At 73.1% G+C, this 52266-nt stretch carries 48 protein-coding genes, 1 pseudogene and 1 riboswitch; of the genes and pseudogenes, 31 read left to right on the top strand and 18 right to left on the bottom strand.

All coding sequences use genetic code 11. The features are described from left to right. Positions 1 to 135: methionine adenosyltransferase domain-containing protein (locus tag ACZ42X_RS31900; protein ID WP_468297483.1), on the top strand; the 135-nt coding region annotated here is incomplete at its 5' end. Between the two features lie 63 nt (positions 136 to 198). On the opposite strand, the gene ACZ42X_RS31895 is transcribed toward ACZ42X_RS31900, so the two are convergent. Continuing rightward, the gene (locus ACZ42X_RS31895) at positions 199 to 897 is read right to left on the bottom strand and encodes a hypothetical protein (RefSeq protein ID WP_468297470.1); all 699 of its coding nucleotides are present in this window, start codon (positions 895 to 897) and stop codon (positions 199 to 201) included. 60 nt (positions 898 to 957) lie between these two features. Here ACZ42X_RS31895 and ACZ42X_RS31890 point away from each other — a divergent pair, with 60 nt between their 5' ends. Then, positions 958 to 3111, top strand: coding sequence for a primosomal protein N' (locus ACZ42X_RS31890; RefSeq protein ID WP_468297467.1), 2154 nt, complete (start codon positions 958 to 960; stop codon positions 3109 to 3111). Between the two features lie 162 nt (positions 3112 to 3273). Here ACZ42X_RS31890 and ACZ42X_RS31885 read toward each other — a convergent pair whose 3' ends face one another. Continuing rightward, positions 3274 to 3789, bottom strand: a complete 516-nt coding sequence (locus ACZ42X_RS31885) for a hypothetical protein (RefSeq protein WP_468297464.1) — start codon at positions 3787 to 3789, stop codon at positions 3274 to 3276. A 233-nt stretch (positions 3790 to 4022) separates the two neighbouring features. Between ACZ42X_RS31885 and fmt the strand changes: the two genes are divergently transcribed. From fmt to ACZ42X_RS31855, 6 genes are all read left to right on the top strand, one after another. After that, on the top strand, positions 4023 to 4964 hold the full coding sequence (gene fmt / locus ACZ42X_RS31880) for a methionyl-tRNA formyltransferase (protein WP_468297462.1): 942 nt from the start codon (positions 4023 to 4025) through the stop codon (positions 4962 to 4964). A 72-nt stretch (positions 4965 to 5036) separates the two neighbouring features. Further along, positions 5037 to 6458 carry an RsmB/NOP family class I SAM-dependent RNA methyltransferase gene (locus ACZ42X_RS31875; protein ID WP_468297459.1) on the top strand — a complete coding sequence of 474 codons (1422 nt, stop codon included), beginning with the start codon at positions 5037 to 5039 and terminating at the stop codon, positions 6456 to 6458. A gap of 108 nt (positions 6459 to 6566) precedes the next feature. Then, positions 6567 to 7250, top strand: a complete 684-nt coding sequence (rpe, locus tag ACZ42X_RS31870; protein WP_468297456.1) for a ribulose-phosphate 3-epimerase — start codon at positions 6567 to 6569, stop codon at positions 7248 to 7250. A 123-nt stretch (positions 7251 to 7373) separates the two neighbouring features. Next, positions 7374 to 8387 carry a sugar-binding transcriptional regulator gene (locus tag ACZ42X_RS31865; RefSeq protein ID WP_468297481.1) on the top strand — a complete coding sequence of 338 codons (1014 nt, stop codon included), beginning with the start codon at positions 7374 to 7376 and terminating at the stop codon, positions 8385 to 8387. 167 nt (positions 8388 to 8554) lie between these two features. Continuing rightward, complete coding sequence (locus ACZ42X_RS31860) at positions 8555 to 9997, top strand: GuaB1 family IMP dehydrogenase-related protein (protein ID WP_468297453.1); 1443 nt, start codon at positions 8555 to 8557, stop codon at positions 9995 to 9997. A gap of 193 nt (positions 9998 to 10190) precedes the next feature. Further along, the gene (locus ACZ42X_RS31855; protein ID WP_468297450.1) at positions 10191 to 11039 is read left to right on the top strand and encodes an RNA polymerase sigma factor SigF; all 849 of its coding nucleotides are present in this window, start codon (positions 10191 to 10193) and stop codon (positions 11037 to 11039) included. Positions 11040 to 11198: 159 nt separating this feature from the next. On the opposite strand, the gene ACZ42X_RS31850 is transcribed toward ACZ42X_RS31855, so the two are convergent. From ACZ42X_RS31850 to ACZ42X_RS31815, 8 genes are all read right to left on the bottom strand, one after another. Beyond that, complete coding sequence (locus tag ACZ42X_RS31850; RefSeq protein WP_468297447.1) at positions 11199 to 11558, bottom strand: ATP-binding protein; 360 nt, start codon at positions 11556 to 11558, stop codon at positions 11199 to 11201. Between the two features lie 62 nt (positions 11559 to 11620). After that, positions 11621 to 12898, bottom strand: coding sequence for a PP2C family protein-serine/threonine phosphatase (locus ACZ42X_RS31845; RefSeq protein ID WP_468297444.1), 1278 nt, complete (start codon positions 12896 to 12898; stop codon positions 11621 to 11623). Then, positions 12895 to 13905 carry a SpoIIE family protein phosphatase gene (locus ACZ42X_RS31840; protein ID WP_468297442.1) on the bottom strand — a complete coding sequence of 337 codons (1011 nt, stop codon included), beginning with the start codon at positions 13903 to 13905 and terminating at the stop codon, positions 12895 to 12897. Before ACZ42X_RS31840 ends, ACZ42X_RS31845 begins: the two co-directional genes overlap by 4 nt. Further along, a complete protein-coding gene (locus tag ACZ42X_RS31835; protein WP_468297439.1) occupies positions 13905 to 14549 on the bottom strand; it encodes an ATP-binding protein in 645 nt (214 codons plus the stop codon). Before ACZ42X_RS31835 ends, ACZ42X_RS31840 begins: the two co-directional genes overlap by 1 nt. Then, positions 14550 to 14951 carry an STAS domain-containing protein gene (locus tag ACZ42X_RS31830; RefSeq protein WP_468297436.1) on the bottom strand — a complete coding sequence of 134 codons (402 nt, stop codon included), beginning with the start codon at positions 14949 to 14951 and terminating at the stop codon, positions 14550 to 14552. Beyond that, positions 14948 to 15841, bottom strand: coding sequence for an STAS domain-containing protein (locus ACZ42X_RS31825; protein ID WP_468297433.1), 894 nt, complete (start codon positions 15839 to 15841; stop codon positions 14948 to 14950). The genes ACZ42X_RS31830 and ACZ42X_RS31825 overlap by 4 nt, the downstream gene beginning before the upstream one ends. A 207-nt stretch (positions 15842 to 16048) precedes the next feature. Further along, complete coding sequence (locus tag ACZ42X_RS31820) at positions 16049 to 16285, bottom strand: DUF5133 domain-containing protein (protein ID WP_468297430.1); 237 nt, start codon at positions 16283 to 16285, stop codon at positions 16049 to 16051. Between the two features lie 67 nt (positions 16286 to 16352). Then, positions 16353 to 17486: a GDSL-type esterase/lipase family protein gene (locus tag ACZ42X_RS31815; RefSeq protein ID WP_468297427.1), complete on the bottom strand. Its 1134-nt coding sequence runs from the start codon at positions 17484 to 17486 to the stop codon at positions 16353 to 16355. Positions 17487 to 17792: 306 nt separating this feature from the next. Here ACZ42X_RS31815 and ACZ42X_RS31810 point away from each other — a divergent pair, with 306 nt between their 5' ends. Together ACZ42X_RS31810 and ACZ42X_RS31805 are read left to right on the top strand one after the other, a co-directional pair. Continuing rightward, positions 17793 to 19256, top strand: coding sequence for an amino acid permease (locus tag ACZ42X_RS31810; RefSeq protein ID WP_468297424.1), 1464 nt, complete (start codon positions 17793 to 17795; stop codon positions 19254 to 19256). A gap of 10 nt (positions 19257 to 19266) precedes the next feature. Beyond that, on the top strand, positions 19267 to 19722 hold the full coding sequence (locus tag ACZ42X_RS31805; protein ID WP_031078195.1) for an Lrp/AsnC family transcriptional regulator: 456 nt from the start codon (positions 19267 to 19269) through the stop codon (positions 19720 to 19722). Positions 19723 to 19732: 10 nt separating this feature from the next. Here the strand turns inward: ACZ42X_RS31805 and ACZ42X_RS31800 are convergent, their stop codons facing one another. Then, positions 19733 to 20293 carry a Repetin gene (locus ACZ42X_RS31800; RefSeq protein WP_468297421.1) on the bottom strand — a complete coding sequence of 187 codons (561 nt, stop codon included), beginning with the start codon at positions 20291 to 20293 and terminating at the stop codon, positions 19733 to 19735. Between the two features lie 298 nt (positions 20294 to 20591). On the opposite strand from ACZ42X_RS31800, the gene ACZ42X_RS31795 reads away from it, so the two are divergent. Further along, positions 20592 to 21380: a carbon-nitrogen hydrolase family protein gene (locus ACZ42X_RS31795; RefSeq protein ID WP_468297480.1), complete on the top strand. Its 789-nt coding sequence runs from the start codon at positions 20592 to 20594 to the stop codon at positions 21378 to 21380. 51 nt (positions 21381 to 21431) lie between these two features. Beyond that, entirely contained in the window at positions 21432 to 23126 is a 1695-nt protein-coding gene (locus ACZ42X_RS31790; protein ID WP_468297418.1) for a flavin monoamine oxidase family protein, read from the top strand. Here ACZ42X_RS31790 and ACZ42X_RS31785 read toward each other — a convergent pair. Beyond that, positions 23087 to 23836, bottom strand: a complete 750-nt coding sequence (locus tag ACZ42X_RS31785) for a DUF5995 family protein (protein ID WP_468297415.1) — start codon at positions 23834 to 23836, stop codon at positions 23087 to 23089. The two genes, ACZ42X_RS31790 and ACZ42X_RS31785, sit on opposite strands and share 40 nt — an antisense overlap. A 191-nt stretch (positions 23837 to 24027) precedes the next feature. On the opposite strand from ACZ42X_RS31785, the gene ACZ42X_RS31780 reads away from it, so the two are divergent. After that, positions 24028 to 25194 (top strand): glycoside hydrolase family 6 protein, encoded by a 1167-nt coding sequence (locus ACZ42X_RS31780; RefSeq protein ID WP_468297413.1) that lies wholly within the window; start codon positions 24028 to 24030, stop codon positions 25192 to 25194. Here the strand turns inward: ACZ42X_RS31780 and ACZ42X_RS31775 are convergent. Beyond that, positions 25173 to 26610, bottom strand: a pseudogene (locus ACZ42X_RS31775) (uracil-xanthine permease family protein). The gene ACZ42X_RS31780 and the pseudogene ACZ42X_RS31775 overlap by 22 nt on opposite strands. A gap of 153 nt (positions 26611 to 26763) precedes the next feature. Continuing rightward, complete coding sequence (locus tag ACZ42X_RS31770) at positions 26764 to 27966, bottom strand: MFS transporter (protein ID WP_468297410.1); 1203 nt, start codon at positions 27964 to 27966, stop codon at positions 26764 to 26766. A 98-nt stretch (positions 27967 to 28064) separates the two neighbouring features. Here ACZ42X_RS31770 and ACZ42X_RS31765 point away from each other — a divergent pair, with 98 nt between their 5' ends. Then, positions 28065 to 29264 (top strand): ROK family protein, encoded by a 1200-nt coding sequence (locus ACZ42X_RS31765; RefSeq protein ID WP_468297407.1) that lies wholly within the window; start codon positions 28065 to 28067, stop codon positions 29262 to 29264. A 111-nt stretch (positions 29265 to 29375) separates the two neighbouring features. Here ACZ42X_RS31765 and ACZ42X_RS31760 read toward each other — a convergent pair whose 3' ends face one another. Beyond that, positions 29376 to 31706 (bottom strand): chitinase C-terminal domain-containing protein, encoded by a 2331-nt coding sequence (locus tag ACZ42X_RS31760; protein ID WP_468297477.1) that lies wholly within the window; start codon positions 31704 to 31706, stop codon positions 29376 to 29378. Positions 31707 to 31975: 269 nt separating this feature from the next. Next, positions 31976 to 32106, top strand: a riboswitch (FMN riboswitch). A 247-nt stretch (positions 32107 to 32353) separates the two neighbouring features. On the opposite strand from ACZ42X_RS31760, the gene ribD reads away from it, so the two are divergent. The 10 genes from ribD (at position 32354) to ACZ42X_RS31710 (ending at position 41003) form a co-directional block, all read left to right on the top strand. Beyond that, positions 32354 to 33412, top strand: coding sequence for a bifunctional diaminohydroxyphosphoribosylaminopyrimidine deaminase/5-amino-6-(5-phosphoribosylamino)uracil reductase RibD (gene ribD / locus ACZ42X_RS31755; protein ID WP_468297475.1), 1059 nt, complete (start codon positions 32354 to 32356; stop codon positions 33410 to 33412). Between the two features lie 2 nt (positions 33413 to 33414). Beyond that, entirely contained in the window at positions 33415 to 34023 is a 609-nt protein-coding gene (locus tag ACZ42X_RS31750) for a riboflavin synthase (RefSeq protein ID WP_468297405.1), read from the top strand. Further along, positions 34020 to 34655 carry a nicotinamide mononucleotide transporter family protein gene (locus ACZ42X_RS31745; protein WP_468297402.1) on the top strand — a complete coding sequence of 212 codons (636 nt, stop codon included), beginning with the start codon at positions 34020 to 34022 and terminating at the stop codon, positions 34653 to 34655. Before ACZ42X_RS31750 ends, ACZ42X_RS31745 begins: the two co-directional genes overlap by 4 nt. A gap of 91 nt (positions 34656 to 34746) precedes the next feature. Further along, positions 34747 to 36027, top strand: a complete 1281-nt coding sequence (locus ACZ42X_RS31740; RefSeq protein ID WP_468297399.1) for a bifunctional 3,4-dihydroxy-2-butanone-4-phosphate synthase/GTP cyclohydrolase II — start codon at positions 34747 to 34749, stop codon at positions 36025 to 36027. Positions 36028 to 36064: 37 nt separating this feature from the next. Beyond that, positions 36065 to 36550: a 6,7-dimethyl-8-ribityllumazine synthase gene (gene ribH / locus ACZ42X_RS31735; protein WP_361429192.1), complete on the top strand. Its 486-nt coding sequence runs from the start codon at positions 36065 to 36067 to the stop codon at positions 36548 to 36550. A 35-nt stretch (positions 36551 to 36585) separates the two neighbouring features. Continuing rightward, positions 36586 to 36858 carry a phosphoribosyl-ATP diphosphatase gene (locus ACZ42X_RS31730; protein WP_355367284.1) on the top strand — a complete coding sequence of 91 codons (273 nt, stop codon included), beginning with the start codon at positions 36586 to 36588 and terminating at the stop codon, positions 36856 to 36858. 77 nt (positions 36859 to 36935) lie between these two features. Further along, the gene (gene hisG / locus ACZ42X_RS31725; RefSeq protein WP_361429190.1) at positions 36936 to 37784 is read left to right on the top strand and encodes an ATP phosphoribosyltransferase; all 849 of its coding nucleotides are present in this window, start codon (positions 36936 to 36938) and stop codon (positions 37782 to 37784) included. A 20-nt stretch (positions 37785 to 37804) separates the two neighbouring features. Beyond that, positions 37805 to 38254, top strand: coding sequence for a PH domain-containing protein (locus tag ACZ42X_RS31720; RefSeq protein WP_468297396.1), 450 nt, complete (start codon positions 37805 to 37807; stop codon positions 38252 to 38254). A 248-nt stretch (positions 38255 to 38502) separates the two neighbouring features. Beyond that, positions 38503 to 39843 carry a hemolysin family protein gene (locus ACZ42X_RS31715; protein ID WP_468297394.1) on the top strand — a complete coding sequence of 447 codons (1341 nt, stop codon included), beginning with the start codon at positions 38503 to 38505 and terminating at the stop codon, positions 39841 to 39843. Beyond that, positions 39840 to 41003: a hemolysin family protein gene (locus ACZ42X_RS31710; RefSeq protein WP_468297391.1), complete on the top strand. Its 1164-nt coding sequence runs from the start codon at positions 39840 to 39842 to the stop codon at positions 41001 to 41003. Before ACZ42X_RS31715 ends, ACZ42X_RS31710 begins: the two co-directional genes overlap by 4 nt. 70 nt (positions 41004 to 41073) lie before the next feature. Here the strand turns inward: ACZ42X_RS31710 and ACZ42X_RS31705 are convergent, their stop codons facing one another. Together ACZ42X_RS31705 and ACZ42X_RS31700 are read right to left on the bottom strand one after the other, a co-directional pair. Then, positions 41074 to 43044 (bottom strand): AAA family ATPase, encoded by a 1971-nt coding sequence (locus tag ACZ42X_RS31705; protein WP_468297388.1) that lies wholly within the window; start codon positions 43042 to 43044, stop codon positions 41074 to 41076. Positions 43045 to 43494: 450 nt separating this feature from the next. Then, the gene (locus ACZ42X_RS31700; RefSeq protein WP_468297385.1) at positions 43495 to 44124 is read right to left on the bottom strand and encodes a uridine kinase family protein; all 630 of its coding nucleotides are present in this window, start codon (positions 44122 to 44124) and stop codon (positions 43495 to 43497) included. Positions 44125 to 44324: 200 nt separating this feature from the next. Between ACZ42X_RS31700 and ACZ42X_RS31695 the strand changes: the two genes are divergently transcribed. The 3 genes from ACZ42X_RS31695 to ACZ42X_RS31685 all read left to right on the top strand — a co-directional run bounded on the left by ACZ42X_RS31695 (position 44325) and on the right by ACZ42X_RS31685 (position 47385). After that, positions 44325 to 45737 (top strand): peptidase C39 family protein, encoded by a 1413-nt coding sequence (locus tag ACZ42X_RS31695; protein WP_468297382.1) that lies wholly within the window; start codon positions 44325 to 44327, stop codon positions 45735 to 45737. Positions 45738 to 45876: 139 nt separating this feature from the next. Next, complete coding sequence (locus tag ACZ42X_RS31690) at positions 45877 to 46017, top strand: SCO1431 family membrane protein (protein WP_361429176.1); 141 nt, start codon at positions 45877 to 45879, stop codon at positions 46015 to 46017. A gap of 195 nt (positions 46018 to 46212) precedes the next feature. Continuing rightward, a complete protein-coding gene (locus tag ACZ42X_RS31685) occupies positions 46213 to 47385 on the top strand; it encodes an acyl-CoA dehydrogenase family protein (protein ID WP_468297379.1) in 1173 nt (390 codons plus the stop codon). Positions 47386 to 47483: 98 nt separating this feature from the next. Here ACZ42X_RS31685 and ACZ42X_RS31680 read toward each other — a convergent pair whose 3' ends face one another. Continuing rightward, positions 47484 to 47885 carry a hypothetical protein gene (locus ACZ42X_RS31680; protein WP_468297376.1) on the bottom strand — a complete coding sequence of 134 codons (402 nt, stop codon included), beginning with the start codon at positions 47883 to 47885 and terminating at the stop codon, positions 47484 to 47486. A 204-nt stretch (positions 47886 to 48089) separates the two neighbouring features. Between ACZ42X_RS31680 and ACZ42X_RS31675 the strand changes: the two genes are divergently transcribed. From ACZ42X_RS31675 to fxsA, 4 genes are all read left to right on the top strand, one after another. Further along, positions 48090 to 48530 (top strand): Lrp/AsnC family transcriptional regulator, encoded by a 441-nt coding sequence (locus tag ACZ42X_RS31675; protein ID WP_236239047.1) that lies wholly within the window; start codon positions 48090 to 48092, stop codon positions 48528 to 48530. 31 nt (positions 48531 to 48561) lie between these two features. Beyond that, positions 48562 to 50172, top strand: a complete 1611-nt coding sequence (locus ACZ42X_RS31670) for an amidohydrolase (RefSeq protein WP_468297373.1) — start codon at positions 48562 to 48564, stop codon at positions 50170 to 50172. A 503-nt stretch (positions 50173 to 50675) separates the two neighbouring features. Continuing rightward, positions 50676 to 51470: a polyprenol monophosphomannose synthase gene (locus tag ACZ42X_RS31665; protein ID WP_468297370.1), complete on the top strand. Its 795-nt coding sequence runs from the start codon at positions 50676 to 50678 to the stop codon at positions 51468 to 51470. 67 nt (positions 51471 to 51537) lie between these two features. Then, a complete protein-coding gene (fxsA, locus tag ACZ42X_RS31660) occupies positions 51538 to 52125 on the top strand; it encodes an FxsA family membrane protein (protein WP_468297368.1) in 588 nt (195 codons plus the stop codon). The last annotated feature ends 141 nt before the right edge of the window (positions 52126 to 52266 follow it).

Below are 52266 nucleotides of genomic sequence, written 5' to 3'. Positions count from 1 at the left end.
ATCCGCGACCTCGACCTGCTGCGCCCGATCTACTCCCAGACGGCCGCCTACGGCCACTTCGGCCGCGAGCTCCCCGACTTCACCTGGGAGCGCACGGACCGCGTCGACGCCCTGCGCACGGCCGCGGGCCTGTAAGCCCTTCGAAGAAGCACCCCGGAGTCCGGCCCCTCGTCGCGAGGGTGCCGGACTCCGGCGTTTTCAGGAGCCGGCCCGCGGATCGGCGGGGTAGCCGATGGTCGCGAGGTCGTCGGCCAGGTCGGCGAGGGTACGGTCCGGACGCAGGGCCCCGACCACCTCCTCGGTGAGCGGCCGCAGCGCCAGCACATGGCTTACGGCCGCCAGGTCGACCGGCACCTGGTGGCGTTCCACGGCGAACTCCCGGTACGCCTCGGCGGAGCGGTCCGTCAGGTGCTGGAAGAGGAGCGCCGCGCCGTCCGCGTCCTCGCCGTCGTTGTCGTTCTCCGGGAAGTCGATCGTGCCCGTGCGCCAGGCGTCGTCGCCGGCGGTCCGCCACAGGCAGGCCGTCACGACCGGGAACCCCTCGGCGTCGCAGAACGCGGGGTCCTCCAGATGGTGCCGGAAGACCTCCGGGACCTCGTCGACGACTCCGGGCCACACCGCGTCGTCGACGTACGGGCTCATCGGCGAGAAGTGGTCGAACCCCCGGATCCAGGCGCCGGCCGGGGAGAAGACGATGGCGTACTCGTCACCCCAGCCCGTGCTCATGGTGGCGAGCTCCTCGGTCGGGGACCAGCGCGCGTCGAAGGCGTACCGCCGGAAGCAGGGGTCGTCCGCGCGGATGATCGCCTCCAGCGTGGCGAGCGCGCGGCAGTGGTCGCGGAGCACGGGTATCGCGGGCAGCAGCCTCGCGGTGTCGTAGACGGTCACGCGCGTCATCCAAGCCCATGCCACTGACAGCGGCGGGCGTTGTCAGTGGGCTCTGGTAGGAATGGGGCTGTGAGCAGCGACAACGGGAAGCCGGAGGGCGGCGGTCGGGGGGCGGCCGAGCCGCCCGAGCAGCTCGCGCTCATACGCGAGACCGTGCGCAGGGCCAAGGTGCCGCGGGCCAAGCCGCGGACCTGGCGGGGGGCCGCGCTGGCCAAGGAGCTGCCCGTCGCGCGGGTGGTGGTCAACAAGGGCGTGCTCCACCTGGACCAGTTCTTCGACTACGCCGTGCCCGAGGAGCTCGACGCCGTCGCGCGGCCGGGTGTGCGGGTGCGGGTACGGTTCGGGGCCGGGTCCCATCAGGTGCGCGACGGGCGGCGCGAGGGCGGTCGGCTCATCGACGGGTTCCTCATCGAGCGGCGCGCCGAGTCCGACTACTCCGGGCCGCTCGCCGCGCTCGCCGACGTGGTCTCGCCCGAGCCGGTGCTGAGCGACGAGCTGCTGCGGCTCGCGCGGGCGGTGGCCGACCGGTACGCCGGGAGCCTCGCCGACGTGCTCCAGCTCGCGATCCCGCCGCGCAACGCCCGCGCAGAGGCCCGGTCGTCGCCCGCGCCGCTGCCGCCCCCGGCCCTGCCGGAGCCGGGGACCTGGGAGCGGTACGCGCAGGGCCCGGCGTTCCTGCGGGCGCTGGCCCAGGGGGACGCACCCCGGGCCGTGTGGAACGCGCTGCCCGGGCCCCACTGGGCGGATGAGCTCGCCCGCGCGGTGGCCGCCACCCTCGCCTCCGGGCGCGGCGCGCTCGTCGTGGTGCCCGACGGGCGGGCCGCCGCGCGGGTCGACGCGGCCCTGACGGTCGTGCTGGGGGAGGGGCGGCACGCGCTGCTCACCGCCGAGGCGGGCCCCGAGAAGCGGTACGCGCAGTGGCTCGCCGTGCGGCGCGGCGCCGTGCGCGCGGTCGTCGGGACACGCGCGGCGATGTTCGCGCCGGTCGCCGACCTCGGCCTCGTCGCCCTGTGGGACGACGGGGACGGAAGCCACAGCGAACCGCACGCGCCGTTGCCGCACGCCCGCGAGGTGCTGCTGCTGCGCGCCGCCCACGACAAGTGCGGCTTCCTGCTGGGCTCCACCAGCTGCACGGTGGAGGCCGCGCAGCTCGTCGAGACCGGCTGGGCCCGCCCCCTCCTGGCGCCCCGCGAGCAGGTGCGGGCCGCCGCACCACTCGTACGGACCGTGGGGGACGGGGAGCTGGCGCGCGACGAGGCCGCCCGCGCCGCGCGGCTGCCCTCGCTGGCCTGGCAGACCGTACGCGAGGGCTTGAAGACCGGCCCCGTGCTGGTGCAGGTGCCGCGCCGGGGCTACGTACCAAGGCTGGCGTGCGAGCGGTGCCGTACGCCCGCGCGCTGCCGGCACTGCGCGGGCCCGCTGGAGGCGCCCGAGCAGCGGGACCTGCGGTGCGGGTGGTGCGGGCGCGGCGCGCCGGACTGGAGTTGCCTGGAGTGCGGGGCGTTGCGGCTGCGCGCGCAGGTGGTGGGCGCGCGGCGTACGGCGGAGGAGCTGGGCCGGGCGTTCCCGGCGGTTCCGGTACGGACCTCGGGGCGCGACCACATCCTGGACACCGTGCCCGCGCGGCCCGCGCTGGTGGTGAGCACCCCGGGCGCCGAACCGGTCGCCGAGGGCGGTTACGCCGCGGCGTTGCTGCTCGACGGCTGGGCCATGCTCGGGCGGCCCGACCTGCGGGCGGGCGAGGAGGCGCTGCGGCGCTGGATCGACGCGGCCTCGCTCGTGCGCGGGCAGGCCGAGGGCGGCACCGTGGTGGTCGTGGCCGAGCCGACGCTGCGGCCGGTGCAGGCGCTGGTCCGCTGGGACCCGGTGGGACACGCCCAGCGGGAGCTCGCCGAGCGCGCGGAGCTGGGCTTCCCGCCGGTCTCGCGGATGGCGGCGGTGACGGGGCGCGCGGAGGCGGTGGCGGCGTTCCTGGCGGCGGCCGAGCTGCCGCACGAGACCGAGGTGCTGGGGCCGGTGCCACTGCCGCCCCCGCCACCCGGGGCCCCGAGGCGCCCCGGCGACCCCCCGCCCGGCGAGGTATGGGAGCGGGCGCTGCTGCGGGTGCCGCCGGGCAGCGGGGCGGCGCTGGCCGCCGCGCTGAAGGCGGCGCAGGCGGCCCGGCTGGCACGCGGTGGGGGCGATCCGGTACGGGTCCGGGTGGACCCGCCGGACATCGGGTGAGGGCCGCGGACACCGGCTGCGGCACGAGCGGCGTCGGCCCCCGCCCCGAGAGCCACGTCGGCCCCCGCCTCGCGAAGTCCGCGGGGGCGGGGGCCGGATGACCGGAGCGGCTGCTCGGCGGTGGGGTGGCTCAGCCGTTGCGCGGGTCAGCCGTTGGGTGGGTCAGCCGTTGCGCGGCGAGGGGAACGCGCTCGGGCGGGGCTCCTCGCGCAGCGAGCCGGCCGTCGGCTGGGGCGGCATCGAGCGGGCCGCGGGAACCGAGGGCACGACCGGCATCGTGCGGGTGGCGCCGGGCTCCGGGGCGCGGTCCTGCTCCGGCGCGGCCGGCTGGCGGCTGCGGGAGCCGTACCGGCGGTGGACCGCCTGCTTCGTGACCCCGAGCGCCGAGCCCACCGCGTCCCACGAGAACCCGAGCGAGCGGTCGAAGTCGACCGCCGCGGTGACCAGCGTCTCGACGCTGTCCCGCAGCTCCTGGGCGAGCCGGACGGTCGGGGCCGGGGCCCTGCCGTAGACGACGAAGCCCGTGGACGGGCCGGATCGCCGCGGGCGGTACACATTGCCCAGCTGGGCCGTGAGCGTGCGCAGTGCGTCCACCTGCCGGCGGACCCGCTCGATGTCCCGCACCAACAGGTGCAGGCTTGCCCGGGCTTGGGCGTCGTGGGTTGCGTGGTCGGCCATTTACAAGCCTCTCGAACCGGCGTTGAAAAGGGTCGGGCCGCACCGGGGGCACCGGGGCGGCCCGTTTCGGTCAATCTCTGCTTGACCAACGCTCCACCTGCGGTCGGGGTCACGCTGAAGAGGCGTATCCGCATATGCGCGGGGCGCACAGGGCTGCGTACGCCCCCCGCGGACACGACCTAGACTGGTGCGTTGCCCACCACCGCCTCCAACAGACAGGCAGTCAGCCACCGATGAAGCTCGTCTTCGCAGGCACCCCCGAGGTCGCCGTACCCGCCCTGGACGCCCTGATCGCCTCGGACCGGCACGAGGTGGCCGCCGTCGTCACCCGGCCCGACGCGCCCGCCGGGCGCGGGCGCCGCCTGGTCGCCAGCCCCGTCGCCCAGCGCGCCGAGGAGGAGGGCATCGAGGTCCTCAAGCCGGCCAGGCCCCGCGACGAGGCGTTCCAGGCGCGGTTGCGGGAGATCGCGCCGGACTGCTGCCCGGTCGTCGCCTACGGCGCGCTGCTGCCCAAGGCGGCGCTCGACATCCCCGCGCACGGCTGGGTCAACCTCCACTTCTCGCTGCTGCCGGCCTGGCGCGGCGCCGCGCCCGTACAGCACGCGATCATGGCCGGGGACGAGGTGACCGGCGCGTCGACGTTCCGGATCGAGGAGGGCCTGGACTCCGGACCGGTGTACGGGGTGATCACGGAGGAGGTACGGCCCACCGACACCAGCGGCGACCTGCTGACCCGCCTCGCCTTCGCCGGTGCCGGGCTGCTCGTGGCCACCATGGACGGCATCGAGGACGGCACCCTCAAGGCGGTGCCGCAGCCGGCCGAGGGCATCACCCTCGCCCCGAAGCTGACCGTCGAGGACGCGCACATCGACTGGGCGGCGCCCGCGCTCCGCGTCGACCGCGTCGTACGCGGCTGCACGCCCGCGCCCGGCGCCTGGACCGTCTTCCGCGACGAGCGGCTCAAGGTCGTCCAGGCGGCCCTCGTCCCGGACCGCACGGACCTCGCCCCCGGCGAGCTCGCGGCCGCCAAGAACAACGTGTACGTCGGCACCGGCTCCCACGCCGTCGAGCTGCTGTGGGTGCAGCCGCAGGGCAAGAAGCCGATGCGCGGCGCCGACTGGGCGCGGGGCGTGCGGATCGCCCCGGGCGAGAAGGTGGGCCCCGCGGCGGCGTAGGCTGAAAGGGGTCCGACCCGAGGGACCCAGCCTCACCGGAAAGCCTGAAAAGCCCGAAAAGCGGAGCACCTTTTGAGCGAGCAGTCCCGTCGCCGTCCGTCCAAGCCGTACCGCCGCCCCAAGAAGGACCCGGTACGCATGCTGGCCTTCGAAGCGCTGCGCGCGGTCGACGAGCGGGACGCGTACGCCAACCTCGTCCTCCCGCCGCTGCTGAAGAAGGCGCGCGAGAAGGAGGGGTTCGACGGGCGCGACGCGGCGCTCGCCACGGAGCTGGTGTACGGGACGCTGCGCCGGCAGGGCACGTACGACGCGATCATCGCGGCCTGCGTGGACCGGCCGCTGCGCGAGGTCGACCCGCCGGTCCTCGACGTGCTCTCGCTCGGGGCGCACCAGCTGCTGGGTACGCGCATCCCCACCCACGCGGCGGTCTCGGCGAGCGTGGAACTGGCGCGGGTGGTGCTGGGCGACGGGCGCGCCAAGTTCGTCAACGCCGTCCTGCGGAAGATCGCGCAGCACGACCTCGACGCCTGGCTGGAGCAGGTGGCCCCGCCGTACGACAAGGACGCCGAGGACCACCTGGCGGTCGTGCACTCGCACCCGCGCTGGGTCGTCTCGGCGCTCTGGGACGCGCTGGGCGGCGGCCGCGCCGGGATCGAGGACCTGCTGGAGGCCGACAACGAGCGGCCCGAGGTCACGCTGGTGGCCCGCCCGGGCCGCTCCACCACGGCCGAGCTGCTGGACGTGCTCGGCGACGAGGCGGGGCTGCCGGGGCGCTGGTCCCCGTACGCCGTGCGGCTCGCCGAGGGCGGCGAGCCGGGCGCGATCGACGCCGTGCGCGAGGGCCGCGCCGGGGTCCAGGACGAGGGCAGCCAGCTCGTCGCGATCGCCCTCGCCAACGCCCCGCTCGACGGCCCCGACGCGCGCTGGCTCGACGGCTGCGCGGGCCCCGGCGGCAAGGCGGCCCTGCTGGGCGCGCTGGCGGCGGAGCGCGGCGCCGCGCTGCTCGCCTCCGAGAAGCAGCCGCACCGCGCGCGCCTGGTGGACCGGGCGCTGACCGGGAACCCCGGCCCGTACCAGGTGATCGCCGCCGACGGCACGCGTCCGCCGTGGCGCCCCGGCTCCTTCGACCGCGTCCTCGTCGACGTGCCGTGCTCGGGCCTGGGCGCGCTGCGGCGCCGCCCCGAGGCGCGCTGGCGTCGGCGCCCGGAGGACCTCGACAGCTTCGCGCCGCTGCAACGTACCCTGCTCACCGAGGCGTTGAGGGCGGCGCGGGTCGGCGGTGTGGTCGGCTACGCCACCTGCTCGCCGCACCTGGCCGAGACCCGGATCGTCGTCGACGACGTCCTGAAGAAGCACGGCGGCGCCGAGCTCATCGACGCCAGGCCCCTGATGCCGGGCGTCCCGGCGCTCGGCGACGGCCCCGACGTACAGCTGTGGCCGCATCTGCACGGCACGGACGCGATGTACCTGGCGCTGCTGCGGCGTACGGCGTGACGGAGGGCGGGACGATTGCGCCGGGAATGCGGCTTGTGTGCCCGGTCTGCCGAGACCCGGTCGGGCATCGGGTAAAGGAAACCCCATGAGACGTGGCAGGCTTGGCTCATGGCACAGATCAACCCCAGCATCCTGTCCGCCGACTTCGCGCGTCTCGCCGAGGAGGCGAAGGCCGTGGAAGGCGCCGACTGGCTCCACGTCGACGTCATGGACAACCACTTCGTGCCCAACCTGACCCTGGGCGTTCCGGTCGTCGAGTCGCTGAGCCGGGCGACGGACACCCCGCTGGACTGCCATCTGATGATCGAGGACCCGGACCGCTGGGCCCCGCAGTACGTGGAGGCGGGCGCCGGGTCGGTCACCTTCCACGTGGAGGCGGCCGCCGCGCCGGTGCGGCTGGCGCGGGAGATCCGGGCCAAGGGGGCGCGGGCGTCGATGGCGCTGAAGCCCGCGACGCCGATCGAGCCGTACGAGGACCTGCTGCCCGAGCTCGACATGCTGCTGATCATGACGGTGGAGCCGGGCTTCGGGGGCCAGGCCTTCCTGGACATCATGCTGCCGAAGATCCGCCGCACCCGGGAGCTGATCTCCAAGCACGGCCTCCAGCTGTGGCTCCAGGTCGACGGCGGCGTCTCGGAGTCGACCATCGAGCGCTGCGCCGAGGCCGGCGCCGACGTCTTCGTCGCCGGTTCCGCGGTGTACGGCGCCGAGGACCCGGCCGCCGCCGTACGGGCGCTGCGCGACAGGGCGGAGCGGACCACCGCGTCCGCCGCCTGGGCCTGCGCCCACTGAGCCCGGTCCGGCTTGAGCAACGGCCCGGTGAACGCAAACCAACAGGACTGATCAAGGAACGCCGGATCTGCAAGGATGGCAATCCGGAGTGCGAACAGCAGTGAGGAGATCGCGGTGTCTGCAATGTCGGCGGGACGGCCAGCCCTGCGGATGGGACCCGCGGAGCTGGTGCAGGCGGCGGCCATGGCCCGCCGCTTCTACCTCGAGGGCAAATCCAAGATCCAGATCGCGGAGGAGTTCGGCGTAAGCCGCTTCAAGGTCGCCCGGGTCCTGGAGACCGCCCTGGAGCGTGATCTCGTACGGATCGAGATCCGCGTGCCCGCCGAGCTCGACGCGGAGCGCTCCGACGCGCTGCGCGCCCGCTACGGGCTGCGCCACGCGGTCGTCGTGGAGTCGCCGCCCGAGGGCGAGGACGAGTCGCCTGACCCGGAGAACCTCGGCGAGGTCGCCGCCGACCTGCTCGGCGAGCTGGTGAACGAGGGCGATGTCCTGGGCCTGGCCTGGGGCCGCTCCACCATCCACATGGCGGCCGCCCTCGACCGGCTGCCGCCCTGCACGGTCGTCCAGCTCACCGGGGTGTACGACGCCGGCACCGCCGAGCGCGGCTCGGTCGAGGCGGTACGCCGTGCCGCCCAGGTCTCGGGCGGCGAAGCGCACCCGATCTACGCGCCGATGCTGCTGCCCGACCCGGCGACCGCCGCCGCGCTGCGCAGCCAGACCGGCATCGCCCGCGCCTTCGAGTACTTCGACAAGGTGACGGTCGCCGCGGTCTCCATCGGCTCCTGGGAGCCGGGCATCTCCACCGTCCACGACATGCTCAGCGACGAGGAGCGCGCCCACTACGCCTCCCTCGGTGTCGCCGCCGAGATGTCCGCCCACCTCTTCGACACCCACGGCCGCCGCGTCGGCCGCGACCTCGGCGAGCGGTGCATCACGGTCGAGGCCGACCGGCTCCGCCGCATCCCCGAGGTGGTGGCCATCGCGGGCGGCCAGCGCAAGGCCGCGGCGATCGGCGCCGTCCTGCGCTCCGGGCTGGTCACCAGCCTGGTCACGGACACCTCGGCCGCCGACTACCTGCTCACGGAGTTCGCCCCCGGCCCGCGGCCGGCCCTGGACCGCGCCGACCCGGACGCGTAGCGGACGCACGGCGACGCTCTCGTAGGAAGCTACCAGTCCACCTGGCGTGGCCTGGAGCTTTCGCCTGGGGTCGATACCGGCGGCGCCATGGGACAATGAAGTACGTGCGTTTTCCCCCCGGCTGAAATGCCCGGGGGCCAACTCCGAACGACTGGGATGTTCAGCACGTGCGTTTCCTCAATGACCTGAAGCCGCCGTACGACCTCACGTACGACGACGTATTCATGGTGCCTAGCCGCTCGGCCGTGGGCTCCCGCCAGGGTGTCGACCTGTCCTCCCCCGACGGGACCGGGACCACGATCCCGCTGGTCGTCGCCAACATGACCGCGATCGCCGGCCGCCGGATGGCCGAGACCGTCGCCCGCCGCGGTGGCCTCGTCGTCATCCCGCAGGACATTCCGATCGAGGTCGTCACCGACGTCATCTCCTGGGTCAAGAGCCGCCACCACGTGCTCGACACCCCGATCGTCCTCGACCCGCACCAGACCGTCGCCGACGCGCTGTCGCTGCTGCCCAAGCGCGCGCACAACGCCGGTGTGGTCGTCGACGCCGACCAGCGCCCGATCGGTGTCGTCACCGACCAGGACCTGACCGGTGTGGACCGCTTCACGCAGCTCTCCGAGGTCATGTCCAAGGACCTGCTGCTCCTCGACGCGGACATCGACCCGCGCGAGGCGTTCAACACGCTGGACCACCACAACCGCCGCTACGCCCCCGCCGTGGACAAGGACGGCCGCCTCGCCGGCATCCTGACCCGCAAGGGTGCCCTGCGCGCGACCCTCTACAGCCCGGCCGTCGACGCCAAGGGCAAGCTGCGCATCGCCGCCGCCGTCGGCATCAACGGCGACGTGGCGGGCAAGGCCAAGCAGCTGCTCGACGCGGGCGTGGACACGCTCGTCATCGACACCGCGCACGGCCACCAGGAGTCCATGATCAGCGCGATCCGGACCGTACGCGGCCTGGACCCGCACGTCCCGATCGTCGCGGGCAACATCGTCGCCGCCGAGGGCGTGCGCGACCTGATCGAGGCCGGCGCGGACATCATCAAGGTCGGTGTGGGCCCCGGCGCCATGTGCACCACCCGCATGATGACCGGCGTGGGCCGCCCGCAGTTCTCCGCCGTGCTGGAGTGCGCCGCCGAGGCGAAGAAGTACGGCAAGCACGTCTGGGCCGACGGCGGTGTCCGCCACCCGCGTGACGTCGCCATGGCGCTCGCCGCCGGTGCGTCCAACGTCATGATCGGCTCCTGGTTCGCCGGTACGTACGAGTCCCCGGGCGACCTCCAGCAGGACGCCAACGGGCGCCTCTACAAGGAGTCGTTCGGCATGGCCTCCGCGCGCGCCGTCCGCAACCGCACGAGCGAGGAGTCCGCGTACGACCGGGCCCGCAAGGCGCTCTTCGAGGAGGGCATCTCCCACTCGCGCATGTTCCTCGACCCGACCCGTCCGGGCGTCGAGGACCTGATCGACTCGATCATCGCGGGCGTCCGCTCCTCCTGCACCTACGCCGGTGCCGGCTCCCTGGAGGAGTTCGCCGAGAAGGCCATCGTCGGCATCCAGAGCGCCGCCGGTTACGCCGAGGGCAAGCCGCTGCACGCCAGCTGGAGCTGACGCTCCGTCAATCGGCCGACCGTAACGGCCGGTGTGGCCCCCTGCGTCAAGAGGAAGGGGTCGTTTGCGCCGTCGGCGTAAGCGGCCCCTTTGGCTTTTCCAGGGCTTGACCGGATTCGGAGGCGTGCACTCGGGTTACCCGGGTACCCGGGCCTTGCGACCGTAGGAGACGAATAGGGAGGGTGCAGTGTCCATGGCGACCACGATCTCGACGGGGACCGACGCTCCGACGACCCAGCTGCCGGACGTGCCGAACCCCGGCGAGGTGGCTCCGAGGGACGCGAAGGAACTTTCGAAGCAGTTCTTCGAACGGCTGGCCGTGCTGGAGGAAGGCACGGAGGAGTACCAGTACGTTCGCAACACGCTCATCGAGCTCAACCTGTCCCTGGTCAAGTACGCGGCCACGCGCTTCCGCAGCCGCTCCGACCAGATGGAGGACATCATCCAGGTCGGCACCATCGGCCTGATCAAGGCCATCGACCGCTTCGAGCTGAGCCGCGAGGTCGAGTTCACGACCTTCGCCATGCCGTGCGTGGTCGGTGAGATCAAGCGCTTCTTCCGGGACACCAGCTGGTCGGTCCACGTGCCGCGCCGGCTCCAGGAGCTCCGCATCGACCTGGCCCGCGCCACCGACGTGCTGTTCCAGCAGCTCGACCGCTCGCCGACGCCCGCCGAGCTCGCCGCCCACCTGGGCATGGAGGAGGACGAGATCATCGAGGGTCTCGTCGCCGCCAACGGCTACTCGGCCGGCTCACTCGACCTGCCCCTGGACGACGCGGGGGACGCCAACGCCTCGGAGACCCTCGGCGACCGGCTGGGCGAGCCCGACAAGGAACTGGATCTCGTCGAGAACGTGCAGGCGCTCAAGCCGCTCATCGAGGAGTTCGACGAGCGCGACCGCGAGATCCTGCGGATGCGGTACGTGGAGGAGATGACGCAGTCCCAGATCGGCGCCGAACTGGGTGTGTCGCAGATGCATGTGTCGCGGTTGCTGGCGCGGATCACCGCACGGCTCCGGGAAGGCCTGCTGGCAGTGGAGTGAGGTGGAGTGGCGTGTAGGCTCCGGGCCCGAGCGGCTCGGAGCCTACGCGTGTGTGGCGTACCCGTCTGTGGCCTGCCCGTCTGTGGCCTACCTGTGTGTGTCTCAGAGCCGCGGTCCTTTCGGCAGGACCGCGGCGCTTTGCCAGGGGCACAGCGCTCGTCAGGGCCGCGCCCACACCGCCCGGACCGTCTTGCCGCCCGCGTGGCGCCAGACCTGCACCCGGCCGGCCAGGCTCAGCACCATGGGCCAGCCGAAGCCTCCGCCCCCGGCGAAGTCCGGCGCCCGCACCTCCGGGGCGCGGGTGCTTCCGTCGTCGAGTTCCACGCACAGTTCGTCGGCCTCGGCGCGCAGCCGTAGGCGCCACCACCCCTGGGTGTGGCGCATGGCGTTCGCCGTGAGCTCCGTCACGACGAGCTGTACGGCGTCCCAGTCGGCCCACGGGCAGTGCTCGGCCAGGAAACCGGCGGTCACGGTGCGGACCGAGGTGCTGTCGCCGGGCGGCGACTCCATGACATACATGGGCGGCTCCTCCTCGCGTCACCTTCTCGCCTACCCGGCCCCCGGGGGTTAACCACCGCGGGTCAACCCCCGGGGCTGCCGCCCGCGCGCCGGACGGTGAGGGCCACCGTGTCGTCCGGGTGCAGGATCACCGTGTGCATCTCGTCGGCGATGGCGGCCGGGATCTCCTCTATCGGCCGGTGCCGGTGGTTCCGCGCCGCCTTCGCCAGCCGCTGTTCGCCCTCGCGCGGGTCGCGGCGGCTCTCGGTGAGCCCGTCCGTGTAGAGCACCAGCAGATCGCCGGGGTCCAGCCGGTCCCGCAGCAGCCGCTCGCTGCCCGGCAGCGGGAAGCCGATGCCCCGGCCGCGTACCTCCAGCAGGCGGGTCTCGCCGTCCGCCCGTACGAGGAGGGCGGGCGGATGGCTGCCGTTGGCCATCACCAGCTCGCCGCTCGCCGGATCGAGCCGGACGAGCTGCACCGTGGCCATCAGCTCGTGGTCGAAGGTGGCCAGCACCTCGTCCGTGCGGGCCACGATCGACTCCAGGGGATGCCCCTCCAGCGCCAGCGTCCGTACGGCATGGGTGACGTTGAGCGCGCTGCGCGTACTGGTCAGCCCGTGCCCCAGGGCGTCCACCACCGTGATGTGCACCGTGCCGTCCGGCAGGACGAACCAGTCGTACAGGTCGCCGCCCGTCGGGGCGTGCTTCTCCGCCGGCTCGTAGTGCACGGCCAGCTCCAGGCCGGGCACCCGTACCGGCGGCGGGCGCAGCGCGTCCTCCAGCTGGCGCAGTATCCGCCCGTGCGCCTGCCGCAGCTGCTCGTCGCGCTCCTCCAGCTGTACGTAGAGGGCCAGCACGCCGCTGTTCGTCTCGGCCAGCTCGTGCTTGAGCCGCTGGTGGTCCGCGGCGAGCGCGTCCATCCGGTCGACCGCCGCGCCCAGCTCCTCCTCCAGGAGCTCCACCAGCCCCGGCGGACCGTCACCGGACGGCTCCGCCGCCGAGGAACCGGAGGAACCGGGGGAGGCCGCGGGCACCCGCCATACGGCTGCCGGCCCCGGCAGCCGCTCGGCCGGCAGCGGCAGCCCGTCCAGGGCCGGCCGGTGCGGCGCGTGCGGCATGTGGAGCCGTACGGTCAGCCGGCCCTCGCCGTCGGACGCGGCCGGGCCCGGGGGCACCGTCTCCAGGAACACCGGCCGCCCGGCCTGCAGCTCGGCGGCCGCCACCCGGGTCACCGACAGCGCCAGCCGGTAGCGCGTCTCGACGGACAGACCGGCCCGGTGGGCGAGGCGGCGCAGCGTGGTGCGCAGCCCGGCGAGCGAGTGGTGCGTGGTGGTCTGCGGATTCATCGGTCTCTCGCTCATGTGTCCCTCCGTGCCGGGCCGAGGGTCAGGACGGTCGCGTCGTCCCTGCTGCGCCGGTGCGCGTGCACGAGGGCGGCGGCGAGCAGCGGGGCGGGCAGCGCGGTGAGGAAGGGCGAGGGGGAGTCCGCCCAGCGGGCGTCGACGCCGTCGCTGTGCAGGAGCGATACGGTGCCGGGCTCGGCGGGGATCCGCTGCACCCGGGGGTCCGGCATGTTCCAGCCGACGACGCCCGGCTGGCCGCCGAAGCGCCGCCGTACGCCGCCCGGCGTCAGCAGCAGCCCGCGCACATTGCCCACGGAGGACACCTCCAGCACGTCCGCCGTCCGGCGCAGCAGGGCCACCGCGGCGCCCCGGCTGTGCCGCAGCGCCCGGTTCATCGCCCGCAGCAGCTCCGGCAGCGGTTGCCCGGGGTCGCGGTGGAAGGTGCGCACGGCGAGCTCCGCGGCCTCGGAGGCGGAGGCACCGTGGCCCAGGCCGTCGACGACCAGGGCCGTCTGGGCACCGTCGGTCATCGCCACGCCCCACGCGTCCCCGCAGGCGTTCTCGCCGTCGGCCGGGACGCGTACCGCCCCGACGGCCGGTGTCCCGTCCGCCGCCCGGCCGTCGTCGGCGCCCGGCTCGCCGAGCCGGGCGCACACCAGCGTCCCGCTGCCCTCCTTCGTACGGAGGGTGAACTCGTCGGCGATCCTGCGTACGGCTCCGAGGCCCGAGCCGAGTGAGCCGCCGGTGCTGTAGCCGTCGGTCATGCAGCGCTCGGGGTCGGCCATGCCCGGGCCCCGGTCCACGGCGAGGATCTCCACCCCCCGGCGCAGCGGCAGCGGCTGCAGGTACAGCGACCCGTTGCGGCCGTGCCGGGCCACGTTGCTGGCGAGCTCGCTCGCCAGGACGGCCGCCCGGTCCGGCAGGGCGCCGGCCAGCCCCTGGTCGAGCGCCGTCCGGCGGGCCGTGGAGGCCGCGAGCTGGACGGCGCTGTAGTGGTCGACCCGGATGTGGGTGGTGACGGACATCAGCGGTCGTTCCAGCGGGTGATGACGACGGTGGTGCCCCCGCCCGGGGCGCTGTGCACCTGGAACTCGTGCATCAGCCGCCGCGCTCCGCCCAGGCCGTGGCCGAGCCCCGTACCCGTGGTGAAGCCGTCGGCGAGGGCCTTCTCCACGTCCGGGATGCCGGGGCCCTGGTCGCGGACGGTGAGCCGCAGACCGCGCCGGCCCGACGTGGCGACGAGCTGGATCTCCAGGGTGCCCCCGCCGCCGTGTACGTAGGCGTTGCGGGCGAGTTCGCTGGCCGCCGTGACGATCCTGGTCTGGTCGACGAGCCCGAAACCGGCCGCGATCGTGGCGGCGCGCACGGCGTGGCGCGCGTCTAGGAGGTCCTCCTCCGAGGCGACGGGGTAGCGGGCCGCGCCGGGCGGAGGATCAGCGGCGGCGGCCTGCGGGTCGGCGGCGCCGACGCCGGCGGCGCGGGCGTCACCGGTCCGGGCGCCACTGGTCCGGCCGTCACCGGTCCGGCCGTCACCGGTCGTCCGGGCGTCACCGGTCCGGGCCTCGTCGGTGCGGGGCGTGGGCCGGCCTCTGCCGGCGGACTCGGTCACCGGGCCCCGCTGGGGTACCAGCTCGACACCCGGCGCCAGCCGTTCACCGTGGAACGTCACTCAGGACCTCCCGCCGGGGGATGGGGCATGGGACATGCGGTGCCAGCCGAGGGCCGTCAGGCCCTGCTCCGCGTTGAGCGCGGTCTCGACACCGGTCAGCTGGAGCCCGAGTTCGACCAGGGTGATGGCGACCGCCGGCCGCATCCCCGCCACGATGACCCGCGCTCCCAGCAGACGGGCCATGGTGGCCAGCTCCATCAGGGTGCGCGCCACGAACGAGTCGATGATCTCCAGGCGGGAGATGTCGATCAGCACCCCGCGGGCGCCGTCGGCGGCGATCCGCTCGGTGAGTTCGTCGGTGAAGGCCACCGCCGACTGATCGTCCAGCTCGTTGAGCAGCCCGGTGATCAGCACGTCACCGAGCCGCAGGATGGGGACGCCCGTGGCGCGGTGCGTGGTCACGCGCTCACCGACCGGGCCGAGGCCGAAGCCGGGTCGACGCCGGGCTGATCGGTGAGCCGGATCGCCGCCGCCAGGGCGTCCGCCAGGGTCCCCCTCGTCAGAATCGTCGACAGGTCGATCCCCAGCTGTGCGATCGTCTGCGCGATGGGCGGCCGGATCCCGCTGATGACGCAGTCGGCGCCCATCAGCCGTACGGCGTTGACCGTGTGCATCAGGTGCTGGGCGACGGCGGTGTCCACGGCCGGTACGCCGGTGATGTCGATGATGGCGACCTGCGCCTCGTTGTCCTGGATCGCCTGCAGCAGGCTCTCCATCACCACCTGCGTCCGCGCGGTGTCCAGCGTGCCGATCAACGGCACGGCCAGCACGTGCCGCCACAGCCGTACGACGGGCGTCGAGACTTCGAGCAGCTGCCGGCTCTGCCGCTGGATGATCTCCTCGCGCCCCTCCACGTACGTCTCGAAGGAGAGCACACCGGCCGCGTCCAGCAGCCGGTTGATCAGGATCGCGGCGGAGAACAGGTCGGCCGAGTCGCGCGTGGTGTGCTGGACCGCGGAGAGCAGCGCCTCCTTGAGCGACAGCACGGCCAAGGAGGTGGCGGTCGGCGAGACGCCCGCCCGCGCCCGGCGGAGGGACAGCTCTATCACCGTCTGCCGCAGCTCGTTGCGGGACGTGACCAGCCGCTCCACCGGCGTATCGCTCGCCAGGCCGGCGGCCAGGGCGGAGATGAGCAGGTCCGCCTCCTCCCGCACCTCCTGCTCGCTCATGTCCGAGCCGAGCACCGACGCCTGCTCCAACTGCAGCCGGACCCACCGGTCCGCGATCTCCTCCTCGCGCTCCCGCAGAGCCTCGCAAAGGCGGTCACGCGCACTGGTTTCGCTGATGTTCACAAGCACCTCTCCCAATCGGAAACGGGCGGACGGGTTTCCGGATTCGGGTGCCGGAAGATCGGATGTACGCGGCCCGTTTCTCATGTTCAACGGCCGTTGGATCGTAATGGCGTGGCGGAACCGGAGGAAAACGCCCTCGTCGCGCCAGGCCGGAAGGGCGGTGACCGGAGCGCCGGTCACCGCCCTTCCCGCCCTTCCCCGCCCGCCTCAGCGCACGGCCGCCGTCAGCGAGGGGGCGGTGGTCCGGCCGCCTCCCGCCTCCAGCACTCGTCTCGCCACCCGCAGCGCGTCCCGTACGTCCCGCGTGCCCGTCGACACGCACAAGGTGTAGGCGGTGTCCTCGCGTTGACGCGTGAGCGCCGGATCCGGGGCGGACGCCGAAGCGGCCGCGGACAGCTCCTCGTACCGCGCGACGAGCTTGCGCAGGACCGTGGGGTGGGCCATGAGCACGACAGAACCTCCTCGGATGGATGTCACCGACCGATGGCGCCCCTACCCCGAGTTCGCGCGCTCATTCCGGTGTTCCGGCGACTCGTCCCGACCCGCCCCGGCCCGTGTACGGGCGCAGCGCCCGCGCGACCGCCGCCGCGATCCGGGCGTGCCCGGTGTCGTCGGGATGGAGCCCGTCCACCAGGTGCTCCGGCCGCAGTACGCCGCGGCCCGGGAGCAGCGACAGCCGGGTGTCCCCGGCGGCCACCAGATCCCGTACGGCCTCCTCCATGGCCGTGCGCAGCTGGGCCAGCGTCGCGCCCAGCGCGTTGGGCGTGGTCTCGGCATCCGGGCGCAGCACCGGCGAGACCAGCAGCAGCGGCGTGTCCGGGTGGCCGCGCCGTACCAGGGCGACGAACGCCCGCACCGTCTCGTAGAGCAGCGGCGCGGAGAACGGGGTGCCGGACCAGCAGTTCGTGCCGAAGGCGAGGGTCAGCAGGTCGGCGGGGAGGGCCGCGAGCTGCTCGGCGACCGGCAGCTCACCGCGCGCGGAGCCCGCGTAGCCGAGGTTCACCGCGTCGACGCCGAGCATGCGTCCCGCGACGGCGGGCCACGCGTGCGCGGGGCGGGTCGACCACCAGCCCTCGGTGATGGAGTCGCCGTGCACCACCCAGCGCGGTTGTGGCGCGGCGGGCGCGATGCCGCCGCCGACCGCCCGCACCCCGAGGACCACGGGCCCGAGGGCCTCGGGCGGATGGACGGTGAAGGGGCCGAGACGGCTCGGCGCCGAGGCGGAGGTTTCGGGGAGCTCCAGGGTGACCGTGGTCTCCTCGGCGCCGTCCTCCGGTTTCGTGCACGTCTCGCCGACGCACCGCTCGCCCTCCCAGAGCGCGAAGCAGTGCCCGAGCGCGCGCAGCGCGTCCGCGCCGTCCGCAATCTCCGCGCCGTCCGCATTCTCGGCGCCGTCCGCGTGGTCGCCGTCGTCCGCGTGGCCGTGTCCCTCCGGTACGGACGTCCGGTAGCGGATCTCGACGGCGCGGGTGCCCGGCGAGGCCGTGAACTCCAGGCGCACCCCGATGGGCAACGCGGCCCGCTGGGCGGTGTCCCACGGCAGCCGGGCCAGCACGCCCGGCGCGGCGCGCACCGCGCGGCCCCGGCACCGCGGGTCCAGCCAGGCCGTACCACGCAGAAAAGGCACCGGATCCAGCCAGCTCATCAGGGGTCTCCCTCCGGTCTGCCACGCTCGGCGAAAGTGCCTGCTCCCGGCCCCAATGTGTCGATTCGTGCGGCAGGGCGCAATGTTTCCCCGTCCGTGCCCCAAGTGCGCAATGATCATGCGCCGATGCGCAACAACGCTTCATTACAAGCGCGAAGCTCGGCGCTTAGGCTCGTGCCCCGTACCAGGAGTGGCGGCGACCGCCCGCTCGGCGGTCCCCTTCCCCCGCGGGTTGCGTTCGACGCGCCCGTGAGCCGCCGCGGAGTCGCCGTCGCCGACCCCCGCAGCGATGAAGGAGCCTCCGCAGTGCTGGACCAAGGCGCAGCCCCTCCCGCCACCGAGCCATCCGCGCCCAAGGCGTCCGGGCTCTCCGCTCTCACTCGGCGCAAGCCGGTGGATGTGCTGGTCGCAGAGGGTGGGCAGGGTGAGGGCGGCAGCCTCCGCCGCTCGCTCTCCATGTGGCAGCTGACCATGATCAGCATCGGTGCCACGCTCGGCACCGGCATCTTCGTCGTCCTCGGCGAAGCCGTCCCGCTGGCCGGCCCGGCCGTCACCCTGGCCTTCGTCTTCGCCGGTCTCACGGCGCTCTTCTCGGCCCTCTCCTACGCCGAACTGGCGGGCACCATCCCCGTCGCCGGCTCGTCGTACTCGTACGCGTACGCAACGATGGGCGAACTCGTCGCCTGGGTCTGCGGCTGGTGTCTGCTCCTGGAGTACGGCGTGTCCGTCGCCGCCGTGGCGGTCGGCTGGGGTGACTACCTCAACCAGCTCCTCGACGGCACGATCGGCGTCACCCTGCCCACGGCGCTCACCGCGCCCCCCGGCGAGGGCGGCATATTCAACCTGCCCGCCCTGATCGTCGTCATGCTGGCGATGGTGTTCCTGCTGGGCGGCGCCAAGGAGTCCGCCCGCGCCAACACCATCATGGTGGCCGTCAAGATCGCGGCGCTCGTCCTCTTCTGCGCCATCGGCTTCATGGGCTTCACGTCCGGCAACTACTCCGACTTCATGCCGCTCGGCGTGAGCAGCGTCGGTGCCGCGGGCGCCATCCTCTTCTTCTCGTACATCGGCTTCGACGCCGCCTCCACCGCCGGTGAGGAGGCCAAGGACCCCAAGCGCGACCTGCCGCGGGCGATCATGCTCTCGCTGGTCATCGTCACCGCGCTGTACGTGCTGGTCGCGGCCGTCGCCGTGGGCGCCTGGGACTGGAAGAAGTTCGAGGGCTCCGAGGCCTCGCTCGCCGCGATCATGAACGACGTCACCGGTCAGAGCTTCTGGGGCACGCTGCTCGCCGCCGGCGCGGTGATCTCCATCGCGAGCGTCGTGCTGACCGTGCTCTACGGCCAGACCCGCATCCTCTTCGCCATGTCCCGCGACGGCCTGGTGCCGAAGGTCTTCGGCAAGGTCAGCCCCAAGACCGGCACTCCGCGCGTCAACACCGTGATCGTCTCGCTGTTCTGCGGCATCCTCGCCGCGGCGATCCCGCTCGGCGAGCTCGTCAACGCCACCAGCATCGGCACGCTGTTCGCCTTCGCGCTGGTCAACATCGCGGTCGTCGTGCTCCGCTTCACCCGTCCCGAGCTGTCGCGCACCTTCAAGGTGCCGTTCGGTCCGCTCTTCCCCGTGCTGGGCTTCATCTTCTGCGGCTACAGCATGTACAGCCTCGACATGATCACCTGGGCCTACTTCGGTATCTGGATGGCCGTGGGTCTCGTGGTCTACTTCGTGTACGGCATGAGCCGCTCCAGACTGGCGACCGCAGAGAAGTGACCCACCCGTAGTGCGACTGAACGATCTCGACGAACGCATCGTCCACGCCCTGGCGGAGGACGCCCGCCGCTCCTACGCCGACATCGGCTCGCTCGTGGGCCTGTCCGCGCCCGCCGTCAAACGGCGCGTGGACCGGCTGCGGGCGGAGGGTGCCATCACCGGCTTCACGGTGCGGGTCGACCCGGCGGCGCTCGGCTGGGAGACCGAGGGCTTCATCGAGATCTACGCACGCGGCAACACCTCGCCCGAGACCATCCAGCGCGGTCTCGAGCGCTACCCCGAGATCGCGTCCGCGTCCACCGTCACCGGTGACGCGGACGCGATCGTCCAGGTCTTCGCCTCCGACATGCGCCACTTCGAGCGGGTGCTGGAGCGGATCGCGGGCGAGCCCTTCGTGGAGCGCACCAAGTCGGTCCTGGTCCTCTCCCCGCTGCTGCGGCGCTTCTCGTCCGGCTCGCCCGCCTGACCGCGGGCCGTCAGCGCTGCGGCTCCCAGGGCAGTACCCGGAAGGTCCCGGAGCCCGGCGCCGTCTTCTCGAAGGGGGCCGAGCTGATGCACTTCGGCAGGTTGTCCGGGGTCTCCTGGGGCAGCCCCAGGGCCGCCCAGCTGTAGCCGAGCCGGTCCTGCCCGCCCAGGTCGTGCACGGAGACCCCGACCCTCTTGCCGACCGCGGCCTTCAGATCGCGGTCGGCCTTCGTGATGACGCCGGAGACGACGGCGACCTTGCCGCCGGTGATCAGGCAGTCCACCCTGGCCTCCGCCTTGCCGCCCCAATCGCCCACGTAGTGGCTGAAGCGGAAGGTGCCGTGGGCGTTCAAGGGGTTGTCGTTGTCCTCGGCGTCCAGGTGGGCGTCGAAGGAGACGGTGACCTTGTCGCCCGCCGGACGCGCGAGCATCGCCGTACCGGTCAGCGCCGCCGCCTCACGGACGCCGCCCGTCCGGGCCGGTCCGTCGTCGGTGGCCAGGGCGGGGCCCGCGGCCCCGGCGGCGAGCAGCACTGCCAGCCCGACAGCGACGATCTTGATACGACGGTTCATCGTGGAAGCCCTTCCGGCCGGTGATCGGACGCCCCTCACTGTTCCGTCCGGCCCCCTTCCGCCACATCGCACGCAGGTCGGATCCGCCCTCCGCCGCCCGGCGGGGCCACCCTCCGCCCCGCGGGGGAGCTGCTCGCAATGAATCTCCGCCGACCGCCACATCCGCGCAACGGATCAACGGTCGGTCCGCAACGGTCACGCCTTGTCCCGGAAGAGCGCCGGACCGTACCGTTTTGAACGTCTTCTCGACACCCTCCCCGTCCTCCCGCACCCCGACCGAGGTCTGCCGATGCCGCCGCTGCGCACCGCCCTGCTCCAGAGCTCCGGACAGCCCGGTGACGTCGCCGCCAACCTCAAGGTCCTCGACGAGGCCGCCGCCCGCGCCGCCGCCACCGGCGCCGGCCTGCTGGTCGCGCCCGAGATGTTCCTGACCGGGTACGCGATCGGCGACGGCGTCGCCCGGCTCGCCGAGCCCGCCGACGGCGACTCCGCCGACGCGATCGCCGAGATCGCCGGGCGCCACGGACTCGCCATCGCCTACGGCTACCCGGAGCGCGACGGGGACACGGTGTACAACTCCGCGCAGCTGATCGGCCCCGACGGCACCCGGCTGCTGAGCTACCGCAAGACCCACCTCTACGGCGGCTTCGAGAGCGACTCGTTCACCCCCGGCGACCAGCCCGTCGTCCAGACCGAGCTCGGCGGCCTGCGCGTCGGCCTGATGATCTGCTACGACGTGGAGTTCCCGGAGAACGTCCGGGCGCACGCGCTCGCCGGCACCGACCTCCTCCTGGTGCCGACCGCACTGATGCACCCGGCCGAGGTCGTCGCCGAGTCCGTCGTACCGGTGCGCGCCTTCGAGAACCAGCTGTACATCGCGTACGCCAACCGGACCGGCCAGGAGGGCGACTTCGCGTTCGTCGGCCTGTCCGCCCTCGCCGGCCCCGACGGCACCGCCCGCGCCCGCGCCGGCCGCGCCGAGGAGCTGGTCACCGGCGACGCCGACCCCGAGCTGCTGCGCACCTCGCGCGAGGCCAACCCGTACCTGCGCGACCGCCGCCCCGGCCTCTACACCTCCCTGACCTGAGCCCCCCCCGCTCACCCCTCTTTCTTCACCCGTGCAAGGAGTCCGTATCCCATGACGTCCACGGTGCCCACCGCCGTCCAGCACACCGACGCGCAGCCGCCGATCACCATGTTCGGTCCGGACTTCCCGTACGCGTACGACGACTTCCTGGCCCACCCGGCCGGGCTCGGCCAGATACCCGCGACCGAGCACGGCACCGAGGTCGCCGTCATCGGCGGCGGGCTCTCCGGCATCGTCGCCGCGTACGAGCTGATGAAGATGGGCCTCAAGCCGGTCGTCTACGAGGCCGACCAGATCGGCGGCCGCCTGCGCACCGTCGGATTCGAGGGCACCGGCACCGAGGGTCTGACCGCCGAGATGGGCGCCATGCGCTTCCCGCCCTCCTCGACCGCGCTCCAGCACTACATCGACCTGGTGGACCTGGAGACCCGGCCGTTCCCGAACCCGCTGGCCGAGGCCACCCCGTCGACCGTCGTCGACCTCAAGGGCGAGAGCCACTACGCGCAGACCATCGCCGACCTGCCGCAGGTCTACCGCGACGTCGCCAAGGCGTGGAACGACTGCCTGGAGGAGGGCGCGGACTTCTCCGACATGAACCGCGCCATGCGCGAGCGCGACGTCCCGCGCATCCGCGAGATCTGGGCCAAGCTCGTCGAGAAGCTCGACAACCAGACGTTCTACGGCTTCCTGTGCGAGTCCGAGGCCTTCAAGTCCTTCCGGCACCGCGAGATCTTCGGTCAGGTCGGCTTCGGCACCGGCGGCTGGGACACCGACTTCCCCAACTCCATCCTGGAGATCCTCCGCGTCGTCTACACCGAGGCCGACGACCACCACCGCGGCATCGTCGGCGGCTCGCAGCAGCTGCCGCTGCGCCTGTGGGAGCGCGAGCCGGAGAAGATCGTCCACTGGGAGCAGGGCACCTCGCTGGCGAAGCTGCACGGCGGCGACCCCAAGCCCGCCGTGACCCGCCTGAACCGCACCGCCGGCAACCGCATCACCGTCACCGACGCGAACGGCGACATCCGCACCTACCAGGCGGCGATCTTCACCGCCCAGTCCTGGATGCTGCTGTCCAAGATCGCCTGCGACGACTCGCTCTTCCCCATCGACCACTGGACGGCGATGGAGCGCACCCACTACATGGAGTCGTCCAAGCTCTTCGTCCCGGTCGACCGGCCCTTCTGGCTGGACAAGGACGAGGAGACCGGCCGGGACGTCATGTCGATGACGCTCACCGACCGCATGACCCGCGGCACGTACCTGCTGGACGACGGCCCGGACAAGCCGGCCGTCATCTGCCTCTCGTACACCTGGTGCGACGACAGCCTCAAGTGGCTGCCGCTGTCCGCGCAGGAGCGCATGGAGGTCATGCTCAAGTCGCTCGGCGAGATCTACCCGAAGGTCGACATCCGCAAGCACATCATCGGCAACCCGGTGACCGTTTCCTGGGAGAACGAGCCCTACTTCATGGGCGCGTTCAAGGCCAACCTGCCGGGTCACTACCGCTACCAGCGCCGCCTGTTCACGCACTTCATGCAGGACCGGCTGCCCGAGGACAAGCGGGGCATCTTCCTCGCCGGTGACGACATCTCGTGGACGGCCGGCTGGGCCGAGGGCGCCGTGCAGACCGCGCTGAACGCCGTGTGGGGCGTCATGCACCACTTCGGCGGCGAGACCGACCCGTCCAACCCGGGCCCGGGCGACGTCTACGACGAGATCGCGCCGGTCGAGCTGCCGGAGGACTGAGCACCGCACCGGTCCACGGGTGTCAGCAGCATCCGGCTCACCAGGCCCACGGAGCGGTCGAGGCGTTCGGTGAACTCCTCGGCCAGCTCCGGCAGGCCGGGGAACCGGTGCAGCTGCCACAGGGAGCGGGCCGCGAGCCACGCCGCGTCGCGGGCCCGCTCCAGGCTCCAGCAGCCGAGCAGATGCGTCAGCGGGTCCGCGACCTCCAGCAGGTCCGGGCCCGGCATCACCTCTTCGCGGATGCGCTCCTCCAGCAAGGTGAGGATGTCGCCCACGCGGTCGAACTCCCTCTCCAGCGCCTCCGGTTCGCAGCGGAGCGCACGGCAGGTGTCCACCACCGCCAGCGCCAGGTCGTGCCCGATGTGCGCGTTGATACCGGCGAGCGCGAACTGCAGCGGCCGTACGCCGGGATGGCGGCGGTACTGGAACAGCGGCCGCCAGCACGCCGGCGGGCGCCCGCCCGCGGCGACCGCGTCCACCGCCGCGAGGTACCGCTCCGCGAAGCGGACGTCCAGGGTGACGGCGGCCCGCCGGTCCACGAAGCCGCCCGCGTCGATGTGCCGGTCGATCTCCTCGGTGACCGTCAGATAGACCCGGTTGAAGACCGCCACCCCGTCGCTCTCCGGCCACAGCGAACGCAGCGCCCGCATCCGGGCCACCACGGGGTCGACGGAGCCGGCCGTCGACGTGAACTGCTGGGTCTGTGCCATGGGTGCAGGGTGGCAGTCGGTACGCTGCCAGAGGTGTCACCGAGCCGTGCTTCCCCGAAACGGGGGAACCGCCGGCCGGGGGAAGCGCCTTGGGGAAGGCGCCTTCGGGGGAGGGGGATCTCACGGTGTCAGGCGTACGCGCACAGCGGCGGGAGCGGCTCGAGCGGCGGCGTACCGCTCGGCGTCACGCCATGGCGGCAGCCGCTTCGGTGATCGTCGCCGTCGGAGCGGCCGGCGGCGTGCTCGCCGCGACCGGTGGCGGCGAGCGGAACGCCACGGCCCGCGTGGCCGAGGCCTCCGGCAGGGGGCTCCCGGACCCGCTGCCGCTGCCCGCGCGGCCGAGCCTCATCCTGCCTTCCCTCGCGCCGCCCTCGCCGCCGCCCAGCCCGTCCGCCGCGCCCTCACCGAAGCCGAAGCCGACGTCCTCACCGACGCCGACGTCCTCGCCGAAGGCCGAGTCCGGCGCCGAGGGCCCGGCCCCGGCCACACAGCCCGTGTCGGGTGCGCTCTACCGGCACCCGCGGTCGCGGGTGCTCGACTGGGTGCGCGCCCACCCCGACGACTCGCGCCGCCCGCTCATCGAGTCGCGCATCGCCGCCCACCCGGCCGCCGTCTGGTTCACCCAGTACGACCCCGGCGCCGTCACCGGCCGGGTCCGCGCCGTGACCTCCGGAGCGGCTGCCGCCGGCCGGGTCCCCGTCCTCGTCCCGTACGCGATACCCGACCGGGACTGCGGCGGCGCCTCACGGGGCGGCGCGCCCGACCTCGCCGCGTACGACCGCTGGATACGGGACTTCGCCGCGGGCCTCGGCGACGAGCCCGTCATCGTCATCCTGGAGCCGGACGCGATCGCGCTCGCCGACTGCCTGTCCGCGACCCGGCGGGCCGACCGCTACGCCGCGCTGGCGCGCGCCGGCAAGGCGCTGAAGGCCGCGAACCCGCGGGCCAGGGTGTACTTCGACGCCGGGCACTCCGGCTGGCGCCCCGCGGACGAGATGGCCCGCGCGCTGCGCGAGGCGGGCGCCGCGACCAGCGGCGACGGCATCTTCACGAACGTGTCCAACTTCCACCGCACCGCCGACGAGGCCGCCTACGCCCGCCGCGTGCTCGCGGCGCTCGGCGGCCCCGCCCACCTCGGCGCCGTCATCGACACCAGCCGCAACGGCAACGGCGCGCCGCCGCCGGGCCAGTGGTGCGACCCGTCCGGCCGCGCCCTGGGCCGTACGCCCACGACCACGACCGGCGAGGCCCGGATCGACGCCTACCTGTGGGTCAAGCTGCCGGGCGAGTCGGACGGCTGCTCGGGCGCGGCGGGGGAGTTCTCCGCCGGCTACGCCTACGACCTGGCGACCGGCTGACCGCCCTCCGGGGTACCGCTGTCGGTGTCGTCGGTGCCCTCGGTGTCGTACGCGGACGTGCCCGAGTCCAGCAGGGGCTCCTGCGGGTCCGCCTTCATGTGGGCGGGGGCGAAGGCGCGCAGCACGTGGTAGCCGGTGATGACGACGATCGTGCCGAGCGCGATGCCGCCCAGCTCGAAGTTGTCGGTGATCTTCAGGTTGACGCCGCCGACGCCGATGATGATGCCCGCGGCGGCCGGGACCAGGTTGAGCGGGCTGCGCAGGTCGACCTTGGCGTTGAGCCAGATCTGCGCGCCCAGCAGACCGATCATCCCGTAGAGGATGACGGTGATCCCGCCCAGGACACCGCCGGGGATGGCGGCGACGACCGCGCCGAACTTGGGGCACAGGCCGAAGAGGAGCGCGAAGCCGGCGGCGGCCCAGTAGGCGGCGGTCGAGTAGACGCGGGTGGCGGCCATGACGCCGATGTTCTCGGAGTACGTGGTGTTCGGCGGGCCGCCCACGGCGGTGGACAGCACGGACGCGGCGCCGTCGGCGGCGATCGCGGTGCCCAGCTTGTCGTCGAGCGGGTCGCCGGTCATCTCGCCGACGGCCTTGACGTGTCCGGCGTTCTCCGCGACGAGCGCGATCACGACCGGGAGGGCGACGAGGATCGCGGACCACTCGAAGGCGGGCGCGTGGAAGGAGGGCAGCCCGATCCAGTCGGCCTTGGCCACGCCGGACAGGTCCAGGCGCCAGTGGTCGACGGCCTCGGCGCCGCCCAGCGGCGAGTGGATCTTCCCGAAGGCCAGGTCGAACACCCAGGACAGGACGTAGCCGAAGACCAGCCCCAGGAAGATCGCCACACGCGACCAGAAGCCGCGCAGACAGACGACGGCGAGCCCGGTGAAGAGCATCACCAGCAGCGCGGTCCACTGGTCCTGCGGCCAGTACGTCGACGCCGTGACCGGCGCCAGGTTGAACCCGATCAGCATGACCACGGCTCCGGTCACGACCGGCGGCATCGCCGCGTGGATGATCCGCGCCCCGAACCGCCGTACCGCGAGCCCCACCAGGAACAGCACGGCGCCGACCACCAGCACCGCGCCGGTGACCGTGGCGCTGTCGCCACCGGTGGCCCGGATGGTGGCGGCCACGCCGACGAAGGAGAGCGAGCAGCCCAGGTAGCTGGGGACCTTGCCGCGGGTGGCGAGGAGGAAGACCACCGTCGCCACGCCGGACATCATTGATCGCGAGGTTCGGGTCGAGCCCCATCAGGACGGGCGCCACGAACGACGCGCCGAACATGGCCACCACGTGCTGTGCGCCGAGGCCGACCGTACGCGGCCACGAGAGCCGCTCGTCGGGCCGGACGACGGCTCCGGGCGCGGGGGTCCGGCCGTCGCCGTGCAGGCTCCAGCGCACGCCGAGGTTCATGGGGGTGGCTCCACTTCTCCGGTTCGTTCTCCGGTACGGGGGCCGCGGCCTCGCGGCCGGGTCCCGGCCGGGGAGCGGCCGAAAAAGACCGGTCGCCATGGTAGTGCGACTTCCCCGTGAACCCGGACGGACGTGCGAGTGCGGACCGCCTCGCTACCGCCGGACTTCCGCGCCCGCCCCCGCTCGCGCCGCCGTCCGGTCGCCCGTGCGCAGCACGCCCGCGCCCACCACGAGGCCGAACGCGAGCAGCGTGACCAGGCCGAACGACACCGTCAGCGACGTCACGTCGGCCACGCCGCCGATCGCCGAGGGGGCGATGAGGCCCGAGGTGTACGTGATGGTGGCCACGCCCGCGATCGCCTGGCTCGGGTTCGGGCCGCTGCGCCCCGCCGCGGCGAAGGCCAGCGGTACGACGGCGGCGACGCCGAGCCCGATGAGCCCGAAGCCCGCCAGCGCCACCGCCGGGTGCGGAGCCAGGACCACCAGGACGCCGCCGAGGGTCGCGGCGAGGCCCCCGACCCGTACCGTGCGCACCGCGCCGAACCGGTCCACGACCTTGTCGCCGACCAGCCGCGCCACCGCCATGGTCAGCGCGAACGCGGTCGTGGAGGCGGCCGCCAGGCCCGCCGACGTACCGAGCTGCTCCTGAAGGTAGACCGCCGACCAGTCCAGGCTGGCGCCCTCCGCGAACACCCCGCAGAAGCCGATCAGACCGATCACCAGCGCCGAGCGGGGCGGCAGCGTGAACCGCGGCGGCGCCTCCTCGTCGGGCGCGCTGCGCAGGTCCAGTACGCCCTGGCAGAACACCGCCCCGAGGATGGTGAGGACGACGGCCGCGGCGAGGTGGTGCAGCCGGGCGTCGCCGCCGAGGTGCGCGGCGAGCGTCCCGATGGCCGAGCCGATCAGCGCGCCCGCGCTCCACATGCCGTGCAGACTCGACATGATCGACTTGTCCAGGCGGTTCTCGACCTCGACGCCGAGCGCGTTCATGGCCACGTCGGACATGCCGGCGGTGGCGCCGTAGACGAAGAGCGCGGCGCACAGGGCGTAGACGTTCGGCGCGAGGGAGGGCAGGGCCAGTGAGAGGGTCCACAGGGCGAGCAGGCCGCGCAGCGCGCTGCGGGCGCCGAAGCGGTGGGTGACCGCGCTCGCCAGCGGCATCGCCAGCGAGGCGCCGATCGCCGGGAAGGCGAGCGCGAGGCCGAGCTGGCCCGCGCTGACCCCGGCGTGGTCCTGGATCCAGGGGATGCGGGTGGCGAAGCTGCCCGTCACGGCACCGTGCACACAGAAGACGGCGGCCACGGCGAACCGCGCCCGCTTCAGCCGCTCCCTGCCGAACGCCACGTCCTGTGCCATCGGCCCCTCCGTCCGTCCCGTCGTTTCCCGGACCCGTAAATTATCAGGAAGCCTGCCTGATAGTAAGCTGGTGTGACGAGCCCTGAGAGGATGACGGCATGCCCGCATCGCCCAGCACCGCCCGGGCCATCAACGACCGGCTCGCGCTGCGGCTCCTCCAGGAGGAGGGCCCGCTGACGGCGAGTCGGCTGAAGGAGCTGACCGGGCTCTCCCGGCCCACCGTCGCCGACCTGGTCGAACGGCTCCAGGACTCCGGACTGATCCGGGTCGTGGGGGAGACGGGCGCCGACCGGCGCGGCCCGAACGCCCGGGTGTACGGAATCGTCGCCGACCGCGCCCACCTCGCCGCCCTCGACGTCCGCACCCGTAGCGTCTCCGTCGTCGTCACCGACCTGCTGGGCGCCCCGCTGGCCGAGGCGTCGCTGCCCATGGAGGGCCTCACCGACGGGCGGGCCGTCGAGCGTGCCGCCGCCCTCCTGGAGCGCACGACGCGCAAGGCGGGCGCCGCGCGGCTGCACAGCATCGGCATCGGGGCGCCCGGACTCGTCGACCCGGCCACCGGCGAACTGCGCGACTCCGCCCAGCTGCCCGCCTGGCACCGGCGGCTCGTCCCCGTCCTCCAGAAGCGCGTGCCGGGTGTGGCGGTCCACGTCGAGAACGAGACCAACGTCGCCGCCGTCGCCGAACAGCGCGAAGGCGCCGCGCGGGACCGCGACACCTTCGTACTGCTGTGGCTCGGGCACGGCGTCGGCGCGGCCGTCGTCCTGGACGGCAGGCTGCGGCGCGGCGCTTCCGGCGGCGCCGGCGAGATCGGCTTCATGCCGGTGCCGGGCACGGGCGGGCTGCCGTCGGCGACCGGCTGCGAGGGCGGCTTCCACGCGCTGGCGGGATCCGCGGCCATCCAGGCGCTCGCGAGCCGGTACGGCGTCGAGGCCGGCGAAACCGCCGGGGACCGGGAGCCGCCGGGTGCGGTGGCGGTCCGCGCGGCGCTGGCGAGCCCGGGCCGAGGCCGAGCGGACGCCGCGGACGCCTTCCTGGACGCGCTCGCCGAGCGCATCGCCCTCGGCGCGGCCGCCGTCAGCGCCGTACTGGACCCGGGCTGCGTGGTCCTGGGCGGCGAGGTCGGCCTCGCGGGTGGGCCCGGCCTCGCCGCCCGCGTCGAGGAGCGGCTGGCCGCGCTCTCGCCGCTGCGCACCGAGGTCCGCGCGAGCGCCCTGGGCGGCGCGGCGGTCCTGCGCGGGGCGCTGCTGACGGTCCGCGACCGGGCACAGGACGAGCTGTTCGGCGCCACACGCTGAGGACCCGCGCCGAGCCTGGGGCCCGGCCCGGGGAACCCCGTCAACGCCGAGACGCCCGGCGGCGGCAAGGGCCGTTCATCCGCCGCCGGGCATCCGTGTCCCGCTACCGGGTCAGCAGGCGCCGAGGTCCTGCCAGACACCCCACTCGCCGGTGGTGCCGGGCTCCTCGCCCTTCGTCCACCACTTCGCCTTCCAGGTGCGGGACGCATGGGACACCGTGGTGCCGGAGCCGTACGCGGTCGCCGCGTTCCACGCGGGCGCGGTGCACGCACCAGGCGTCGGTGTCGGCGTGGGCGTGGGCGTCGGCGTGGGCGTCGGGTTCGTCGGGTCGGGCGACGGACCGGTGCCCGAGCCCGGCTCGACCACCGTCGTCCCCCGCGCCAGGTCCCCGGCCAGCGCGTACGTCGTGGAGCCGATGGTCACGGTCCAGTTCCACGGCGTCGACACCGGCAGGTAGTAGTTGAAGGACAGGTCCACCGACGCGCCCGGCGCCAGCGTCTGCCACGCCGGCAGCTTCAGCGAGACGCGGTGGAAGTCACCCTTCAGCCCGCCCACATTCGACCCGGTGTGATCGCTGCTGATCACCTTGGTGCCGAAGCCGGACTGGTCCGAGGCGTTGCCCGGAGCCGAGGTGGAGTAGTCGAACTGGAACTCCGTACCGCCCGGCAGCGTCGTCTTCGTGTTGTTGGTGATCTTCACCTTCGGCGTGATCGGGTAGTTGGAGTCCCCGAGCTTGAACTCGCCGAACTCCACACCGATGTTCACGGCCTTGGTCGGCAGCGCCTTGTTCGAGACCTTCGCGCCGTACGGCGCGGCCGCCTTGAACTTGTCGTACATCAGCGACGTCAGCGTGGAGCCGGGCTCGTACTGCCCCTTGGCCGCGTTCCAGCCGTAGTCGCCGGCCAGCTCCCACACCATCGTGCCGCCGATGCCCTTGTCCACGACGTAGTCCGCCTTGCGGGCGACCGACTGCTCGTCCTCGGTCGACAGGAAGACCTTCTTCTCGGCGTTCCACAGCCACGGCGCGACCAGCGTCGAGTCGTACTTGCGCGCGTAGGCGCCGGTCAGGCGGGTGTCGGCGGGGAAGCCGTATCTCTTCAGGTAGTCGCCGAGGACGCCCTTCTCCAGGTTCTTGGCGTGCCACATGGGGTTGGAGCCGGCCGGCGACTCCTTGCCGTTGTCGTCCTTGTCGTGCCACAGGTTGTCGATGCCGACCGCGCCGTCACCGCACTTGGTCAGGCCGGAGCCGGCCGGGCAGCTAGTCGCGGCGGCCTTGCCCCACAGGCCGTCCGTGCCGCCCTGCACGTTCTTGTGGCCGCGGGTGTAATACGGCAGGCCGATGTTGATCCGGCCGGCCGGCATCGAGCCGCGGAAGTAGTGGTACGCCCAGTCGGTGTTGAGGTAGCCGATGCCGCCGTACTGCTGGCTGCCGTAGACGTTCGCCGCCGCCAGCTCCGCGTCCTTGCCGTCGTCGAACAGCGAGGCGTTCGGGCCGACGTACTCGTTCCAGGCGCCGTGCAGGTCGTAGGACATGATGTTGACGTAGTCCAGGTACTTCTGGACCTGGAAGGTCTCCATGCCGCGCAGCAGGTAGCCGGAGGAGGGGGCCGCGACCGTGAGCAGGTAGTGCTTGCCGTCGGCCGCGCCCGCCTTGTCCAGCTTCTCGCGCAGGGTCTTCATCAGGGCCGCGTAGCCCTTGACGAGCCCCGCCCGGCGGGCGTTGGAGACCGAGTAGTCCAGCGGGTTGCCCGCGTCCTTCATCGACGTCGGGTACTCGTAGTCGATGTCGACGCCATTGAAGCCGTACTTCTTGATGAACGAGACCGCCGAGTCGGCGAAGGTGTCGATGCCCGCCTGGTTCACCGAGCCGTCGGCGTTCGTGGCCATCGTGTAGAAGCCGCCGGAGTTGACGCGTTTGCCGCTGTCGTCGAAGTACCCGCCGGTCTCGGCCCAGCCGCCCACCGAGATCAGCGTCTTGACGTCCGGGTGCTGCTTCTTGAATTTGTTCAACAGGTTGAAGTGGCCCTTGTACGCGTACGAGGGGTCCATCTCGGCGCCCGCGACACCCGGCCAGGTCATGCCCGTGGCCGCGTTGTTCGGGCCGTCCGTGCCGACCGACAGCTTGTTGGCGGAGTCGACGTGCCCGAAGGCGTAATTGATGTGGGTGACCTTGTCCCACGGGATGTTCGAGGCGAGGTAGGCGGGCGTGCCGTCCTTGCCGGTGCGCCAGCCGGTGAAGTAGCCGATGACGCGGCGCTGGTGGTCGGCGCCCATCTTCTCGCGGCCCTCGGTGTCGTAGACCGAGCAGTACGGCACGTCGACGCCGGAGGTCCTGTACAGGCCGTCGGGGCGACAGCTCTCGTGGTCGGTGGCGGCGTGGGAGACGCCACCGGTGAGCGAGCCGAGCAGCAGCCCGGCGGCGGCGACGCCGGACGCGAGCATCGTGGCTCGTCTGGGTGTGGGGGACAGCACGGTCGGTTCCTCCTGTGGAGGCTCAGGGCACACAACTGGCAAAGGGGTGGGTCGTGTTCGGCCCTGGTGTGCGCACACCGGCGGGTGACGCAGAGATTAAAAGGACTAGACCAACCGGTCAATAGGTCTGGACCACCTATCGGCGGACGGGCGAACCGCCGACGCCTCTGTGAGTCAGGCCACATCATCCGCCCGCGTGGCCGACGATCGTCCATGGCACACTTGCCCTGTATCAGCAGCAGCGCACTCCGGGGTCGGTGTAATTCCGAACCGGCGGTTACAGTCCGCGACCCGGCCGCATCCAGTGGCCGGTTGACCAGGTGAAATTCCTGGACCGACGGTGAAAGTCCGGATGGGAGGCAGTGCGCGGCGGGTGGCCCTGTACAGGGGTGCGCCGGCCGTAGGTGTGCTGGTCGCCGTTTCCCGGCGTCCGGTCCCGTCGGCCTCGGCGTCCCCGTGCGATGGTGCCGTCCCGCTCTTCTGTCGTCATCGACAGGCCCCGGAGTCCGCGCCCGAAGAGGCAGGAGGACCCGGTGGCCCCCGCAGCGGACGCCCACGAGCCCGGCACGGCAGACGTCGACAGCGCCGACCGCGTCGACGGCTCCGACCGTGCCGCCATGCGCCGCGCCATCGCGCTCGCCGCCCGCGGCCTCGGCTCCACCAGCCCCAACCCCGTCGTCGGCTGTGTCATCCTCGACGCCTCCGGACACGAGGTCGGCGCCGGCTGGCACGAGCGCGCCGGAGGCCCGCACGCCGAGGTCCACGCCCTGCGCCAGGCCGGGGTCCTCGCCCGCGGCGGCACCGCCTACGTCACCCTCGAACCCTGCAACCACACCGGCCGCACCGGCCCCTGCGCCCAGGCCCTCGTCGAGGCCGGGATCGCCCGGGTCGTGTACGCGGTCGGCGACCCGAACCCCCAGGCCACCGGCGGCGCCGACACCCTGCGCGCCGCCGGGATCGAGGTCGTCCCCGGACTCCTGGCCGCCGAGGCCGAGGCCGGCAACGCCGCCTGGCTCACCTCCGTACGCCTCGGCCGCCCCTACGTCCTGTGGAAGTACGCCGCCACCCTCGACGGCCGCATCGCCGCGCAGGACCGCACCAGCCGCTGGATCTCCTCCCCGGAATCCCGCGCCGACGTCCACCGGCTGCGCGCCGAGGCCGACGCCGTGATCGTCGGCGCCGGCACCGCCCGCGCCGACGACCCGCACCTCGCGGTACGCGGCATCGAGGGAGCCGTCCAGCCGCTGCGCGTCGTGGTCGACACCGAGGCCACCGCCGTCAAGCCCGGCGCCCGCGTCCTGGACGACGCCGCGCCGACCCTGATCGCGGTCGCCGAGGACGCCGCGACCGACCTCCCCGAGGCCGTGCGGCTGCCGCGCGCCGCGGACGGCCGGGGCCTGTCCGTCCCGGCGCTGCTGGCCGCCCTGCACGAGCGCGGCGTCCGCTCCGTCCTGCTGGAGGGCGGCCCGACCCTCGCCGGGGCCTTCGTCGCCGCCGGCGCCGTCGACAAGGTCGTCGCCTACCTCGCCCCGGTCCTCCTCGGCGCGGGCCCCGCCGCCCTCGCCGACGCCGGGATCACCACCCTCACCGACGCGCTGCGGCTCGACGTCACCGAGACCGTCCGCATCGGCCCCGATCTTCGTATCACCGCCACCGTCGCATCGAAGGAGCGCTGAGCGTGTTCACCGGAATCGTCGAAGAACTGGGTGAGGTCACCGCCGTCGAACGCCTCGGCGACGCCTCCCGCTTCCGTCTGCGCGGGCCGCTCGTCACCGAGGACGCCAAGCACGGCGACTCGATCGCCGTCAACGGCGTCTGCCTCACCGTCGTGGACACCGCCGACGGCGAGTTCACCGCCGACGTGATGGCCGAGACCCTGAACCGCTCCAGCCTCGGCGCGCTGGGCCCCGGCTCCCGCGTCAACCTGGAACGCCCCATGGCGGTCGGCGACCGCCTCGGCGGCCACATCGTCCAGGGCCACGTCGACGGCACCGGCACCATCCTGGCGCGCACCCCCTCCGAGAACTGGGAGATCATCAAGATCTCCCTCCCGGCGGAACTGAGCCGTTACGTCGTCGAGAAGGGCTCCATCACGGTCGACGGCGTCAGCCTCACCGTCGTCGACGCGGGCAGCGACCACTTCACCGTCAGCCTCATCCCGACCACCCTCGCCCTCACCACGCTCGGCATCAAGGAGCCCGGCGACCCGGTGAACCTGGAGGTCGACGTGATCGCCAAGTACGTCGAGCGCATGCTCGGCGACCGCGCCCAGGGGGCGGCCCAGTGAACTGGCTCAACTCCGAGGCCTTCACCGCCTTCGGCCAGCACATCCTCTGGTCGGACATGATCGGCAACACGATCGGCCTGGTCGCCCTCGCGCTCGGCTGGCGCCGCTCCATCCTGACCTGGCCGGCGCAGTTCCTCTCCGGCGTCATCCTCTTCACCGCCTTCGCCGGCCACCTCACCGGCAGCGCCGGCAAGCAGGTCGTCGTCATGGCGGTCGCCGCCTGGGGCTGGTGGCAGTGGAACCGCGGCCGGCAGCAGGCCCAGGACGGTTCGATCGTCGTGCGCTTCGCCACCTGGCGCGAGCGCGGCCTCATGGCGGGCGGCGCCGTCCTCGGCACCCTCGCCGTCGGCGGGCTCTTCACCGCCTACCCGACGCTGTCCTGGGACCCCTGGCCCGACGCGTACATCTTCGTCGGCACGCTGGTCGCCATGTACGCCCAGGCCCGCGGCATGGTCGAGTTCTGGTTCGCCTGGCTGCTCGTCGACCTGGTGGGCGTGCCGCTGAACTTCGCCAACGGCTACGCGTTCTCCGGCTTCGTCTACGTCATCTACGGTGCGCTCGTCCTGTGGGGCCTGCGCGACTGGTGGCTGCGCTCCCGCGCGAACGCCGCCCTGGAAGGAGCACTCCTGTGAGCGACGCATGCGCGGCCGCCGGCCCGCAGACAACCGTGATGCCCGCACCTCTGCGCCGCGCAGGCGGAGAAGCGAACGAAAGGAGCGCGGCATGACCTCCCTCAGCGTCTGGGACGCCACCGACCTCGCGCTCGACCCCGTCGAGCAGGCCATCCGCGACATCGCCGCCGGCCGCCCCGTCGTGGTCGTCGACGACGAGGACCGGGAGAACGAAGGCGACCTCGTCATCGCCGCCGAGAAGGCCACCCCCGAGATCATCGCCTTCATGATGAGCGAGTGCCGGGGCCTGATCTGCGCCCCCATGGAGGCCGACGAGCTCGACCGCCTCCAGCTGCCGCAGATGGTCACCGACAACACCGAGTCGATGAAGACGGCCTTCACCGTCTCCGTCGACGCGGCCCCCGTCCACGGCGTCACCACCGGCATCTCCGCCGCCGACCGCGCCACCACCCTCCAGCTGTTGGCCGCCGGCACCTCCGAGCCGTCCGACTTCGTCCGCCCCGGCCACGTCTTCCCGCTGCGCGCCCAGCCCGGCGGCGTCCTCGTCCGCAACGGCCACACCGAGGCCGCCGTCGACCTCGCCCGCCTCGCCGGGCTGCGCCCGGCCGGCGCGATCGTCGAGATCGCCGGCGAGGACGGCGTGATGCTGCGCCTGCCCGAGCTGGTGCCCTTCGCCCGCAAGCACGGCCTGACGATCATCTCCATCGAGGACCTGATCGCCTACCGCCGCAGCAACGAGCCCACCGTCCGCCGCGAGGCCGAGGTCCGCCTCCCGACGGCGTACGGCGACTTCACGGCGTACGGCTACCGCTCCACCGTCGACGGCGTGGAGCACGTCGCGCTCGTCCACGGCGAGGTCGGCGACGGCGACGACGTCCTCGTACGGCTCCACTCCGAGTGCCTGACCGGCGACATCTTCCACTCGCAGCGCTGCGACTGCGGCCCCCAGCTGGAGGAGTCCATGCGCCGCGTCACCGAGGCCGGCCGCGGTGTCGTCGTCTACCTGCGCGGCCACGAGGGCCGCGGCATCGGCCTGCTGTCCAAGCTGCGCGCGTACGAACTCCAGGAGCGCGGCCGCGACACCCTCGACGCCAACCTGGAGCTCGGCCTGCCCGCCGACGCCCGCGACTACGCCGCCGGCGCGCAGATGCTCGCCGACCTCGGCGTACGCAGCCTGCGGCTGATGACCAACAACCCCGAGAAGATCACCGCGCTCGTCCGGCACGGCCTCACGGTCAACGGCCGCGAGCCCATGCCCGTCCAGGCCGGCGAGCACAACGTGCGCTACCTGCGGACCAAGCGCGACCGGATGGGCCACGACCTGCCCTGGCTCGACGCCGCCGCCGGCGCGTCCCCCTGCAACAACCAGTAACCCGACAGAACGAACGAAGCACGAGGAGAGTACGCACGTGAGCGGCAAGGGCGCACCCGAACTGAGCGTGAAGAACTGCGGCGACCTCCGCGTCGCCGTCGTCGCGGCCCAGTGGCACGAGAAGATCATGGACGGCCTCGTCAACGGCGCCCTGCGCGCCCTGCACGAGCTCGGCATCGACGAGCCGACCCTGCTCCGGGTCCCCGGCAGCTTCGAGCTCCCGGTCGTCGCCAAGGTCCTCGCCGGCCGCGGCTACGACGCGGTCGTCGCGCTCGGCGTCGTCATCCGCGGCGGCACCCCCCACTTCGAGTACGTGTGCCAGGGCGTCACCCAGGGGCTCGTCCAGGTCTCCGTCGACACCGGCGTCCCGGTCGGCTTCGGTGTCCTGACCTGCGACACCGAGGAGCAGGCCCTCGACCGCGCAGGCCTGGAGGGGTCGAACGAGGACAAGGGCCACGAGGCGGTCACCGCCGCCGTCGCCACCGCCGCCACGCTGCGCACGGTCAGTGAGCCCTGGCGCTGAGTGGACAGGGCCCACCCCGTACTCTTAGGACCATCATGGCGAACAAAACCTTCGAAGAGCTCTTCGCCGAGCTGGAGCTCAAGGCCAAGACCGGCGACCCCGCCACCTCCCGTACCGCCGAGCTGGTGGACAAGGGCGTCCATGCCATCGGCAAGAAGGTCGTCGAGGAGGCCGCCGAGGTCTGGATGGCCGCCGAGTACGAGAGCAAGGACGCCGCCGCCGAGGAGATCTCGCAGCTGCTGTACCACGTCCAGGTGATGATGGTCGCGCGCGGGATCTCACTCGACGACGTCTACGCGCACCTCTGATCCACCCCGCCCTCCCCGCACCGAGCCTCACCGAGAACCACCGAGAACCTCCTTTTCACAGTTAGGAAGCCCACCCCATGCTGCGCATCGCCGTCCCCAACAAGGGTTCACTGTCCGGACCTGCGTCGGCGATGCTCCATGAGGCCGGCTACCAGCAGCGCAAGGAGTCCAAAGAGCTGGTGATGGTGGACCCGGAGAACGAGGTCGAGTTCTTCTACCTCCGCCCCCGCGACATCGCCATCTACGTCAGCTCCGGCAAGCTCGACATCGGCATCACCGGCCGCGACCTGCTGCTCGACTCCGGCGCCAACGCCGAGGAGATCCTCCAGCTCGGCTTCGCCCGCTCCACCTTCCGGTACGCCACCAAGCCCGGCACCGCGAGCGGCCCCGCCGACTTCGGCGGCATGACGATCGCCACCTCCTACGAGGGCATCGTCGCCAAGCACCTCGCCGACCAGGGCATCGACGCCTCCGTCGTCCACCTCGACGGCGCGGTCGAGACCGCCATCGAGCTCGGCGTCGCCCAGGTCATCGCGGACGTCGTCGAGACCGGCACCTCGCTGCGCAACGCGGGCCTGGAGGTCATCGGCGAGCCGATCCTCAAGTCCGAGGCGGTCGTCATCCGGCGCACCGGCGCCCCCACCGACGACCCGAAGGTCCAGCAGTTCCTGCGCCGCCTCCAGGGCGTCCTGGTGGCCCGCAGCTACGTGATGATGGACTACGACTGCCGCGTCGAGCACCTGGAGCAGGCCGTCGCCCTCACCCCGGGCCTGGAGTCGCCGACCGTCTCCCCCCTGCACCACGAGGGCTGGGTCGCCGTGCGCGCCATGGTCCCCGCCCGGGAGGCGCAGCGCATCATGGACGACCTGTACGCCCTCGGTGCGCGTGCGATCCTGACCACCGAGATCCACGCCTGCCGCCTGTGAGCTCTTCGAGAACGGCCCCCATGTCCGACACGCAGATCCCCGTGCTCCCGGTCACCTTCCGGCCCCTCCGTACCAGAGTGGTGCTCCTGGCCGTGGGCACGGCGATGTTCGCCGTCATCACGGCGGTCGCCCTCATGCTGGAGCGGCTCAACCCCGGTGAGCGTGTGAGCTTCGTCTTCGTCGCGGCCCTGTTCTTCGGCGTCCTGGCGCTGCTGAGCCGCCCGAAGGTCGTCGCCGACGAGGCCGGCGTCACCGTCGTCAACCTCACCCGCACCCGCCGCCTGGAGTGGGCGGAGATCCTGCGCGTGAACCTTCGCGAGGGTGACCCCTGGGTCTTCCTCGACCTCAGCGACGGCACCAGCATGCCCGCGCTCGGCATCCAGCCGGGCATCGGCAAGCAGCAGGCCATCCGCGACGCGCGTGCCCTGCGGGCCCTGGTCGAGAGCCGGGGCACGTCAGCGGAGCGCTGACCTGGACGAATCGGGCGCCGGCGGGGCGTATGTCCCCCGTACGGGCGCCAACCCCCTGCCCCACCCGGCCCTGGCGTGATTACTCTTGTGGCGGTGGCGCCGAGTGCGCCACCGCCTCGCGCATACGGCGACAGCAGCACCTTTCCGCCGGCGGGGCACCTGCGACCCGAGGAGTGACTCCCTCCAGCAATGGACGGATCGTCCGGTAGTACCTGCGCCGCCCCCTTCGCTCACGAAGAGGCGGCGGCATGATCATCCCCCTTCTGCTGCTCGCCGCGGCATTCCTCCTGATCCTCGCCAACGGCTTCTTCGTGGCCGCCGAGTTCGGCCTGGTCACGGTGGAGCGGGCGGACGCCGAGCGCGCCGCCGCCGAGGGCGACCGGCGGGCCCGTACCGTCGTCCGAGCCCTGCGGGAGCTGTCGTTCCAGCTCTCCGGCACCCAGCTCGGCATCACCATCACCTCGCTCGTCGTCGGCATGCTCGCCGAGCCCGCGCTCGCGCAGCTCCTCGACGGGCCGCTCACCGCGACCGGACTGCCCGAGGGGGCCGTCTCCGGTGTCGCGGTGGTGATCGGCATGCTGGGCGCGTCCGCCGTCCAGATGGTGATCGGCGAGCTCGTACCCAAGAACTGGGCGGTCTCCCGCCCGCTGCAGGTCGCGCGGTTCGTCGCCGGCCCGCAGCACGCCTTCTCGACCCTCTTCCGGCCGGTCATCGCGCTGCTCAACGCCGTCGCCAACCGGCTGGTACGGCTCCTGGGCGTCGAGCCCACCGAGGAGCTCGCCTCCGCCCGCACCCCCGGCGAGCTGGTCTCGCTCGCCCGGCACTCGGCGCGGGCCGGCGCCCTCGAACAGGACACCGCCGACCTCTTCGTCCGGACGCTCGCCCTGGGCGGGCTGACCGCGCAGCACCTGATGACGCCGCGCGTGAAGGTCAGCGCCCTGCGGTCCGACGCCACCGCCGCGGACGTCCTCAACCTCACCCGGGCCACCGGCCTGTCGCGCTTCCCGGTCTACCGGGACCGCATCGACGAGATCATCGGCATGGTGCACCTCAAGGACGCGCTCGCCGTGCCCGCCGCCCAGCGGCTGCGCACCCCGGTGGCCGACGTGGCCCTCCCGCCGCTCCTCGTCCCCGAGACGCTGCCCGTCCAGGCGCTCCTGGAGCGGCTGCGCAGCGAGCAGCCGATAGCCGTCGTCGTGGACGAGTACGGCGGTACGGCCGGGGTCGTCACCCTGGAGGACATCGTCGAGGAGCTCGTCGGCGAGGTCCGCGACGAGCACGACGCCGAGGGCGACGACCTGCCCGAGCTCGTCCCCGTCCCGGCCGAGGACGGCCACCCCGCCTGGGAGGCTGACGGCAGCTGCCGCGTCCACACCCTCAAGCGGATAGGCCTCGACGTCCCCGACGGGCCGTACGAGACCGTCGCCGGGCTCGTCGCCGACCTGCTCGGCCGTATCCCGGCCCCCGGCGACCGTGCCGAACTGCCCGGCTGGCGCCTGGCCGTGCGCCAGGTCGACCGCTACCGCGCCGAGCGGGTCCGCCTCGTCCGCACCGCCGATCTGGCACACGCCGTGGAGGCGGCCCGATGAGCGTGCTCCAACTCCTGTTCGCGGGCCTGCTGGTCCTCGCGAACGGCTTCTTCGTCGGCGCCGAGTTCGCCCTCGTCTCCGTGCGCCGCAGCCAGATCGAACCGCTCGCCGCCGCGTCCAAGCGGGCCCGCCAGGTCCTGTACGGCCTGGAGAACCTGCCGCAGATGATGGCCGCCGCGCAGTTCGGCATCACCATCTGCTCGCTCACCCTGGGCGCCGTCGCCGAGCCGACCGTGGCCCACCTGCTGGAGCCGGTGTTCCACGCCGTGCACCTGCCCGAGGGCCTGATCCATCCCCTCGGTTACGTCATCGCGCTCGCCGTCGTCGTCTTCCTCCACCTCGTCATCGGCGAGATGCTCCCGAAGAACCTGGCGATGGCCGCTCCCGAGCGCACCGCGCTGTGGCTCAGCCCGGCCCTGGTCGGCTTCGCCCGGCTGTGCCGGCCGGTGACGGCGGCGCTGGGCGCGTGCTCGCGGCTCGTCCTGAAGGCCTTCGGCGTCGAGCCGAAGGACGAGGTCGAGGCGGTCTTCACCAGCACCGAGCTCGGGCGGCTCGTCGAGGACTCCGGCCAGGCCGGGCTGCTCGACCCGGCCGAGCAGGAGCGCCTGGAGGACGCGCTGGAGCTGGGCAGCCGCCCGGTCTCCGACGTCCTCATCCCGCGTACGTCCCTGGTGACGGTCACCCCGTCGGTCACCCCGGCGCAGGTCGAGGCACTGACGGTACGGACCGGCTACTCCCGCTTCCCGGTGCGCGCGGAGGGCGGCGGCGGGGTGTTCATGGGGTTCGTGCACGTCAAGGACGTGCTGGACCTGGAGGACGCCGACAAGGCCGTACCGCAGCGCGTCTGGCGGCCGATGGCCACGCTGCGGGCCGAGCTGCCGCTCGACGACGCACTCACCGTGATGCGCCGCGCGGCCACGCACCTCGCGCAGGTCGCGGACGCGTCCGGGCGGGTCCTCGGGCTGGTGGCGATGGAGGACGTGCTGGAGATGCTGGTCGGTGAGGTACGCGACCCGGCGCACCGCACGCCCGCTCCCGCCCCGGCCCCGGCTCCCGCGCCCGCGGCTGTGGCGCCGGAGGCCGCCGGGTCCGACGCCATCGGGCCCGACGCCATCGGGCCGCGCCCGGCCGCTCCGGAAGGCGTGCTCGCCGCCCAGTAGCCGGGCCCGGGCTTGGTAGCCGGATCCGGCGGCCGGGCCCGTCAGCCGGGTCCGGGCCCGGCTGCCCGGCTCAGTAACCCGGCGGCTCCTGCGGGCCGCGGTCCACCGGACCGCGGCCCGACAGCACCTCGCCGTACGCCTGCATCAGGTCCGGCAGCCGCAGCGTGGACAGGTCCTCGCGGCCCGGCATCCGGCTGTAACCCGACAACCGCAGGTCGCGGTACGCGCACGACTTCTCGTACAGCGTGCGCAGGAACCGGCCGTTGCCCAGCTCGTCGATCCAGCCCTGCTCCACCACGTGCGCGCTGATCGAGCGCAGCTCCTCCAGCGCCTCCTCGTCCCACACGTCGTCGTTCGCCGCGGCCAGCACCTCGCCGATCGCGGTCAGTTCGAGCGGCCGGTACGACGGGAAGTCCACCCGTGTCGTGAACCGGGAGGACAGGCCCGGGTTGGTGGCGAGGAGCCGGTCCATGCCCTCGGGGTAGCCGGCCAGGATCACCACCAGGTGGTCGCGGTTGTCCTCGGCGCGCTTGAGCAGCACCTGGAGGGCTTCGTCGCCGTACGCGTCGCCCTTGCTGTAGCCGGAGTTGGAGAGCGCGTACGCCTCGTCGACGAAGAGCACCCCGCCGAGCGCGGAGTCGATCAGCTCGTTGGCCTTCACCGCCGTCTGGCCCAGGAACTCACCCACCAGGTCCGAGCGTTGCGCCTCCACCAGGTGGTCACCGCCGAGCAGCCCCAGCGCGTAGAAGACGCGGCCGAGGATCCGGGCCACGGTGGTCTTCCCGGTGCCCGAGGGGCCCGAGAAGACAAAGTGACGTTTCGGCGGCTGGACCGGAAGCCCCTGCGCCGCGCGCAGCCTGGCCATCTCCAACTGCGCCGAGAGCGCCTTCACCTGCCGCTTCACCGGCTCCAGGCCCACCATCCGCTCCAGCTCGGCGAGCGCCTCGGCGAGCAGCGCCGGATCGGTCGGGCTCGCGGGGAACGGCGGCGACTTGGGCCGGCCGGGTCCCGCCGCCTTCTCCCGTACGCCGTGCACGGGCGGTACCGGTACCGACCCGCTCCGCGGCGGCGGGGGCTGCGGGGGAGGGGCCGCGGGCGCCTGCGGTGACTGCGGTGCCTGCGGCGGCGGCGCGTCCACGCCACCGCCCTCCGACAGGTCCCCGGAGTCCCGGCCGTCGAAGACACCGTCCTGCCCGGCCCCCGCCCCCGCGCCGGTCAGCGACACCGCCGCGAGACCGGCCGCCGCGGCCGCCGCTTCGTCCGAGCCGTCGAACCCGTCGTACTCGGCGATGGCGGCCAGCCGGGCGGAGGTGTCCATGAACGCCGGGTCCACCCGGTGCACGGCCCGGTAGAGGGGGAGCGCGGCGGCGGTGCGCCCCGTGCCCTCGTGGGCCCGCGCCAGCCAGTAGCGCAGCTCCTTGCGCTGCGGCTGCTCGCTGCGGCAGCGCATCAGCGCGGCGGACAGCATCGGCTCGGCCTGCCCGTACATCTCCAGCCTGACCCGGGCCATGCCGCCGAACAGTCCGGCCTCGATGCCGAGCAGCGGGTCGTCGACGAGCGGCTCGGTGTGGCGCACGAGCTGGTCCCAGTCCTTGACCAGGTACGCCCGGCAGGCGTGCAGGAACCGCACCTGCGGGTCGGTGTCGACGGGCGGGAGCCCCGCCAGCGCCCGGTCCAGCTCCGGCACGTGGCGGCCGTCCAGCCAGTGCGAGGCGTGCGCGAGCAGCAGGTCGCGCGGGCTCTCCAGCACCGGCTGTACCCACCAGCCCAGCCAGTACCAGGAGTTGAGCTTGCGGCGGTGGCGGGCGCGCTGCTCGCCGAAGCGGTCCCGGTTCCGGTACATGCGCAGCAGCGCCGTGGTCGTGTCGACCCGCAGCGCGTGCAGCCCGAGCCAGCCGTCGGCCATGCCGGGATCGATCCGCACCGCGGTGCGGAACTCCTCCTCCGCCTGCGGATACGCGCCCATGGTGTAGGCGTCCACGCCGCGCAGCCAGGCGAGGTCGGCCGGGGCGTGCGCGCCGCCCTGCGTGCCGAAGTCCATCGGGTCCCCCACAAACCGTGCCCTCGTACCTCCTCCCGCCGGGCGTCGCCGCCCGCCGGAAGCCTGCCCAATCGCCCTCTTGTGAACGGGATCTGCCGAACGGGATCTGCCGCACCGAGGTGCACCGAGGTGTACCGAGAGGCATCGTACCTGCGCACTGCGTGTGCGACGAAGGGCGCGAAGAAGGCCCGGGACCCGATTCGAACGGCTTCGGACGCCCGCGGACCACGGTGACCCACGGTGAGCGTCGACGGGGCGCGCGGCGCTGGGAGAGAGGGGTGGAGGGCAGAACGAAGCCCCCGATCACGGGGGAACAACCGGGGGCTTCGCGTCTGCGACGGCTTCGGAAAGCCGCACATTGAGAACGTAAGACCTGTACGCCCCGTCGGTCAAGCGAAGTTGAGGCACTCTCGGAGGCTGAATTCCGACTGTTCGGTACGGTGGCGAAAGTCAGTCACGTTGCGTGACGATCTGGTTCTGACCGGCTGTCTCGGCAGCCCCTGGAAGCCACTCGTATCCCTCTGGACACTCCCGTACCAGGGTGTCGGCGTAGGGACGGGACGGGTCCGCTTCGAAATGGCGTGTCTCCGCCACTGTCCATCCGTCCCAGAAGGCGGACTGCGCCGGTCCGTCCCGGTGGCGGCCCCTCGCCCACGACGCGGCGGCCCCACGGTCCATCCAGAGCAGCCGCGCCAGATGGGGACGCAGCGCGCGACGGCCGGCACCGACGCCCTCGATCACGACGACGGGGGCGGGCGGCAGCTCCCGGACCGGACCGGCGAAGCGGCGCGAAATCCAGTCGTACGAGTGAAAGCGCGCCACCTCGCCGCGGTTCAGCGGATCGAGTACGTGGGCCCGGAAGCGGTCCGTCCACGCGAACAGTTCGTCGTGGCTGGCGATGTCGTCGAGATGGAGGACCGGGGCGCCGCCGAGGGCCGCCGCGAGCCGGTCCGCGAACGTGGACTTGCCCGAGCCGGCGTGGCCGTCGACCGCCACGAGACGCACCGGCCCGCAGGAGGGCGGCAGCCCGCGCAGCTCGCCGGCCAGGCGGCGGAGGTCGAGGGGGCGGGGCTGGTCCATGCGGCCACCCTACAAAGCCCCGCACGAAGCCCCGCAGGAAGCCGAGCGCGGCGCACACCCCCGCACGGGGCCCATCGGCCGCTTCGTCGGCGCCGTTGCTGGTGGATCCGGCCCCGCAGCCGGGATAGTGGGCGCACCTGTCGTGCACTTGTCGCCCCATCCGTACAGCTGCCCGTACATCCCGACTGGGGGTCACCGCCATGACCAGCTCCACGCCACCCTCCACACCGCCCGCCACGCCGTCATCCGGTCCGGCGGGCGCGGCGCGCAGAACCGTGCTGGCCGCCGCCCTCGCCGCCGCGGGCTCCGCGGCGGCGTCCGTCGCCCCGGCGTCCGCCTCACCCGCCCCGTCCGCCCGGACCGTCCCGGCTCCGACGGCCGCCGACCTCGTCGACAACCGCTTCTGGACCTCGTACACCGACTGGCGCTCCGGCGACCACGCCGGCACCCGGGCCGTCGCGACGCGCCGCCCCGGCCTGGTGATCGGCACCCCGGCCGGGCGCACCGACTACACCGACCCGCACACCGGCCGCACGGCCGCGTGGGAGTACGCCACCTGGACCTCGCCCCGCCACACCCCCACCGTCCCGGCCACCGAGCTCATCGCCTCCTGGAACGCCGACACCCCGCCCGGCACCTGGATCGCCGTGGAGCTGCGCGGCCGCTACGCGGACGGCACCGAGACGCCCTGGTACGTGGTGGGCCGCTGGGCCGCGGGTGACACGGACATCCGCCGCACCACGGTCGACGGGCAGAACGACGGCCGGAGCGCCGTGTGGACCGACACCGTCGCCGTCGAGGACGCGTCGAGCGGCGTGCGCCTGGTCTCGTACCGGCTGCGGCTCACCCTCCACCGCCGGCCGGGCAGCGGGCTCACGCCCACGGTGTGGCGGCTCGGCGCGATGGCCTCGGACGTCCCGGACCGCTTCACCGTCCCGGCCTCGGCGCCGGGCCCCGCCCGCGAGCTCGTGGTGCCGCGCTACTCCCAGCACACGCACATCGGGCAGTACCCGGAGTACGGGGGCGGCGGCGAGGCCTGGTGCAGCCCCACCTCCTCGCAGATGATCATCGAGTACTGGGGCCGCCGGCCCACGGCGGCGGAGCTCGCCTGGGTGAACCCCGCCTTCGCGGACCCGCAGGTCTGCCACGCCGCCCGCCAGACCTACGACCACCAGTACGACGGCTGCGGCAACTGGCCCTTCAACGCCGCCTACGCCGCCACGTACGCCGACATGAACGCGGTCGTCACGCGGCTGCGGTCGCTGACCGAGCTGGAGACCCTGATCCGCGCCGGCATCCCGGCCATCACCTCCCAGTCCTTCCTCAAGGAGGAGCTGACCGGCGCGGGTTACGGCACGGCCGGGCACTTGATGACGGTCATCGGCTTCACGGACGGCGGTGACGTGATCGCCAACGACCCCGCGTCCCCCTCGAACGAAGCCGTACGCCGCGTCTACCGGCGCCGGGAGTGGGAGAACATCTGGCTGCGGACCAAGCGCCACAACGCCTCCGGGAAAGTGGTGTCCGGCACAGGGGGCGTCTGCTACCTGTACTGGCCCGCCCACCCCACGGCCGCGCAGCGCAGGGCGTTGGCGGCGGTCGGCCTCCGCTGAGCGGCACCCGGACGGCACCGGGCGGCCCCGGGGCGTGATGAACGTCTCTACCCCGGGGCCCGCCCGCGCTGGCACTGTGGATGGGCGCCGTGGGCGACGTCCACGGCCACTCCACCCCGCACACCGCCCGGAGACCTACATGACCGCTGCCGCCGCTGCCGCCCCCCGCGTCCGTACCGGAGGTCCGAAGGACGACGGCCCCGAGCTGCTGGAGCAGATCCTGGGCTGGGTCCTCGTCGTCGTGTTCGCCATGCTCGTCACCCGCGTCGGCCTCTTCTGAGCCCCGCCCGCGGGCCCCGCCGGTGACCCCGTGACGGGACGCCTCTGATCGGGCATACTCAACGCGCCACAGCCGCTGGCCAGCTCATTTCCGTGATCCGGGAGGGCAGCATCGGCGAGGCAGTGAGATCGGCGGCGCCGCCCACCCTAGTCGCGTGCGCCCGCCGTAGCGCCCGACAGGGAGGAGAGCGCCGCAATGTCCGACCGCGCCCCGCAGCCGGTGGAACGTCAGCTGCCCACCGAGGAGTCCAGGGATCTGATCGCCCTGGTACGCGACATCGCGCAGCGGGAGATCGCTCCCCGCGCGGCCGAGGAGGAGGACGCCGGCCGCTTCCCCCGGGAGATCTTCACCCTGCTCTCCGAAGCCGGCCTGCTGGGCTTGCCGTACGGCTCCGACTTCGGCGGCGGTGACCAGCCGTACGAGGTCTACCTCCAGGTCCTCGAAGAGCTCGCCGCCGCCCGCCTCACCGTCGGCCTCGGCGTCAGCGTCCACTCGCTCTCCTGCCACGGCCTGGCGGCGTACGGCAGCAAGGAGCAGCGGGCCGAGCACCTGCCCGCCATGCTCGGCGGTGGCCTGCTGGGCGCGTACTGCCTCTCGGAGCCTTCCTCCGGCTCCGACGCGGCCTCCCTGCGCACCCGGGCCGTCCGGGACGGCGACGACTGGGTCATCGACGGCACCAAGGCCTGGATCACCCACGGCGGCATCGCCGACTTCTACACGGTCATGGCCCGCACGGGCGGCGAGGGCGCGCGCGGCATCACCGCGTTCCTGGTGCCCGGCGACGCCGAGGGCCTCACCGCCGCGGCCCCCGAGAAGAAGATGGGCATGAAGGGCTCGCCCACCGCCCAGCTCCACTTCGACGGGGTGCGCGTCCCGGACGCGCGCCGCATCGGCGACGAGGGCCAGGGTTTCGCCATCGCCCTGTCCGCCCTGGACTCCGGCCGCCTCGGCATCGCGGCCTGCGCCGTCGGCGTCGCCCAGGCGGCGCTGGACGAGGCCGCCGCGTACGCCACGCAGCGGCAGCAGTTCGGCCACCCCATCGCGGACTTCCAGGGGCTGCGGTTCCTGCTCGCCGACATGGCCACCCAGATCGAGGCGGGCCGCGCCCTGTACCTCGCCGCGGCCCGGCTGCGCGACGCGGGCCGTCCCTTCTCGCGCGAGGCCGCGATGGCGAAGCTGTTCTGCACGGACGCGGCGATGCGCGTCACCACGGACGCGGTCCAGGTGCTCGGCGGCTACGGCTACACCGCGGACTTCCCGGTGGAGCGCTACATGCGCGAGGCGAAGGTGCTCCAGATCGTGGAGGGCACCAACCAGGTCCAGCGCATGGTCGTCGCACGCCACCTCCTGGGCCCCGAGTCCCGCTGAGGGCACCCGTCCCCGGCCCCCGGCTCAGCAGTTCGCCCGGTCCCGCACCACGCCGGTGCGGGGCCGGGCGACGCCGCTCGCCACGGTCCGGGAGTGCCTCAGGCCGCCCGCCGCATCCGCGGCACCCGGGACGCCTCGGGCGCCTCCGTCCGGCGCGGCACCTTGATCGGACGCGAGCCGGGGCCGCCCACGTGCGAGAAGGGCTGCGTCCGCCAGTCGAGCCCCTGAGGGAGCGTCAACAGCAGTCCGGTGTCCTGCTCCTGGAGGTCCAGCGACTCGTCGGCGGGACGCGCCTCCGAGGCCGGCCGTCCCGTGCCGGAGCACACCGACAGGACGAACGGGTTCCACGGTGTGGGGCACAGCGCGTGCTCGGGCAGCACGTCCTCGTCCGCCAGCAGCGCGATGGGCTGGGCGCAGTCCGGGCAGATGACCCGGACCATCTCATAAGTGTCGTAGAGGTCGAGCTCGTCCGTCTCGACCGAATCAACAGGCTCCTGCATGGAGAATCTCCCCCTCGGGTGGGCCGACCAGGCTCATGCGACCTCGACCACAGCAAGCAATTCCCTTCCGGTCCACCGAATAACCATCCGGTTACGGAGGACAGGGGCCCCAAACCTGTGGTGTTGGTCACATGCCGCGCGCAGGTGCCCCTCTGACGTGCTCCCGACTGGGCCGTAGGGCACCCGGGGCAATAGGTTGACCGCATGGAGGAGCTGGATCGTCAGATCGTCGAGTTGCTCGTCAAGGACGGGCGCATGAGCTACACCGACCTGGGCAAGGCCACCGGCCTGTCCACGTCGGCGGTGCATCAGCGCGTCCGCCGCCTCGAGCAGCGCGGAGTCATCCGCGGCTACGCCGCGGTCGTCGACCCCGAAGCGGTCGGCCTGCCGCTGACGGCGTTCATCTCGGTGAAACCGTTCGACCCCAGCGCCCCCGACGACATCGCGGACCGGCTCGCCGACATCCCCGAGATCGAGGCCTGCCACAGCGTCGCCGGCGACGAGAACTACATCCTGAAGGTGCGCGTGGCGACCCCGCTGGAGCTGGAGCACCTCCTCACCCGGATCCGCTCGCAGTCGGGCGTCTCCACCCGTACGACGGTGGTCCTGTCCACCCCGTACGAGGCCCGGCCACCGCGCGTCTGACCCGGCGCCGGGGGTCCTTAGGCTGGTCACCATGACCGAGAGCGAACACCGCACCGTGCTCCTGCGCGGTGGAGACGTCCACAGCCCCGCCGACCCCTTCGCCACCGCGATGGTCGTGGAACGCGGCCACGTCGCGTGGGTGGGCTCGGAAGGAGCGGCGGACGCCTTCGCCTCCGGTGTGGACGAGGTGATCGACCTCGAGGGCGCCCTGGTGACCCCCGCCTTCACCGACGCCCACGTGCACACCACGGGCACCGGGCTCGCCCTCACCGGCCTCGACCTGTCCGGCGCCCGCACCCTGGCCGAGGCCCTGGACCTCGTACGGGCGCACAGTGCCGCGCGCCCCGGCGACCGGGTCCTGCTCGGGCACGGCTGGGACGCCTCGCGCTGGCCCGAGCAGCGCCCCCCGTCCCGTACGGAGCTCGATGCGGCCACCGGAGGGCGCCCGCTCTACCTGCCGCGGGTCGACATCCACTCGGCGGTCGTCACCAGCGCCCTGCTCGACCTGGTGCCCGGTGTCACCGGCCTGACCGGCTACCACCCCGAGCGGCCCCTCACCGCCGCCGCCCACCACGCGGTACGCGCGGCCGCGTACGCCGCCGTCACGCCCGGCCAGCGCGCCGAGGCCCAGCGCGCCGCGCTGCGCCGGGCCGCCTCGCTCGGCATCGGCACCCTCCACGAGTGCGGCGGCCCGGAGATCTCCAGCGAGGACGACTTCACCGCCCTGCTGGCCCTCGCCGCCGACGAGCCCGGGCCCCGCGTCGTGGGCTACTGGGCCGACACCGACGTGAAGCGGGCGCACGCCCTCGGCGCCCTCGGCGCGGCCGGGGACCTCTTCGTGGACGGCTCCCTCGGCTCGCACACCGCCTGCCTCGATGCGCCGTACGACGACGCCGATCACACCGGTACGGCCCACCTGGACGCGGCCGCTGTCGCCGCCCATGTCACCGCCTGCACGGAGGCGGGCCTCCAGGCGGGTTTCCACGCCATCGGGGACGCCGCCGTCGGCGCGGTCGTCGAGGGCGTCCGGGCGGTCGCCGAGACCCTCGGCCTGGCACGCGTGCGCGCCGCCCGCCACCGCGTCGAACACGCCGAGATGCTCACCCCCGAGACCATCGCCGCCTTCGCCGAGCTGGGCCTCACCGCCTCCGTGCAGCCCGCGTTCGACGCGGCCTGGGGCGGCGAGGACGGCATGTACGCCCAGCGCCTCGGCGCCGAGCGGGCCCGCACCCTCAACCCGTACGCCGCCCTGCTGCGCGCCGGGGTGCCCCTCGCCTTCGGGTCCGACAGCCCGGTGACCCCGCTCGACCCGTGGGGCACCGTCCGCGCCGCCGCCTTCCACCGCACGCCCGAGCACCGGATCTCGGTGCGGGCCGCCTTCACCGCCCACACGCGCGGCGGGTGGCGGGCGATCGGCCGGGACGACGCCGGCGTGCTCGTCCCCGGCGCCCCCGCCGACTACGCGGTCTGGCGCACCGGCGACCTGGTCGTCCAGGCGCCCGACGACCGGGTCGCCCGCTGGTCCACCGACCCGCGCTCCGGGACGCCGGGCCTGCCCGACCTCACGCCGGGGGTCGAGCTCCCGGTCTGTCTGCGCACGGTCGTCGCGGGGCGGACCGTCTTCGTGCGACCGAACGAGTGAGATAGGGACATTTCGTACACCGGCCGCGCCCGGCGAGGGTCCTCCACGACCTGCGGATCTTCGTCGCTGACCTGGCCGTACGGTCAAGAGCCGCAGGTCCCGGGGGTGTTGACAGCCGACGGTCGGCGGCCGGTAGGTTCGGCCGGGTCCACCACAGGGCGTCCGACCGACGCCCGACCGGCCGGCCTCCCCGCCATCGTCGAACGCCGCTGGGTCACGGGTGGTGCGCCGCACCGGCGCACCACCGTCGGCAGCCAGGTCCAGCGTCCGCGCCTCGGGGGACGAGGGAAGGTTCTTCCGGTCGTGGTCCCCCGCTCCGCAGGGAGCGCGGGGGAGGGTGCGACCCGGGTGGGGCCCGGACGTTCAGTAGACAACGGCTCTCGGTCGACCCGCAGCCAGCGGGCCCCAGGTCGGCCCGAAGGACGCCGGGCCCCGATCCGCGGACCCCTGCGCCTCCACCGGTCGCTATGGTGGAGCCCAGCGTACGGACGTAAGGGGCAGCAGTGAACGACGGTGGTCAGAGTCGCCAGAGTGGCCAGACCGGTCAGAGGCGATACGGTCCGCTCGGCAAGGCCCTGGTGATCATCCCCACCTACAACGAGGCCGAGAACATCAAGCCGATCGTGACCAGGGTCCGGGCTGCCGTACCCGACGCCCATGTCCTGGTCGCCGACGACAACAGCCCGGACGGCACCGGCAAGCTCGCCGACGAGCTGGCCGCCGAGGACGACCACGTCCACGTCCTGCACCGCAAGGGCAAGGAAGGGCTGGGCGCGGCCTACCTGGCGGGGTTCCGGTGGGGCATCGAGCACGGCTACGGCGTGCTCGTCGAGATGGACGCCGACGGCTCCCACCAGCCCGAGGAGCTGCCGCGCCTGCTGACCGCCCTCAAGGGCGCCGACCTGGTGCTGGGCTCCCGCTGGGTCCCCGGCGGCCGGGTGGTCAACTGGCCCAAGTCGCGCGAGTTCCTCTCCCGCGGCGGCAGCACCTACTCGCGGCTCCTGCTGGACGTCCCCATCCGCGACGTCACCGGCGGCTTCCGGGCCTTCCGCAAGGAGACCCTGGAGGGCCTCGGCCTCGACGACGTGGCCTCCCAGGGCTACTGCTTCCAGGTCGACCTCGCGCGCCGCGCCGTCGCCGCCGGGTACCACGTCGTCGAGGTCCCGATCACCTTCGTGGAGCGCGAGCACGGCGACTCCAAGATGAGCCGGGACATCGTCGTCGAGGCGCTGTGGCGCGTCACCGCGTGGGGCATCGGCTCCCGCGCCGACCGCATCATGGGCCGCAAGCGCCCCTGAGTCGTGCCCTGCCCTTCCTGATCACCCCTTTACGCCGCGCTGGCGCGGTCTTGGGCACACTGGGGGCATGATGACCGGCTCACCGCCTCCTGCCGCCCGTAAGCGCTCCCGCGCCCGCACGCTCGCTCCGCTCGCCCTCGCCGCCTGGCTGGTGGTGGAGATCTGGCTGCTGACCCTCGTGGGCGGCGCTGCGGGCGGGCTCACCGTCTTCGCCCTGCTGGCCGGCGCCGGGCTCCTCGGCGCCGCGGTGATCAAGCGGGCCGGGCGGCGGGCCTTCCGGACGCTCACCGAGACGCTCCAGCAGCAGCAGCAGCAGGCGGGCGTGGCGCCCGACCCGGACCGGGGGAGTACCGGAAACGGCTTCCTGATGCTCGGCGGACTGCTGCTGATGCTGCCGGGGCTCCTGTCGGACGTGGCCGGCCTGCTCCTGCTGCTGCCGCCGGTCCGCGCGATGGCGGGGCGCTACGCCGACCGGGCGCTGGACCGGCGGATGCGCGCCATGGTGCCCGGCTCCCTGGGGGACGCCTTCCAGCAGGCCCGTATGCACCGCCCGGACGGCAAGGTCGTGCCGGGCGAGGTCATCCGCCCCGACGCGGCGGGGCGGCGGCCCGGCCCGCAGGGCGACGAGGGCCCCCGCCCGCCGCTGACGCCCTGACCGTCCGCGTACGGGGCCGTACAGGGGCTCCATACGCCAAGAGCCGCGGGGGGGGGGGGGGGGGGGGGGGGGGGGGGGGGGGGGGGGGGGGGGGTTTTTTTTTTTTTGTATGGGGGGGTCCATCTTTCTTCGTCGTGCCTT

Source organism: Streptomyces sp. NPDC030862, assembly GCF_055571835.1.
Note: the sequence above shows the minus strand (reverse complement) of the source record. Positions and strands in the feature narration are given on the sequence as shown.

What these genes read in the sequence shown, in the direction of transcription:
- ACZ42X_RS31895 (WP_468297470.1), bottom strand. Translation starts at nt 897, where the DNA reads ATGACGCGCGTGACCGTCTACGACACCGCGAGGCTGCTGCCCGCGATA.
- ACZ42X_RS31885 (WP_468297464.1), bottom strand. Translation starts at nt 3,789, where the DNA reads ATGGCCGACCACGCAACCCACGACGCCCAAGCCCGGGCAAGCCTGCAC.
- fmt (WP_468297462.1), top strand. Translation starts at nt 4,023, where the DNA reads ATGAAGCTCGTCTTCGCAGGCACCCCCGAGGTCGCCGTACCCGCCCTG.
- rpe (WP_468297456.1), top strand. Translation starts at nt 6,567, where the DNA reads ATGGCACAGATCAACCCCAGCATCCTGTCCGCCGACTTCGCGCGTCTC.
- ACZ42X_RS31865 (WP_468297481.1), top strand. Translation starts at nt 7,374, where the DNA reads ATGTCGGCGGGACGGCCAGCCCTGCGGATGGGACCCGCGGAGCTGGTG.
- ACZ42X_RS31855 (WP_468297450.1), top strand. Translation starts at nt 10,191, where the DNA reads ATGGCGACCACGATCTCGACGGGGACCGACGCTCCGACGACCCAGCTG.
- ACZ42X_RS31850 (WP_468297447.1), bottom strand. Translation starts at nt 11,558, where the DNA reads ATGTATGTCATGGAGTCGCCGCCCGGCGACAGCACCTCGGTCCGCACC.
- ACZ42X_RS31845 (WP_468297444.1), bottom strand. Translation starts at nt 12,898, where the DNA reads ATGAGCGAGAGACCGATGAATCCGCAGACCACCACGCACCACTCGCTC.
- ACZ42X_RS31840 (WP_468297442.1), bottom strand. Translation starts at nt 13,905, where the DNA reads ATGTCCGTCACCACCCACATCCGGGTCGACCACTACAGCGCCGTCCAG.
- ACZ42X_RS31820 (WP_468297430.1), bottom strand. Translation starts at nt 16,285, where the DNA reads ATGGCCCACCCCACGGTCCTGCGCAAGCTCGTCGCGCGGTACGAGGAG.
- ACZ42X_RS31815 (WP_468297427.1), bottom strand. Translation starts at nt 17,486, where the DNA reads ATGAGCTGGCTGGATCCGGTGCCTTTTCTGCGTGGTACGGCCTGGCTG.
- ACZ42X_RS31800 (WP_468297421.1), bottom strand. Translation starts at nt 20,293, where the DNA reads ATGAACCGTCGTATCAAGATCGTCGCTGTCGGGCTGGCAGTGCTGCTC.
- ACZ42X_RS31790 (WP_468297418.1), top strand. Translation starts at nt 21,432, where the DNA reads ATGACGTCCACGGTGCCCACCGCCGTCCAGCACACCGACGCGCAGCCG.
- ACZ42X_RS31785 (WP_468297415.1), bottom strand. Translation starts at nt 23,836, where the DNA reads ATGGCACAGACCCAGCAGTTCACGTCGACGGCCGGCTCCGTCGACCCC.
- ACZ42X_RS31780 (WP_468297413.1), top strand. Translation starts at nt 24,028, where the DNA reads ATGGCGGCAGCCGCTTCGGTGATCGTCGCCGTCGGAGCGGCCGGCGGC.
- ACZ42X_RS31770 (WP_468297410.1), bottom strand. Translation starts at nt 27,966, where the DNA reads ATGGCACAGGACGTGGCGTTCGGCAGGGAGCGGCTGAAGCGGGCGCGG.
- ACZ42X_RS31765 (WP_468297407.1), top strand. Translation starts at nt 28,065, where the DNA reads ATGCCCGCATCGCCCAGCACCGCCCGGGCCATCAACGACCGGCTCGCG.
- ACZ42X_RS31760 (WP_468297477.1), bottom strand. Translation starts at nt 31,706, where the DNA reads ATGCTCGCGTCCGGCGTCGCCGCCGCCGGGCTGCTGCTCGGCTCGCTC.
- ribD (WP_468297475.1), top strand. Translation starts at nt 32,354, where the DNA reads ATGCGCCGCGCCATCGCGCTCGCCGCCCGCGGCCTCGGCTCCACCAGC.
- ACZ42X_RS31740 (WP_468297399.1), top strand. Translation starts at nt 34,747, where the DNA reads ATGACCTCCCTCAGCGTCTGGGACGCCACCGACCTCGCGCTCGACCCC.
- ACZ42X_RS31730 (WP_355367284.1), top strand. Translation starts at nt 36,586, where the DNA reads ATGGCGAACAAAACCTTCGAAGAGCTCTTCGCCGAGCTGGAGCTCAAG.
- hisG (WP_361429190.1), top strand. Translation starts at nt 36,936, where the DNA reads ATGCTGCGCATCGCCGTCCCCAACAAGGGTTCACTGTCCGGACCTGCG.
- ACZ42X_RS31720 (WP_468297396.1), top strand. Translation starts at nt 37,805, where the DNA reads ATGTCCGACACGCAGATCCCCGTGCTCCCGGTCACCTTCCGGCCCCTC.
- ACZ42X_RS31715 (WP_468297394.1), top strand. Translation starts at nt 38,503, where the DNA reads ATGATCATCCCCCTTCTGCTGCTCGCCGCGGCATTCCTCCTGATCCTC.
- ACZ42X_RS31710 (WP_468297391.1), top strand. Translation starts at nt 39,840, where the DNA reads ATGAGCGTGCTCCAACTCCTGTTCGCGGGCCTGCTGGTCCTCGCGAAC.
- ACZ42X_RS31705 (WP_468297388.1), bottom strand. Translation starts at nt 43,044, where the DNA reads ATGGACTTCGGCACGCAGGGCGGCGCGCACGCCCCGGCCGACCTCGCC.
- ACZ42X_RS31700 (WP_468297385.1), bottom strand. Translation starts at nt 44,124, where the DNA reads ATGGACCAGCCCCGCCCCCTCGACCTCCGCCGCCTGGCCGGCGAGCTG.
- ACZ42X_RS31695 (WP_468297382.1), top strand. Translation starts at nt 44,325, where the DNA reads ATGACCAGCTCCACGCCACCCTCCACACCGCCCGCCACGCCGTCATCC.
- ACZ42X_RS31690 (WP_361429176.1), top strand. Translation starts at nt 45,877, where the DNA reads ATGACCGCTGCCGCCGCTGCCGCCCCCCGCGTCCGTACCGGAGGTCCG.
- ACZ42X_RS31685 (WP_468297379.1), top strand. Translation starts at nt 46,213, where the DNA reads ATGTCCGACCGCGCCCCGCAGCCGGTGGAACGTCAGCTGCCCACCGAG.
- ACZ42X_RS31680 (WP_468297376.1), bottom strand. Translation starts at nt 47,885, where the DNA reads ATGCAGGAGCCTGTTGATTCGGTCGAGACGGACGAGCTCGACCTCTAC.
- ACZ42X_RS31675 (WP_236239047.1), top strand. Translation starts at nt 48,090, where the DNA reads ATGGAGGAGCTGGATCGTCAGATCGTCGAGTTGCTCGTCAAGGACGGG.
- ACZ42X_RS31670 (WP_468297373.1), top strand. Translation starts at nt 48,562, where the DNA reads ATGACCGAGAGCGAACACCGCACCGTGCTCCTGCGCGGTGGAGACGTC.
- fxsA (WP_468297368.1), top strand. Translation starts at nt 51,538, where the DNA reads ATGATGACCGGCTCACCGCCTCCTGCCGCCCGTAAGCGCTCCCGCGCC.